The organism is Sphaerisporangium sp. NPDC049457 (genome assembly GCF_055586705.1).
Genome location: NZ_JBVJHR010000017.1, coordinates 111989 through 168591 on the forward strand (window position 1 = coordinate 111989; position 56603 = coordinate 168591).

Here is a 56603-nt window from a genome sequence, read left to right on the forward strand (position 1 = left end):
GCAAGATCCGCAACCTGCTCGTCGGCACCGCCCTCGCCGGTGCTCTGGCGGCCGGGGGGGGGGGCGCCCCCCCCCCCCCCCCCCCCCGGGGGGGGGGGGGCGCCCCCCCCCCCCCCCCCGGGACGCTTATCGCGGCGACGTCAGCAGATGCCGACCCTGACCGTCGTGCACCCCTCGTTCAGGCAGCACTGGCGAAGGTACCTGACCCCACCCGAGCAGTAGTAGTAGTTGCTGCACCCGGCCTCCACGGTCGCCTTGTGGGCGACACGCGTCAGCAGACGGTCGACGAGACCCAGCATGATGTCTCCTCTCCGGCCCGCGGGGCGAGATGATGGTGATCACGATGATCCGGTCTTCCGATTTACGGCGCAACGGTCGAGATCATCTTCATGAGCGGTCAGCAGAACGTCCAGGTTCGCCAGGTTTCGGCCGCGAGCTATCGCGCTTACGGAAGAACCGAAATCTCGTAACCGGCCGGACACCGGCGTTCTGGCCCGGCCCGGCCGTCCAGGCATCCCCGCACCCCCCGGGCGGCGGTTGAGACGATCATGCGAGGATCGCAAAATGCGCTATATCATCATCGGCGCCGGTGCGGTCGGCGGGACGATCGGCGGCCGGCTCGCAGAGAGCGGGCACGACGTCGTCCTGGTCGCACGGGGCGCCCACCTTTCGGCCCTCCGCCGGGACGGCCTGCGCCTGATCTCCCCGCACGGCGAGGCCACCGTCCCTGTCACCGCGGCCGGCGGCCCCGAGGAGCTCGACCTGCATGAAGGCGACGTGCTCGTGCTCGCCGTCAAGACCCAGGACACCGCCGCGATCCTGCGGCAGTGGGCGCCGCGCCCGGTCGCCGGCGGCGGCGCCGCGGCCGACACGCTGCCCCTGGTCTGCGCCCAGAACGCCGTCGAGAACGAGCGGATGGCGCTGCGCCTGTTCCGCCGCGTCTACGGCATGTGCGTCTGGCTGCCGGCGCTGCACCTGGAACCCGGCACGGTCGTCTCCCACGGGGCGCCGCTGTCCGGCATGCTCACCCTCGGCCGCTACCCCGGCGGCGCCGACGAGACGATCGAACGCGTCGCCGCCGACCTGCGCGGCAGCATGTTCGCCGCCCCGGTGGACCAGGACGTCATGCGCTGGAAGTACGCCAAGCTGCTCGGCAACCTCGGCAACGCCCACCAGGCGATCTGCGGCCCGGTCCCCGGCACGGAGCCGCTGATGGAACGCCTGCTGGCCGAGGGCAGGGCCGTGCTCGACGCGGCCGGCATCGCCTACACCTCTCCCGAGGAGGAACGCCGTACCCGCGGCGACCAGGTGAACGAGACGGCGGTCGACGGGGTGGACCGGCCGGGCGGCTCGTCGTGGCAGAGCCTGGCCAAGGGCAGCGGCTCGATCGAGGCCGACTACCTCAACGGCGAGATCGTCCTGCTCGGCCGGCTGCACGGCGTGCCCACCCCGGCCAACGAGACGGTGCGCAGGGTCGCCGGCGAGTTCGCCCGCGAGCACAGGCCGCCCGGCTCGATGACCGTGCCCGACCTGCTCAAGCTCGTCGAAGAGGAGGCCGCCGCCCCGCCGGCCGGGTGACGGAATGGTCCTTTCCCGGGTCCCCTAAGCTGCTGGTATGTATCGGGGAAGGATCGGCGGCCTGTACCGCTGGCCGGTGAAGTCGCTGCGCGGCGAACGGGTCGCCGCGGCCCTGCTGGACGCCCGCGGGATGGCAGGAGACCGCGCGTACGCGCTCGTCGACGAGCGGCCCGAACGCGCGGGCACGCGGCTGACCGTGCGCCAGATACCGCGGATGCTCGACTGGGAGGCCGCCTACCCGGCGACCTGTGACGGCTCTCCGGAACCTCCCGGGCCGCCGGTGCTGTACTCGGCGAGCGGTGCGGCGTGGGCGTGGGACGACCCCGATCTGCCCGCCGCGCTGGCGGACGCCTTCGAGATGCCGGTGTCGCTGCGCGCGGCCGACGGGCAGCAGGACCGCGGGCCGACGCTGCTGGTGACCTTCGAGGCGTCACGCCGCGCCCTTGAGCTGGAGATGGGCGCCCCGGTGGAGATCGAGCGCTTCCGGACCAACCTGCACCTGGAACTGGACGCCCCGGCCTTCGCCGAGGAGTCCTTCAGCGGCGAGGTCACGATCGCCGTCGGCGACGTCGTCCTCGGCACGACCGGCCGGCACACCGGGCCGTGCATCAGGTGCGCGGTGCCGAGCTGGGATCCGCACGGGCGCGAGCGGTGGCCGGAGCTGCAGAAGCACCTGATCTCCGAACACGACAACAAGTTCGGCCTGATCATGCGGGTCGTACGACCCGGCACCGTCCGGGTCGGCGACCCGGTCACCGTGTCGCTCACGGAACCGGCGGCGGACGCGATCCCGACCCCGGCGGCGGACCCGGCTCCCGCCGTGGAAACGATCTGACGCGCCGTCCCCGAACGTCGGCGGAGCGGTTCCGGAGAACGTCAGAACGCCGGGCGGGGGCCGCCGGCGCCGAAGTGGGTCTCGTGGTCCCACAGGTGGGTGCAGCCCGGGCACTGCACGTGCAGGACGCTTCCCGTGGTGCTCAGCAGATAGCGCCAGTGGTCACGGCAGTTGCGGCCCGAGCCGCAGTCGGCGCAGTGCCGGTCGTCCCGGCATCGCGGGCAGGGGATCCACGCGCGGCGGCCGATGTCGGCGTCCGGGTCAATCGGCAGCACGGCCGGCCTTCCGCCGCGGGAGCACCCCGGCGGCCACGAGCATGTCGTAGGTCTCCAGCTGCCGCGCGTCCAGGCCGGAGTAGAGCAGGTCGTACGCCTCCTCCTCGCCCCGTATCGCCTCCAGCGGGTCCCAGTGCTCGCCGAGCGCGGCGACCACCTCGGCGCGGCGGCGGGCTTCCTGCTGTGAGAGGTCCATCTCGAAGACGATGTGCGGATGGCCGGTGTCGTGGCTCATGACGCGACTTCCCGTAGGCGATGACTAGGCACGGACATTTGTCCGTTTACATACCATATGTCGCCTTTTCGGATGGCGATACCTCTACGGCGTTGCCATGACGTGACACTTCTCACGACACCGCGTGACCGCCCCGAGCCGGACGGCCGGAACCGGACGGCCCGAGCGGCGGCCGAGTCCGGCAAGAACGGCTTGAGCAGGCGAGTCCGAGCCGATCAGCCGGAATCAGCCCGTCAATGCCGGCCGGTCAAAGTCATCCGGGTGGGAATCGGCCGATGAGAATCGGCCTGTCAGAGGCGGTCAGTCGGAGTCGGCCGGCGAGTCGGAGTCGACGGAGCCGGCCGGCGTGACGGGCGAGTGATCGATCGTCGTGACGTAGAGGGACTTGCCGGGCCCCAGCGCGTCGTCGGCGATGCGTCCCAGCACCCGGTGGGACAGGGACGTCAGCATCCGCGTCTCTTCGGGAGTCAGCAGGTCGATGAACAACCGGCGGATGGTGTCGACGTAACCGGGCACGGCGCCCGCGATCGCGTCGGCGCCCTCCTGGGTCAGCCGGATGATCGTCCCACGGGCGTCGCCGGGACAGTCCTCCCTGACGAGCAGGCCGCGCTTCTCCATGCGCCGAATCTGATGGGAGAGCCTGCTGCGGTCCCAATCGATCTTCAGCCGCAGCTCGCGGGCGCGCAGCCGCCACTCGGGCGCCTCCATGAGCGGCAGGAGCAGCTCGAAGTCGGCGGCCGAAAGGTTGACCTCGCCGAGCCGCCGCTCGACCGCGGCGTCGAGCCGATGGCGCATGTCGCCGAAGGCGCGCCACATGAGGTGTTCTCGTTCGTCCAGCCACCCCGCTCGCGTCACATCGCCGATCCTACCGACACGCGCCTGATCGGCGTCTTCGATCACCGAGCCCTCCCCGCCACGAACCCAGAAGGGACGGACGCGCACGCCCTCCCGGAATAGGTGGAAATGAAGGCCTGTGCCACCGTATGGTCAGCTTCGTCCGATCTTGCACGAACCGCGATGCGCGGCCGTGAGCACGGACGGACCGCACGCCTGTCCGTCCGGAGCGCGGTCCACGGTGAGCGCGTCACCGAACGGAGTGATCCTCCTGGAACCGGAAGGCCGTAGCCGCGTCGCCCCCTGGGCCTCCGCCCGCGCCCAGCGGCGGCTCGCGGAACTGGAGTCCGAGCTCGGCGGGCTGGACGCGGCGGGGGTGGCGCGGGCGGTCTCCGGCGCGCTCGCCGAGCACCGCCGCACCTTCGACGAGCAGGGCATCGTGCTGTACGCGGGCACCAACACGATGACCCCGCGGGCGCTGGCCGCGCACCAGGTGAGCGTGTCCAGCAGACCGTCGATGGGGTGGCCGGACGACAAGTTCCAGACAGGGCTCGACCATCTGGACGTGCTGGAGACCCTGGCGCCGCTGCGGATGGCCGCGCTGATGGACGGGCGGTTCGCCGAGGTGCGGCTGCAGAGCGCCACCCTGGCCAACCTGGCCTGCTACACCGCGTTCGCCCGCCCCGGGGACACGATCGCGGTGCTGCCGGAGGCGGCGGGCGGGCACGCCAGCCACCACGCGCAGGGCGCGGCCGGCGTCCGGGGGCTGCGGGTCGCCGACCTGCCCTATGACGCGGCCCGGTTCTCGATCGACCACGCGGCGCTGCCCGCCTTCCTGCGGCGCGAGCGCCCGGCCATCGTGGTCATCGGCGCGAGCCTGATGCTCTTCCCGCACGACGTGGCCGCGACCCGGGCGGCGTGCGACGCCGTGGGGGCGACGCTCGTCTACGACGCCTCGCACGTCGCCGGCCTGATCGCCGGGCGGCGGTTCCAGCGCCCGCTGGAGGACGGCGCCCACGTCCTGACGATGTCCACCTACAAGTCCTTCGGCGGACCGCCCGGCGCGGCCATCGTGACCAGGGACGAGGATCTGGCCGAACGGGTCTCGGCGGCGGCCTACCCCGGCCTGACCGCCAACTACGACGCCGCGCGCCTGGCCCCGCTGGCCGTCACCGCCGCCGAACTGGCCGAGTCCGGCCCGGCGTACGCCGACGCGTGCATGGCGAACGCCACCGCGCTGGCCTCGGCCCTGCACGAGGCGGGGTTCACCGTGGCGGCGGCGGACCTGGGCTGGACGGCGTCCCACCACGTCGCGGTGGACGCCGGGGCGTTCGGCGGCGGGGACGACGCGGCGCGCACCCTCGCGGCGGGCGGGATCTATCTGAGCGGCATCGGCCTGCCGGACCAGCCGCCCGGCGAACCGATGCGCGGCCTGCGCATCGGCACCCAGGAGATCACCCGCCGTGGCCTGACCCCCGGGCACATGCCCGCCCTGGCCGACCTCATGGCCCGCCTACTGATCAAGTCAGCCGACCCGGCCACCATACGCCCCCGAACCGCGGCCCTGCGCGCCTCCGCAGCCGGGTGATCCACACCGGCCGCACGCCCGCGGAGCGCGGCGCGGGGGCGTGTGCCGTGTCGGGTGGGCTCACCGCCTGAGTGCATGGTCGGCTATCGGGTGGGTAGTTGGACGTCCTACAATTTATTAGGACGTCCTAGTAACTTGCCTGAGGAGCTCCCGGTGCACGTACCTGCCAACCCTGTGCGCGTGGTGACCGCGGCCGCGCTGTTCGACGGGCATGACGCCGCGATCAACATCATGCGGCGCATTCTGCAGTCCCAGGGGGCCGAGGTCGTCCACCTCGGTCACGACCGTTCCGTCGATGAGATCGTCACCGCGGCGATCCAGGAGGACGCGCAGGGCGTGGCGGTCAGCTCCTACCAGGGCGGTCACGTCGAGTTCTTCACCTACCTGGTGGAGCTGCTGCGCGAGCGGGGCGCCGGGCACGTCAAGGTGTACGGGGGCGGCGGCGGGGTGATCGTGCCCGAGGAGATCGCGCTGCTGGAGAGCCGCGGCGTGACCAAGATCTTCTCTCCCGAGGACGGCCACCGGCTCGGCCTGGCCGGGATGATCAACACGCTGATCGAGGCGTGCGACGCCGACCTCGCCGCCGGCGGGGAGCCGCCCTCGGTGCTCGGCGGCGACCAGCGGGCCGTGGCCCGCGCGATCACCTACGTCGAGGCCGGGCGGGCCGGCGCGCCCTACCTCGCCGCGCTGCGCGACGCGGCCGCCGCGCGACGCGTGCCGGTCCTCGGCATCACCGGGACCGGCGGCTCGGGCAAGTCCTCGCTCACCGACGAGCTGATCCGCCGGCTGCGCGTCGACTACGAGGACAAGCTGCGCGTCGCGGTCATCGCCGTCGATCCGACCCGGCGCAGGGGCGGCGGCGCCCTGCTCGGCGACCGCATCCGCATGAACAGCCTCGGCGGCGACCGGGTGTTCTTCCGGTCGATGGCCACGCGCGGGGCGCACGAGCTTCCCGGGCACCTGGAAGAGGCGATCACCGTGTGCCGGGCCGCCGGGTTCGACCTGGTGATCGTCGAGACGCCCGGCATCGGGCAGGGGGACGCGGCCATCGTCCCGTTCAGCGACGTCTCGCTGTACGTCATGACGCCGGAGTTCGGCGCGAGCTCGCAGCTAGAGAAGATCGACATGCTGGACTTCGCCGACGTGGTGGCGATCAACAAGTTCGACCGCCGCGGCGCGCAGGACGCGCTGCGCGACGTGCGGCGCCAGCTGGTGCGCAACCGCGAGGCGTTCGGCTCCTCCCCTGAGGACATGCCGGTCTACGGCACCGTCGCGGCGCGGTTCAACGACGACGGGGTCACCGCGCTCTACCACCGGCTGCGCGACCTGCTCGGGGAGCAGGGCCTGCCGGACAGCCCGGGGCTGCTGCCGCGGACCTCGGTGACCACCTCCAGCCTGGCCACCGCCATCGTCCCCCCGGCCCGCGTGCGCTACCTGGCCGAGATCGCCGAGACCGTGCGCGAGTACCACCGGCGCACCGCGGTGGAGGCGGAGGCCGCGCGCCGCCGCCAGCAGCTCCACCAGGTACGCGACCTGCTGGCCGCCGAGGGCGGCGACGCCGCGGCGCTCGCCACGCTGGACGCGCTGCGCGAGCGGGCCGAGGCCGAGCTGTCGCCCGGCGCCCGCGCCCTGCTGGAGGACTGGCCCGCCACCGTCGCGGCCTACTCCGCCGAGGAGCTGGTGGTCACGGTGCGCGGCAAGGAGCAGCGCACGCCCTTGTGGCGCACCACGCTGTCGGGCAGCCGCGTCCCGCGGGTGGCCCTGCCTCGCTACACCGACCACGGGGAGCTGCTGCGGTTCCTGCGCTCGGAGAACCTGCCGGGGCGTTTCCCGTTCACCGCCGGGGTGTTCCCGTTCAAGCGGGCCGACGAGGACCCGATCCGCATGTTCGCCGGCGAGGGCGACCCGTTCCGCACCAACCGGCGCTTCAAGCTGCTGTCGGAGGGCCAGCCCGCCGTCCGGCTGTCCACGGCGTTCGACTCGGTGACCCTGTACGGCAACGACCCGGCGGAACGGCCCGACGTGTACGGCAAGGTGGGCACCTCCGGGGTGTCGATCGCGACGCTCGACGACATGAAGGCCCTGTACGACGGCTTCGACCTGAGCTCGCCGGCCACCTCGGTGTCGATGACCATCAACGGGCCGGCCCCGACCATCCTGGCCTTCTTCCTGCACACGGCGGTCGACCAGGCGCTGGACCGCTTCCGCGCCGACAACGGGCGCGAGCCCACGGCCGAGGAGGCCGCCGGCGTGCGCGCGGCCACCCTGTCCACCGTGCGGGGCACGGTGCAGGCGGACATCCTCAAGGAGGACCAGGGGCAGAACACCTGCATCTTCTCCACCGACTTCTCGCTGCGCATGATGGCCGACGTGCAGGAGTGGTTCATCGCCAACGAGGTGCGCAACTTCTACTCGGTGTCGATCTCCGGCTACCACATCGCCGAGGCCGGGGCGAACCCGATCACCCAGCTGGCCTTCACCCTGGCCAACGGGTTCACCTACGTGGAGGCGTACCTCGCGCGCGGCATGGCGATCGACGACTTCGCGCCGAGCCTGTCGTTCTTCTTCTCCAACGGCATGGATCCCGAGTACAGCGTGCTCGGCCGGGTCGCGCGCCGGGTGTGGGCGGTGGCCATGCGCGACCGTTACGGCGCCGGCGAGCGCGCGCAGAAGCTCAAGTACCACATCCAGACCTCCGGGCGGTCGCTGCACGCCCAGGAGATGAACTTCAACGACATCCGCACCACCCTCCAGGCACTGATCGCGATCTACGACAACTGCAACAGCCTGCACACGAACGCCTACGACGAGGCGGTCACCACCCCGAGCGCGGAGTCGGTGCGCCGCGCCATGGCCATCCAGATGATCATCAACCGCGAGTGGGGCCTGGCGGTGAACGAGAACCCGCTCCAGGGCGGCTTCGTCATCGACGACCTCACCGACCTGGTCGAGGAGGCGGTACTGGCGGAGTTCGAGCGGCTGTCGGAGCGCGGCGGCGTGCTCGGCGCGATGGAGACCGGCTACCAGCGGGGCCGCATCCAGGACGAGTCGCTGCTGTACGAGACCCGCAAGCACGACGGCTCGCTGCCGATCATCGGCGTGAACACCTTCCGCAACCCCGACGGCGTGGTCGAGCACGGGTCGCTGGAGCTTGCCCGCGGCACCGAGGAGGAGAAGCGCGGCCAGCTGTCCCGGCTGCGGGACTTCCAGCGGCGGCACGCGGCCGAGGCGCCCGAGGCGCTGCGGCGGCTGCGGGAGGCCGCCATGTCCGACGGCAACGCCTTCGCCGCGCTGATGGACGCCGCCCGGGTGTGCTCGCTCGGCCAGATCACCGAGGCGCTGTTCGAGGCCGGCGGCCAGTACCGGCGCAACGTCTGAGCCACCGCGGCCGGCACGGCGCCGATCGGCACGGCGCCGGCCGGCAACGGGCCGCCGCGCGGCGCCGGCCCGTCTCGGCGCGGTGCGGTGCCGGCATGACGAACGGACCCGGGCGGGGCGCCCGGGCCCGTCGCGTCGTCTAGGAGGGCAGAGGTCAGGTGCGGCGCCAGCGGGCCTCGCAGAAGCAGTAGGCGGCGAAGACCAGCACGCCCAGGGCGACCACGACCAGCAGCCACGGTCCGAGCGGGGTGTCGGCGAACGCCCGCAGCGTGGAGTCGATGCCCTTGGCCTCGTCGGGGTCGTAGGTGAGCGCCGCGTGGACGAAGAACACGCCGGCCGCGACCGCGATCACGCCGCGCGCGCTGTAGCCGACCATGCCGAGCTTCTCCACGACGCCACGGGTGGCCGGGGACATCTCGCCGGTGCGCAGGTGCTCGCAGAACTTCTTCTTGACGCCTTCGTAGATCCAGTAGACGCCGAGCGCGATGATCCCGAGGCCGATGGCGCCGACGATCAACTGCCCGCCCGGCCAGTCCATGACGGTGGCGGTGAGGTCCTTGGACTGGGCGTCGCTCGACCGCCCGGTGGTGCCGCGCAGCAGGAAGCTGAGGATGGTGCCGACCACCAGGGCGTACACCACGGCGCGGGCGATGGCCTCCACGCGGTGCTTGGCGTCCAGGCCGCCCATCACGCCCTCGGAGAGCTGCCACACGGCGAGGGCGACGAACCCGACCGCCATCAGCCACAGCAGGACGGTGCCGAACGGCTGCTGGGCGACCGTGTGCACGGCTCCGGTCTTGTCGGCCTCCTCGCCGCCGCCGCCGAAGGCGATCTGCAGGGCGAGGATGCCGACCAGGGCGTACAGCACGCCCCGGCAGGCCATGCCGAACCTGGCCAGACGGTCGAAGGCCCGGGTGTTGGTCGCCTGCCGCGCGGCGCCGCGCGCCTGGTGACCGGCCGAGGTCACTGAGTTCATGGGCCGCTCCTTTCGAATCGTCCCCTCCTCTACACATTTAGCCAGGAAGTAAACGTCCCATGCCGATCATGAACCCGGGCGTTCGCGTGGCGCGGCGCCGCGAAGGGGAGGAACGCGGCATGAGGGTACTGATGACCACCCGGCGCAGGCTGCGCGGCGCCGTCCACGACGGGCCGTCCGGCGTGCCGCTGGTGCTGGCCGCCCCGGCGGCGGCCGCCCTGCTGCTCCTGGCGCTGCCGGTGGCAGCGCTGGTCGTGCGGGCGCCGTGGGCGAGCCTGGCGGACCGCGCCGCCGAGCCCGCCCTGCTGGAGGCGCTGTGGCTGTCGCTGGTCACCTCCGTCGTGGCCACGCTCGGCTGCCTGCTGACCGGGGTGCCGCTGGGGTGGATGCTGGCGCGGGTGGACTTCCGCGGCAGGCGGGCCGTCCGCGCCCTGGTCAGGCTGACGCTGCTGCTGCCGCCGGTGGCCGGCGGCGTCGCCCTGCTGCTCGCCCTGCGGCGCGACGGCGCCGTGGGCGCGTGGCCGTCCGCCGCAGGCCCGGCGGAACCCTCCTACGCCTGGGCGGTGGTGTGCGCCCAGGCGTTCGTGGCGATGCCGTTCCTGGTCATCGTGATCGAAGGCGCCCTGAGACGGCAGGACGCGCGCGTGGAGGAGGCGGCCGCGCTGCTCGGCGGCTCGCACTGGACGGTGTTCCGCCGGGTCACCCTTCCACTGCTGGCGCCCGCGATCGCGGTGGGCGCGCTGCTGTGCTGGGCCCGTGCCCTCGGCGAGTTCGGCGCGACGCTGGTCTTCGCCGGCGGCCTGGCCGGGACGAGGCCGGCCGCGCCGCCGGCCGTCGTCCTGGCCCTGCGCGCCGACCCGGAGGCCGCCGTGGTGCTGAGCCTGGCGCTGCTCGCGGCGTCGGCGGCGGTGCTGGCCTGCCTGCGCGAACGCTGGGCGGACCCGGCATGATGGACGCCCACCTGGTCGCCGAGCGCCCGCCCCTGCTGCTGGACGTCCGGCTGCGGGTCGCCGGCGGGGAGGTCGTCGCGCTCGCCGGGCCGAGCGGGGCCGGCAAGACCACCGCGCTGCGGCTGGTGGCCGGGCTCACCGCGCCCGCGGGCGGGTACGTGCTGGTCGACGGCGTCTCCCTGCAGGCGCGCCCGCCCGGCCGCCGGTCGGTCGGCATGGTGCTGCGCGACCCGCTGCTGTTCTCCCACCTCAGCGTCCTGGACAACGTGGCCTTCGGCGCCCGCTGCCAGGGCGCGGGCCGGGGCGAGGCACGCCGCGCGGCGGCGGCCTGGCTGGAGGAGGTCGGCCTCGGCGCCCTGTCGCACGCCCGCCCTGGCGAGCTGTCGCGCGAGGAGGCGCGGCGGGTGTCGCTGGCCCGCTCCCTGGCCGCGGGGCCGCGGGTGCTGCTCCTGGACGAGCCGCTGGCCGGCCTGGACGACCACGCGCGCGCGAACCTGCGGGCTCTGCTGCGCCGTCGCCTGTCCTGTTTCGCCGGCGCCTGCGTGCTGGTCACCGATGACCCGCTGGAGGCGGCGGAGCTGGCCGACCGGCTCGTCGTCGTCGAGAACGGCACGGTGGTGCAGGAGGGCACGCCCGAGGAGGTGGCGCGGCACCCCCGGACCCGCTACGCCGCCCGCCTGACCGCTTCCTGAGGGTCGCCGCCGGAGGGGCGCGACGAGGTCACCTACGCTTATAGGGCCGGATGTGCTTTGCCACGCCGATGTGTGGGCAGAGGTAAAGCGCTGGGATCGCGACGCCCCGCGTTCCTGCAAGGCCCGCGTTGTGAACTTCGTGGAAGGAGCGGCCGCCGATGCCGAGGCAGATCGTCGCCAACCAGCCCCCCAGCGCCGGCGAACTGGAGGCGCGGGTGCACACCCTCGAGGTCCAGGTCGCGCATCTGACCGAGGCGGTGCGGTCGCTCACGGCCAAGGCCGCCGAGGCCGCCGCCGGACGCGCCGACTAACCCCTTTCGCCGGGACTAACCCCCTTTGGCCCGGCCTGGCCGACATTCGCCCGGCCGGCCTTCCCACGCCGGGCCACGCGCCCTTCGCCCGGCCTTCCCCCGCGCCCCCGCCGCGAACGCCCGCGACCTGTGTGGTCGACTTGTTCTTGGGGGCTAAGGGGGGATCACGGTGAGCGTGCGGCACCGCTGGTCGGTCAAAGGGCGCTTCACGCTGTTCGCCGCTCTCGTGGCCGCCCTGCTGTCCACGACGCTGGCGGGCGTCATGCTGGTCTCCGTCCACGTCTACGCGACCGGCTACCTCACCGAAGAGGTCGTCGCGGCCGCTCGCCGCGTCGCCTCCGTGCTCCAACGCGACGAACTGCCCGTTCCCGTGCCCTATGAGCGCGTGCGCAACCTGCAGGTGGTCGACCCGCAGGGACGGGTCACGGCGTCCACCGACCTGATGCGCGGCAAGCCCCGCATCGCCTGGTTCGAGCCGCCTCCGGGCCGGACGGAGGCGGTCCGCACGGTGTGCGGCCAGGTGCTCCGGCGCGACGACTGCCAGCTCGTGGTGGTCAGGAAGGTGCCCCGCGCCGGAGGCGACTGGCTCGTCTACGCCTCCGCGCCGGCCGTCAAGCCGTGGGTCCACCCGAGGCTCGCCGCCATCGCGGCCGCCTCGGTGCTGTTCATCACCGCGGTGACCGCCTACGGCAGTCACCGGCTGGTGACCGGGTCGCTGTCACCGGTCGACGCCATCCGGGCCGAGCTCGACGAGATCAACGCCACCTGTCCCGGCCGCCGCGTGCCGGTCCCGCCCTGCAAGGACGAGATCCACAGCCTCGCCGAGAGCGTCAACCACACGCTGGACCGGCTCGAGGAGGCGATGGAGCGCCAGCGGAGGTTCGCCTCCGACGCCTCGCACGACCTGCGCAGCCCGATCACCGCCATGCGCGCCGAGGTGGAGGGGGCCATGCTCGCCCCCGAGGAGACCGACGTGCACGCGATGAGCCGCTCTCTGCTGGCCAGCCTCGACCGGTTGCAGGCCATCGTGTCCGACCTGCTGCTGGTGGCCCGCCTGGACGCGGGTACGCCGGGCGCCCGGGAGCCGGTGGACGTGTCGGAGCTGGTCGCAGGCGAGCTTGATCGCCGGCGCGGCGGCCTGAGGATCACCAGGGAGCTGGAGCCCGGCGTGGTGGTGATGGGCGACCGGCTGCGACTGGCCCGGCTGTTCACCAACCTGATGGACAACGCCGAGCGGCACGCCGTCAGGGCGGCCACCGTCAAGGTGTGCGCGCGCATGGGAGACCCACCCGGCGACCCGCGCTTCGCCCACGGCACGGCCATCATCGAGGTGATCGACGACGGGGCCGGCATCCCACCGGACAAGTGGGACATCATCTTCCAGCGGTTCACCAGGCTGGACGCGGCCCGCAGCAAGGACGCCGGAGGCACCGGGCTGGGCCTGTCGATCGCACGGCAGATCGCCGAGAGCACCGGCGGCTGCCTGGCGATCGAGCCGAGCGAGCGGGGCGCCCGCTTCGTGGCCCGCCTCCCGCTCGGCCCGCGGCGCAGCGAGCAGACCTGACGCCACGACCGGCCGCGGACGGCCGGCACGCCAGGTTCAGGACCCGCCGCGCAGCGCCGAGGCGGGAACGGGGATGGCCGGGAAGGGGTTGTCGGGGAGCAGGATGACCCGGCGCGGCTCGCCCGCGCCCATGGCCGCGTGCAGGTGCAGCAGCGCCGAGCCGATGCCCGCGGCGCCGATCATGTACCCGGTGTCGGCCGTGACCTCCCATGGCCGCAGCCGCCGGTAGGCCTGGTACCAGCGGTGCCCGGCGTCGTCGTGGCCGGTGGCGCGGCCGATCAGGTCGTCGGCCAGGGACTGGGCGAACGCGAGGTGCGACCGCGCGCCGGTCGCGGCCCACAGCCCGACGAACGTCTCCACCAGCCCAGCGGCGCCGCAGCACTGGCAGGCCACGTTCCAGAAACCGGGCGTCCGGCGCCGCGGGACGCCGCTGCAGGCGATGCCGGCCGCCAGCCGCTCCAGCCAGTCGAGGTGGCCCTGGTCGCCGGTCACGCGGTGCAGCTCGTAGAACAGGCGGGCCACCCCCGCCGAGCCCGAGCACAGGCCCAGGTAGTGCAGGGTGCGTCCCTGGGGGACGTGGTGCGGCACGAAAACGTGCTTGTCGGTGACGACGCTGATCGTGCGGACGAAGTCGGCGCCCCTGCGCGCCGCCCGCAGGAACCGGTCGTCGCCGGTCACCCCGTACAGGCGGGCGAGCAAGAAGGCGGTGCCGGCCGTGCCAGAAAGGAACCCGGGCGTGACCGCGTCCATCGGCAGGTCGGAGCAGCCCTCCTCGCCGAACCTGTGCCCGGGGACGACCAGGTCGGCGACGCGGGCGCCGGCCTCCACGGCGATGCGCTCGTACTCGGGGACGCCGAGCATGCCCGCGGCGTGCAGCAGGCCGAGGATGATGCCGCCGTCGCCTCGCTGGGCCGGGTCGCCCGTCCAGCCGACGCCGGAGGGCAGGCGGCGGGCGCCGCGCACGACGCGGTCGGCCGCGGCCCTGGCCGCGTCCGCGAAGCTCTCGTCGCCGGTGGCCCACCCGGCCTCGGCCAGCGCGAAGACCATGCCGGTGAGGCCGTGGTACAGGGACAGGTCGGTCTCGTCCCGCCAGGCGGCGGCAAGGTAGCGCGCGCCCTGCCTGGCGTCCTCCAGGTAGGCCTCGTGACCGGTCGCCGCGGCGAGCTCCAGGAAGTACAGCACGATGCCGGCGGCGCCCGCGTAGAGCGAACCCGGCCTGCCCGATCGGGCCGAGCGGCGGCCGGGGTCGGGGTTGGCGCGCCAGTGGCGGCCGCGCTCGTCGTCGACGGCGGCCGACCGGATCCAGCGCCCGGTGGAGATCGCCGCGGCGAGCGGGCTTTCACCTCCTGGCCACGTCGGGTGGCTGGGGTCCGGGCTCATGTCGCCTCCTCTGCGCGCGAGGCCAGTCTATACCTACACATTTGGTAGGAATAATAGGCAATGCTTCCGGCGTCCGGTCGCGGCGCGCGGGCCGGCCCCTTCGCCGCCCGCAGCAAAAACCATCTCACAGAGACCGGCCGGACAGGACCCTCCGGGGGCGCTCGGGTGGCATATTTCCCCGCGAACCCGCCCATCGGGCCGGGTGAATCGCCGCCCCAGGACCGCCGACCGGGAACCCACGGTCAACCCTGACGTGGATCGCGCCCTTCGTCCCATTCGCCGGCCGCCGGCGGCCCGGGTGCCGCCACGCGGCCCTCCAGGTCCGGCCGGCTCTTGGCGCACGACAGCGCGGACGGCGGGGCACTCTGGAATCCGACACCGGTCCTCGACGAAAGGATGGTCACGTGAGCGCACCGACTCTGGCCGACTCGGTACGGATGACCGACGAGGGGGTGGACATCCTCGACCGCAGGGTCTATCCGTTCGAGCGCCGCTGGGTGCACTGCGCCACGGTGGAGGACGTCGCGGTGGCCATCGAGCAGATGGTCACCCAGAGCCACGGCCCGCTGTTCGCCGCCACCGCCGGCATGGCGCTGGCCGCCCGCGAGGCGCGGCACGCCGGGCCGGGAGCCGCCGCCGGCCTGCTGCGGGCCGCCGGCCGCAGGCTGATCGCCACCCGGCCGACCAACAACCACATCCGCGACGCGGTCACCGCCATCCTCGCGGCCACCGCCGACGGCCCGCTGGCCCTCGCGTCCGGGCCGGACCTGGCGGACGCGGTCGCCGAGGCCGCCGCCGCCTACGACGCGCACTACCGGGCCGGCGCCGACGCCCTCGGCCGGCACGCGGCCGGGCTGCTGGAGGACGGCGCGCGCGTGCTCACCCACTGCTGGGGCGACGCCTACCTGATCGCGGCCGTCCAGGCGGCCGAGCGCATGGGCAAGCGGCTGGAGTTCGTCTGCACCGAGACCCGCCCGTACCTGCAAGGGGCGCGGCTGACCGCGGCGACGCTGGTCGAGATGGGCTACCGGCCCACCGTGATCACCGACGGCATGGTGCCCTCGGCGCTGGCCGACGGGCTGGCCGACGTCGCCATGGTCGCCTCCGACCGGGTCACCATGGACGGCCATGTGGTCAACAAGGTGGGCACGCTGGCGGTGGCGCTCGCCGCCCAGGCGTTCGGCGCGCCGATGTACGTGCTGGCCCACGCCCCCGACCCCCTCGCGCCCGGCGCCGCCGACGTGGAGATCGAGTACCGCGACGGCGAGGACGTCCTGCACGTGCTCGGCGCGCGCACCGCCGCCGAGGGCGCCAAGGGCTACTATCCCGCCTTCGACACCACGCCGCCCCACCTGATCACCCGCATCGTGACCGAGCGCGGCGCCTTCCCGCCCGCCCGCGTCTCCGACCACTTCACCGTCCCCCACAACGCCTCCCACGGTGTGTCCCACGACGCCTCGCACGGCGTGTTTCACGGCGTCTCGCACGACACCTCCCGCAACGTCTCCCCCGACGCCTCGCATGACGGCGCGCACGGCAGCGCGCACGACGGCGCCGCCGCGGACGCGGCCCACGGCGGCGCGCCGGAAGCCGGGGCCCCGGCGGACGCCGCCGCGCGATGAGCGTCCGCCGCGTCGTCGTCGACACCGACGCCGGCATCGACGACGCCTGCGCCCTGCTCTACCTGGCCGCCCGCCCGGACGCCGAGATCGTCGCGGTGACGTCGGTGGCGGGCAACTGCGCGGAGGACGACGTCGTGCGCAACATCGGGTACGTCGCCCGGCTCGCCGGACTGCCGGCGCCGGTGGCGCGCGGCGCCGCGGAACCGCTGCCGGGCGCGCCGGACGTCCCCCGGGGCGCGCACGGCGAGGACGGCCTCGGCGACCTCGGCCTCGACCGGCCGATGCCCGCCGTGACCGGCGAGAGCGCCGCCGAACTGCTCGTCCGCCTGGCGCGTGAGCGGCCGGGCGAGCTGGACCTGCTGACGCTGGGCCCGCTGACCAACCTGGCTCTGGCGTTGCGCGCCGACCCGACGCTCTTTACAAAGTATCGTTCGGTCGTGGTGATGGGCGGCTCCGGCCCCTACGACGTCCCCGGCGAGCGCCTGGTCAGGGACACCAACATCGCCAGGGACCCCTCGGCCGCGCGCGCCGCGCTGTCGGCGCCACGCCGCGAGCTCGTCATGGTCGGGGTGCACGTCACCGCCGCCACCGTGCTGACCGAGCCGCAGATCGCCGCCCTGTCCGCGGCCGGCGGCCCGGCGGCGCGCTTCGCGGCGCAGGTGCTCCGCGTCTACCTGGAGTCCTACCGAGGCCTGGGCCGGGGCCCGGGCGTCCCGCTGCACGACCCGCTGGCCGCCGGCGTCCTGCTGGAGCCGGACCTGGCCACCGACGCCGCCATCGGGCCGATCAACGTCGTGAAGGACGGCCCGCTGTGGCGCGGGCGGCTGATGCGCGCCTCCGACGGCCGGCCGGCGCCCTTCCCCTGCGAGCCCGCGCCGGACACCCGGGTGGTCACCGAAGTCGACACGGCGCGTTTCGTACGCGGCTTCGTCCGCGCCCTCACCGGGCGGCGCTCCCCTCCCCCGCCTCCCGACGCCGGCGCCACCCCGCGCCCCGAAAGGTGGTGACGACATGACCGGGCCGCCCCCCGCGCGGGCTCCGGTGGTGACCGCCGGGCAGCGGGGCGATGGCCCGCAGTTCATCCCGGTGCTGGGCAGGATCCGGGTGGCCCGCATCGGCGGCGGGCGTCCCAGGACCCGCCCGGACCGGGTCCTGGCCGACAAGGCCTACACCAGCCAGGCCAACCGGACTCATCTGCGCCGGCGTGGAATCAAGGCGTGCATCCCGAGCAATGCCGACCAGGACGCCCACCGCAGGGCCAAGGGGTCCAAGGGCGGCCGCCCGCCCTCCTTCGACCCCGCGCTCTACCGGCTGCGCCACGCTGTGGAGTGCGGCATCGACCCCGCTCAAAGGCAATCGCGGCCTGGCCACCCGTTACGACAAGCTCGCCGCACGCTACGAAGCCGTCGTCATCATCGCTGAGATCAACCAGTGGCTCAACGCCTTATGAAACACGGCCTACACGCGGCCCCTGGAGGCCGCAGCCCCGCCGGTCACGCAGATCACACCGGTTGGGCGCCTCGACGTGATCCTGGACAGCGTCAAGTGCTTCTGCAACGCGGGTGACGACAACCCGCACTGATCCTCCCGCACCGATCGACACCCAGCAGGCCCTGGCGTTTCCCGCCGGGGCCTGTGCCGTTTGTGGCAGGGTGGGGCGATGCGCTTCCAGTGGCACTGGCTGCGTCCAGTGATCCCGGTGCCCTACGCCGTACATCGCGACGCTCTCGCTTCGGACCTGTTCGAGGACGTCCTCCAGGTGGCGGGCACGGGCGCGTTCCTGCCCTACGACAAGGACCGGCGGTGGTCGAGCGTCAAAGACGAGACGGTCCTGGCAGCCGCCGTCGAGCACGACGCCGCGCGGACCCTGATCCCGACCCTGGCCCGGCGCTGCCACGGCACCCTCACCGTTTACACCTACGGCCCGGCGGCCGACGAGGCGTCCGACCTCGCGGGCAAGCTCGCGACCGAACACGGCGCCGCCGCAGCCCGCATAGTCACCTTCCACAGACCCGACGAGCCGCCCGCTGGGAACACCACCCGCGTGCAGCTCCACCAGTTCCGCGCGCGACGTCTGCAGGACCAGCCCGGCCCGGCCCGTCGACGCCCTGCCCGAGCCCGTCCGGCAGACCTTCGCCGCCTTCGCCGACCGGCTCACCAGCGACGGTTTCGCCTTCCTGCACACCCAGATGCAAGCCGGCGTGGTGGGCCCGGTCCTCGCCATCACCGAGGACACGCGGATCGTCGGGGCGATCGGCCCCATGGAGACCATGACCGACTCGGCCGGACTCCGGCGACTGCTGCCGCAGTACTTCGGTGTCCTGCCCGAGTACCGCGGCCGTGGCCACGGCCGGGCCCTGTGGCGGGCCGCCATCGCCTGGGGAGCCGACTACCAGCTCCTGCAGACCGAGATCGGCGGCGCGTCCGACCGTCTCTGCCAAGTCGAAGGGCTGCGCTCTCTTGGCTTCGTCACCGTCACCAAAATCTGACCACGACAAAAACGCCCCGTCCGCCCCAAGCGACCAGGGGAGGACGGCGGTGTTCTCGTGTGAGTACGAGACGGTGACGATGCTACAGCTGAGGTCCCGAGTGCACCCCCGGGTGGTAGGGGCTCGATGGACGGCAGATCCCTGTCGTACACCCGGGCAACGGGGCACGCCGAACGGAACGCCGAGGATCGGCCATCAAGCCTGCGGGCTGGTGACGTCGCACCTGGTAGATCAGCGTGCACGCCGAGCTTTTCGTCACCTTAAGTTCGGCGGAGATCTACGCTCGCTGATCCGCGTCGCGCGGGCAACACCCCCTTTATACGCCTTCGACTGGCTTACTGTCCGATGCTGCGACGCAGGAGCCTGGCCAATAGCCGGTTCGCATGCTGTACCGGTACGGCGGCCACGCGGTTCGTAGCACGCGCATCTGCCCGGCCACCGGCGCGGAGGACACTGCGGCCAGGTCGTCGCGTAGACCGAGCACTGTCCGCGCGGAGCTCTCCGCTTCGCCTCGCTGGGCTTGGAGGTGCGCCAGGCGGGTGCCAATCAGCGCCCGGGAGCGCCGTTCAATCGTCCGCCGCGACCCCACCGACGCGACCGAGTGCTGCTCAGCTTCAGGCAGATCCTCCAACGCCGCCAGGGTGAGCCCAGTCTGCGAGGTTCTCACCTCGGTAGTTTCCTGTCCGCTCCCCCTCCGGGAGAGAATCCGCCCGTGCGAGGTCCCGCTCTGCCGCGCGGAGCAAATTCAGCGCCTGGCGGCGGTTCCCTGCGGCCGCGTTCGCCTCGGCCTGCATGCCAGTGATCCAAGCGCGGGTCCGCAGCGGGCTGCGCTGACGGATCCCGGCGGCGGCCGTGTCGGCGAGCGCCAGCCCTTCAGCGCGGTGGCCGAGTTCGACCGCCTGCACTGCCATGGACCGCTGCGCCGTGGCTCGGACCAGCGGATCCCCGGTCTAGTCGCTCAAGCGGATCGCCTGTACGTAATACCGCTGCGCGAGGCCTGCGGCGCCCCGCCCCTCGGTCAACGGGAGACCACGATCCTGCTGATCGGCGTGCTCCAACGCGCGGCCGGACTGGACTGGTACGAGCAGGGCGACGTCTGGCCCAAGGTCGCCCACCTGCGGCCCACCCCACCCCCTGGGCCCGGCGCCGACGGCAGCGAGCTGCTCGCGACGATGACCCGCCTGATGACGGCCGACACCCGCCCTATGCACGCCGCCGCACCACTCGCCGGGTACGACAAGTGGATCACCGCGTTCGAGCAGACCGGGCAGGTCGGCAAGCTCGCGGAGCTTGGCGACACGGCGCAGCGGGGCAACCCCGGCGAGGCCTCCACCGTCTTCAACCAGGCGGCGCTGCTCGCCTCCGACGTCGGCCTGCCCGAGCTGGCCCGCGCATGGTGCCACCGCCACGCCGCCATCTACCTCAACGCCTGCCGCTGCGCGGCATAGACGCGATCCGCGGCCTGGAACCGCTCGTCAACCTCGCCCGGCTGCACATCCGCGCCGGCCGAGGCGACGACGGCCACCGACTGCTGCTCGCCCTGTACCGCGCCGTCACCGATCGCGCCACCGCCGTCCTGGACGGCATCACCCTGCCCAGCGACCTCACCGCCACCGACAGCGACCACCGCGAGGTCGTCGCGTGGCTGCGGCGGGTTCTCATCGCGGACGGCACCCGCGCACTGACCGCCGCCGGACGGTGGACCGACGCGCTCGCCCACCTGCACGAGCACAACGGCGTCGGGCAGCGCATGCTGGCGAAACCGCCCGAAAAGATCGGACGCGGTCCTGCGCGTCGGGCTGAAACTTTCACCTGCGCACGACCACTGCCCCGCCCCTGACCTGTCGTGGAACGCCGCCGGTCAGGCGGGGGGTTGGCCCGGGCCTCGCCCGCGGCGCACGATCCAAGACGGACGGCGCGTGTGCGCCGTTCCGCTCGGGGGAGCCGATGCGACGGCCGGTCGCGAGGGCGTCTGACGGGAGCGCTCCGGATCCGATGACCGATGGCGTGCCGGCAGCCTCCGCGCGTACGGCAGCACCAGTTCCTGACCCTGCACCCAGCGGGCGGGCCCGTCCGGGGGCTGTCCACTCGATGAGAAAGGCTCCTCATGCCCTTTCCGCGTCCTCGTGGGACCGCGTCGATGGCCTTCTGATCGGATGCTGTGCGGCCACCGCCACGGCCGTCGTACTCGGCGCCGGCCTGATGCCCGCCTCCGGCGCCGCCGCGGGCCCGGTGCCCGCCGCGCGGCAGGTGCCCGCCGTGGGCGCCGCCTACGGCGCGGCCCAGGCCGCCGCCGACACCACCCCGCCCAGCGAACCCACCGATCTCACCCCCCGCACCATCTACCGCAACGGGGTGGCGGGCCTCAGCTGGACGCAGTCGACCGATGACGTCGGGGTCACCGGGTACGACATCTACGCCTGGTCCTACGGCACCGGCTCCTGCAACCGCGTCCAGGCCGACTTCACCCACACGGCCACCCAGGTGAACGCCGAGGTGAACTACCTCACGCCCGATCGCTCCTACGTGTTCTACGTCGTGGCGATCGACGCCGCCGGAAACCGGAGCGTGCCGAGCCTCCTGGCCATGAACAGGGCCATGGCGGAGCCGCCGAACGCGACCCCGTCCCCCGGCCCGTCGACACTGCCCAGCCCTGGGACCTGCGCGTCTACGCCGGGCCTGAACCCGGCTACGTGGCGATGCAGTGGGCGACCAGCGGTTACACGCCCGAGACGCACTGGCCGGTGTTCGTCCGTTCCTCCACCAGGTGGGGCCTCGGGGACGACAGCCCGCTTCCGCGCACCTTGGTGGTGCCGATCGGCGGCGAGGCGTCCTACACCTTCCAGGTGGTGGCGCGGGACGACGCAGGCAATCTGAGCAACCCGTCCAACGCCGCCACCTACCTCAACCCCTCGCCGTCGCCCTCCCCGACCCCCTCCGCGACCCCTTCGGCCACCCCGCTGTGCGCGGTCACCTACGCGGCGAAGAGCTGGGCGACCGGCTTCACCAGCGACGTCACGATCAAGAACACCGGGGGCACGCCGATCTCGGGATGGCGGCTGGCGTTCGCCTTCCCCCTCACCACCCAGCACCTGACCTCGGGCTGGTCGGCCACCTGGACCCAGACGGGCACGGCCGTCTCCGCCGTCAACACCGCCTGGAACAAGACCATCAAACCCGGCCAGTCCCTACGGATCGGCTTCAACGGCACCCACTCCGGAAGCAACCCCTCCCCCACCTCCTTCACCCTGAATGGCGCCACCTGCGCCTCAGGCTGACCATCGGTCTGGTTCACCTCACCGCATGTAGCCGGTGTCCCAACGCGCCCCAGGCGCATGGATGGGGAAGCGATCCCGGGGCCGCCGCCAGACGGTCACCGCCGGCCTCCGCGCGGCTCTTCTCGGCGACGAGAACTTCAGCCCGTGAACTGCCCGCCGATCGACATCCGGTAGGACCATGACTTGACCGTTGTCAACGCTTTCACGAGCGGCTCGCCAGACGTCGGGTGTCAGATCCTCGCGCAACCGGACGCAGAAGTCCGTCGGCCGTTGCACCGGATCGGCCACGGAGGGCAATGTCGCGGCGAGCGTCGCATTCGCGCGGTAGCCGGCCCACGTCCACCACCGCACATCGCCTGCCGCCCGGGTCACCAGCGTCCCACCGGGATGGGCGATGGCGGGCGCTTCCTCATCCCGCCAACCGGCGAGAGCGGCTTGCGCCCTGCTGGTCAGTGACACCGGCGGGGCGGCCCCGAGCAGGACTTCCCGCATCCCACGCGTCAATTTGTACGAGAGACCGGTTGTCCCACCGCTTGTCCACTTTGCCACGCCGCCACGGTCGGCCGGCTCCACAAAGACTTTGTGTCGTGCCCGATCGATGAACGTCACCCGCCAGCTGCGACCGCCGAGCAGCAGCAACCGAGGACCTGGTCTCTCCTCGGTCAGCACCGTCGTATCGGTCCGTCCGATCTCCTGCCGACCGGTGAGGACGGTGAACTGCGGCGGCGCGGTGAACGATGCGGTCAGCGCGATGAAGTGGCGCCATCCGAAACGTTTCTCGGCCTCTGGGCCGATGAACAGCAGCCCGCCGTCCTCGTCGAGGTAACCCTCGCTCGCCAGGTGTCGCAGAATGGGAGCGGCCGATCGGTCGAACGGTGGCAGACCATTCCATTCCTCGCGCCAGAGCCGATCGCCGATCTTGTGCCTTTGCAGGGTGACTGCGAGCAACTGCTGTGCGACCAGATGGCGGGGTTCCGGCGGCGGGGTCACCGGTTCCACCCAGCCGCGTCCCCACAACAGCAGGAGAGCAGCGGCCTGGAGCAGACTCTCCTTCCGCGTCGTGAGGAACAGGCAGTTCCGTACCGCACCAGCCCGCGGACGCGGAGACGAAGAATCGTGTCCGGATGACCCTCCTCGCCCGGCTCGGCGGACAGGCGCAGCGGATCCGGATGATCGGCACCGCGGCGATCGACCTAGCCTGGGTGGCGGAGGGCAGAATCGACGCGTCCATCATCCTGGCCAACCAGCCCTGGGACACGATGGCAGGGGTGCTCCTGGTACGCGAGGCCGGCGGCCTGGTCCTCGACCAGGACGACACCCCCCACACCGCCACCTCGACCGCCACCATCGCCCTGTCCCCCGGCCTGCGCGACCCCGTCATGACCGCCCTCCGCCACGCCCGGGAGTAGATGGGCGCCGCCCCGATGAGGTCCGCTCGTGACCACGACGCGAACCGGTGGCGGGCGAACCGGTCACGGGCTTCGCCGGGCGGCATCCCGGTGAACCCGGCGTCACGAGGCGTCACCGGTCGTGCAGTATGGCGCCCACCTCGGCTCGGGAGGTGATCCCCAGCTTGGGGAAGATCCGGTACAGGTGGGCGCCGATGGTGCGATGCGACACGTACAGCCGTACGCCGATCTCCCGGTTCGCGCATGGGCCCGGGCGAACGGCAGGCGCACGTGATCGGAGGCGAGCGCCTCCTCGAAGTGCGCCTGCGACTCGCCGGCCAGCAGCGGTCTGGCCAGGAGCAGCCCGGCCCACAGAGCGGGCGACGGCGACCTGCGCGCCACCGCTTCCCTCTCCGCCAGGATGACGCGCCCCTCCTCCAGTTTGCTGCGAGGGCAGCCCGTCGTCGATCGTGGTGAACCACTTGGTAGGATCGTTCGATCTTGAAGCGGCGAGCAGGTGGTCGGCTTCGACCATGCAGAGCATGACTCATTTTGACGATCGACCAGGCACAAGAACCTCGATGACGGTCCGAGCCTGTCCTGCCCGCCGCGCCGAAGCCCTTCCTTGACCTCGGACCAGCGACTTCATCAGGCCCTGGATTCCACACCGGGAAGACAGGGCGGCCAATTAATCGCAGTAGATCGTTACAGTGACGTGTTGAGCATCGGTGATCTTATGCCACCCGACACTCTGTCGAACGTTACTCATGAAGTACCGACACCCGTTTGCCGGAACGTTGAATCCGTCGGTGTCCTTGAACAGAATTTTCGAGTCCTCGCCAGGATGAAGCAGGCCTTTCGGGTCCTTGGTGGGGCTTCCCCAGTCGCCGGTGACAGTCAGATTCCGCTGAGCGTCCCAGTTGAGGTAGACCGTTCCGCAACCTATGCCGGGAGTGCATTCGCCTGCCGAAGCCGGCTGCGCACCCGGTATCGCGATCAAGGCCACCGCACCGGCCATTACGGTTGCCAACGAGAGTAGGCGGGGTCCGTTCTTCAACTTCGTTCCTTCCAGGCGTGATCGGTTCTACTGGTTACTGCATTGCTCGCCCGAGCGATGCCAAGCCTCTTTGGCATGCGTTATCGGGTCGACTGGTGAAGTACTTAAGGTCGGCTTTCTCGAAAAGGCTAGAGAACCGCCATCGCCCTTGTCGGAGCAGAGAACCGCAGCACACGGCGACACCGAAAAGGGCGGTGGCGCAGGGAAAGCCATGGCAGGTGCGGAGCGAACTGATCAACTCTGGCGTGGGGCCCTCACGTCCCCTAGAGGAGGGAGGTCGATCCGGGACCGATCACCGTCGGACCCGGGCCGATCACCGTCGGACCCGGGCCGGTGTCGGTGTTGGAGTCGGCCATCGCCTGGCCCGGACCTGCGACGGTCACGAGCGCGGCGACGATGCCAGCCAGCAGACCGGCCATGATTCTTGACTTGAACATGTTTCTCCCCTGTATTCGTGCGGTACCGGTTCTCGGCTGTGAGAAGGTGCGCGCGAGAGCGCGCGTTGTGCCGCCTCGCCACGGCCGCCAAAGGGATGTCGTGGGCGCCGGCTGGCGCCCACGATTGCTTTCCCGCACAGCATGGCGACCGTGGCTTGACAATGACTTGCCACGCCCCGCCTCGCGCCGGTCGCTCCGCATCGGCGGCCGGGCGGTCACCGTTCTGACGCCGGACGCGCGTGTCGTCTTGGCGGGCTCGCGCCGGGAGGACGGCACGGCGTTCCGGCGATTCACACCGCGAACGGGATCAGGCTCCGAGGGCGCGGAGGTAGGCGGGCGCGAGGTGGAGCGAGTCGTCCCCGCGGACCATCCGGTCGTGCAGCCCCTGAAGTTTCCGGGTCGGATCGAGGCCCAGTTCCCGCCCGAAGTCCCTGCGGGCCCTTCGGTACACCGCCAGCGCATCGGCCTGACGGCCGTCGCGGTACAGCGCGAGCATGCAGGCCTGGATCAGTTTCTCGCGGAAAGGATGGCGCCGTACCAGGTCGGCGAGCTCCGGGAGGAGCTCCCGATGACGGCCGCACTCCAGCTCGGCCTCGACGCACGACTCGACCGCGGACAGCCGCAGTTCCTCCAGACCGGTCCCGACCTGGTCCCGCAGCCGGTCGGTGGCGGCGTCGGCGAGCAACGGCCCTCGCCAGTACGACAGCGCGTCTCTCAGCAGCCGGGACCGGTCTGCCGGACCGGCCGCGCGGCGGGCTCGTCCCACCAGGTCCCGGAATCGATAGACGTCCACCGCGCCGGAGTCGACCTCCGCCAGGTATCCGTCGCCCCGGCGCAGCAGCCGGAATCCCCGGGAACCGGTCCGGTCTGGATCGAGCGCCCCCCGTAGCCTGGCGACATGGCTCTGCAGGTTGGCCGGGCCGTTGTCCGGCGGGTCGCCCTCCCAGAGCAGCTCCAGCAGCCGGTCCACCGGGACGACCCGCCCCGCGTCCAGCAGCAGCAGGCCCAGCAGGCAGCGTTGCGCGCGTCGGGGCAGGCCGACGGGGCCCTCGCTTCCCCACGCCTCGACAGGTCCCAGCAGCCGAAAGTACCAACCCTCGTTGTGCATGATCTCCCACCTTCGTACGTCTGTGATGCACGTCCCCGTATCTGTGAAGCACCGTTCGGAAATGGACCGGCGAAGTCCCGTGTCAAACGCCCCCATCCTGAAAACGACTGGGCAAAAGTATCGGCAACGGAGTTATACGAGCGTTATATACGCTGGTCGAACGCGGCTCGCGCTCCGAACCCCCGTGATGCCGCCTGCCCGGCGGGCCGAATTGACACCGCAGCCGGAGAATGCGGAATTCTCTGGTCCGAAATTCGAGGGCGGCGGGGTTCCGGCGGAGTCCGCGGCGAGCGCACGGCGCCGGCCTCCCACCGGGGCGGCCGGGCGGGTGGGCGATCGCCACCGATTCGCTCGGGGCCGGTCGTGCCCGATATGCCGCGTTCCGCGTCGGCGGTCGCGTGACTTGGCATGCCGGGAACGCTAGATGCTAGACCGAGGTCTAGGTCAACGGGTTATGCTCGGCATCGTGCGGAACGGTTTCAGCATCAGCGAAGTAGCGGAGCGCATCGGGCTGAGCGTGCACGCCCTGCGGCTGTACGAGCGTGAGGGCCTGCTGGCCGGCGAGGTGCGGCGCGACGAGGGTGGCCGGCGGGTCTACAGCGACTGGGACGTCGAGTGGCTGGCCAACTGCGTGAAGTTCCGCGCCTCCGGCATGCCCCTGGCGACGATCGGCCGTCTCGCCGAGCTGGTCCGTGAGGGCAGCGGCAACGAGGCCGAACGGCTGGAGCTGCTGCGCGGCCACCAGCGCCACATCACCGAGCGACTCGCCCAGTTGCACGACTGTCTCGACCTCATCAACGCCAAGGTGGCGACCTACGAGCGGCATCTCGCCACCGGCGCCCCCGACGACCCCTGGTGACGGCCGCCACGGACTGACAGGTGGCGGCGCTCGGCCTGTGCTGACGCTCGACGGTCAGCCGCCACCGTTCCCCGGCCCTCGCCCCCACTCCGCACACTCCGCCACGGCCGCATCCCCATTGCGCATGATCTCCCTCCTTCGTACCTCCGTGAAGCACGTCCGCGTGTTCGTGAGGCACCGAGCGAAAAGGGACCGGCGAAACCCCGCCTCGAACGCCCTCCTCCGGAACACGGCTGAGCAGGAGTATCGGAAACGGAGTTATAGGAGCGGTATAGCCGCTGGTCGAACACGGTCGGCGTCGGAACTTCCGGGACGCCGCCCATCCGACGGGCCAATTGACACCGCGGCCGTAAATAAGGGATTCTTCACGGCCAAGTTCGATGGGAGCGGAGTCTCGGTGGAGTTCCATGTTCTCGGGCCACTCGCCGTCTCCCTCCACGGCCGGGTGGTCCCTGTCAGTGGAGCTCCGAAGCTTCGGCTCACCCTCGCGGCATTGCTGTCCGAAGCCGGCCAGCCGGTGTCGATCGACTGGCTCATCACCGCCCTGAGGGGCGACGATCCTTCCGCTTCCGCCCGGCGCAACGTCTACCTGTACGTGCACCAGTTGCGGCGGGCGTACGGCGCCGAACTGCTGCCGGGGCGGCCGGGCGGGTACGCGATCGTCACCGATTCGCTCGACGCCGCGCGGTTTCGCGGCCTGGTCGCCCAGGGGACCGCCGCCCTGGACGGCGGGGACCTCCGACTCGCCCGAGACCGGCTGCGCGCCGCCCTGGACCTGTGGCGGGGGCCGGCGTTCGCGGAGTACCAGGTCAGCGGGTCGGCTGGTCTCGGCGGCGGGCCGGGTCGTGCGCGGCGAGGTGTCGCGCAGCAGCCCGCGTAGCCCGGACTCGCGCATCAGCCGCTCGACGGTGCACCGGGCCACCGGTTCGCCGCGCCGGTGCAGTTCGTGCCAGATCTTGCGGGCCCCGCAGACGCCGTAGTTCTCCGCGTGGACCTGCTCGATCACTGCGGTCAGTTCCTCATCGCGTCGGGAGCGGACGCTGGCGGGGCGGGTCTTGGCGGCTTAGTAGGTCGACGGTGCGATCTGTGCCGGCGTGTCTTCGAGCGCCCGCAGGACCGGCTGGACACCGTGTCGCTCCCGCTGGGAGTCGACGAACTCGACCTTCATCGCGACGAACGGTCCAACTCCGCCGCGAAGAAAGACGCCGCGGACTTCAGGATCTGGTTCGCCCGCCGCAGCTCACGCACCTCCCGTTCCAACGCGGCGAGGCGTTCGGCGTCGCTGCTGGTGGTGCCCGGCCGGTCACCGGCGTCGGTCTCGGCCTTCTTCACCCACGTACGCAACGCCTTCGGATGAACACCCAGCTGACCGGCGATCCGACGGATCGCTCCGACCGCGGACGCCGGATCCCGACGGGCCTCGACCGCCAACCGGGTCGCACGCTCACGCAGCTCATCGGAATACTTCTTCGGTGCGGGCATCGCTGGTGTTCCTCCCAGGTTTCGATGTCTCCATCAAACCCGGTGCGGGACATTGCATGTGCGCCCCTACGGCGAGGTCCGCCTCGACCTGAACGCCCGGCTGAGCGTCGGCCCCCTCGGCGCGCTGGATGCGGGCTAAGGTCCGAGCTGACGCCTGCGGCGGAACGGTTGTGTCATACCAGTGGAGCAAGATGGTCGGCGTGATGGACTGGAAGAGTGATTTCGCTGAGTTCGCGCGGGGGGAGTTGCCTGTCGAAACGGCGGAGCGGCTCATCGGAATGTTGCGGCCGGCCATCAGGTTGTCGGCCGCCGAGGACGGAGAGATCGTGGTCGGGCGGCTCGGGGGTGTCGCAAGACTGCCGTCCGGTACGGCGTGGCCGTCGGGCACAGACGGTCGGCCGCTGTCGTTCGTGGCTGAGCTCGACTGCGGGGCACTGACACGCTACGAAGTCGACATCGTTCTGCCGGACACCGGTACGCTGCTGTTCTTCCTCTCCACCCGGCCTGAGCACGAGTCCCAGGTGATCTACGTGCCGTCGGGGACCGTGGTCGCCGAGCGGCCCGTACCCGACGACCGTGCCGAAGTGCACGCCGAGCAGGCGCTGGCGGCGGCCACCGAACCGACCTGGCCGGGTCGCGATCATCCCGCGCTGGCGGACGTCTTCGGAAGCATCGACGAAGCGTATGAGGCGGTGTGGGAACACATGGTGGACGAAGAGGCCGGCGAGACCTTCGAAATGGAACTCGAGGACTACAGGGCCGCTGGGGCGTCTGGGCCGCCGCATCAGGTGGGCGGATACTCCGATTCCGACGGAAGGGACTCGATCGAGGCTGTGGCGGCGCGTGCCGTCGGCGCCGGCCGGCATGGTGATCCGGCCTTCTACGAAGAGGCACGCCAGTGGGTCACGCTGCTGCAAGTGGCCGGGAGAAGCGCGGCGGAGATGACAGGCAGTCGCGCGTACCTGCTGTGGGGCATCCGAAAAGACCACCTGGCCGCGCGCGACTTCTCCAAGGTTCACTTCGACGCCCGGGGACGCTGGCACTGACAGTGACGAACGGGCGGGCCGGAGCAGCCTTTGACTCGGCCGGAGCTGCCACCCGACGCTCCGCTGAGCCCGCGCTTCAGCGTCGACGGGACCGGCGAACAGCTCCCGTACGTGCATAGATGGCGCGCCTACCGGGTCGCCCTCGCCGACGGCACGGTCACCTCGGTGCCGATCACAGGTCGACGAGCGCGCCGAATTGGAAGCGGGGACGGCCCGGGGCTAGGCTCCGGGCCGCGCCGGCCAGGATCTCGCCCACGATCGCCGCCCGACGCGCCGACGGCGCGCGGCGGCTGCGTTTCCGCCGCCGGGCGCCGGCTGTCGTCCGGCCGCACTCCGGGGGCGGCGGGAGCGGGGGCAGCCGCTCAGGCGGCCCCGGTTGACAGGCGGTTGAACAGGGCCAGCGCGGCCTCGCGTACGTCCGGCGGGGTGACGCCGTACAGTACGGCGCGGGCCTCGGCGATGTTGCGCGTGGTCGCGCAGGTGATCGCGACCGAGGTGGCGGCGGCGTGGTTCAGCGACCCCGCGGGCTCGCGGTCTGCCATCTCTCTGGCACTGGTGGCGAGATCTAGATTGTCGGCGGATGCGCTGCTCAATGGGTCCTCCTCGGGTCGCGGATCGAGGTCGTCGCCGGTCAGGCGGGCCGTGGCGGAGACTGGAGGGCGGCCCGCGCGGCGGGCCGCGCCCCGGGACATCGCGCAGGCCCGCGGCGCCTGCTCATGACGCCCACTGTAGAGCAGCCCGCGCCGTCGTCTCCCGGCGGCCACGCGATCCGTCCCTGATCTTCCCGATTCCACCGGCCTCGCCGTCGCCTGATGCCCGCCTTGTCGTTTCTTGTCCCTCCGATCGCGGTGCCCTCGCCGCCCGTCTGCCTCCATGGCCCCCGGCTGGGAACGAATACAGAGGTCACAGGAGCGACGACGGGGGCGACGCATGATCACCGCAGAGACCATCGAGCGGATCATCCGCTTCAACGGGGGCGAACTGCCCGTGGTGTCGTTGTACGCGGGCGTGGGGCTGGACGGCCCGGCGACCTTCTCCACCCGCGTCAACAGCCTCCTGCACGAGATCCGCCCGCTCGGGCAGGACAGCTCGCTCGGGCGCCAGGCCCGCATGTCCATCCGCGGCGACATCGAGCGCATCGCGAGCATGGAGGGCCTCGCGGGCCTGGAGCGGGTCGAGGCCGGCGCCGTGGCGGTGTTCTCCTGCAGCGAGGCCGACATGTTCGAGCAGGTCGTCCTGCCGCGGGCGGTGCGCGACCGGGTCATGGTGGACGCGGTCCCGTGGGTGCGGCCGATGCTGGCGGTGCTCGACGAGTACCACCGCGCCTGCGTCCTGGTGGTCGACCGGCGCTCGGCCGAGGCGTGGGAGCTGTACCAGGACGAGATGCGCGAGGCCGGCAAGGTGGAGGACCCGGCGCTGCGCAAGCCCAACTACGCCGGCTGGTACGGCTACACCGAGCACCGTGTGCGCAACCGCGCCGACGACCTGACCCGGCGGCACTTCCGCAACGCCGCGCGGCTGCTGGACGAGCTGTTCCGCACCGGCCGGTACGAACTGGTCATCCTCGGCGGCCATCCCGAAGAGGTGCCGGGCTTCGTCGACTACCTGCCGCGCCACCTGCGTCCCAGGATCGCCGGGACCTTCGCGGTCGATCCGCGGACCGCCACCCCCGCCGACATCAGGCGCGGCGCCGAGCGGATCCTCCAGCAGTACGAGCGCGACGAGGAGCGCCGGTTGGTCGCCGAGGTGCTGGAGCGCGCCGCGACGCGCCGGCCGGCGGCCCTGGGACTGGACGACTGCCTGTGGGCGGGGTCGGTCGCGGCGGTGCAGACGCTGCTGGTGCAGGACGGAGCGGTGGCGCCGGGCGTGGTGTGCGACGAGTCGGGCTGGCTCGGCGCGGCCGGGGACGCCTGCCCGCTGTGCGGCAAGGCGACCCGGCGCACGCCGGACGTCATCGGCGAGCTGGCCGACGCGGTGATCGAGGAGGGCGGCACGGTGGAGCACGTCCTCGCCGACACCGAGCTCGACCGGCACGTCGTCGCGGCCGCCCTCCGCTTCCCTCTGCCGCCTCCGCCGGAGCCGTCCGCCTGAAGAGGCCGCCGCGGGTCAGGCCGGGGGAAGCGGCATCACCAGCAGTGGATCGCCGGACGGCCGGCGGGAGCCTCCGGCGGGCTCGACCGTGACGCCGACCTTGGTGGCCTCCGCCGGGGTGCCGAGCACCACCGGGGGCGTCCGGCCGCCGGCGTCGGGCCTGGTCAGCCCGTCGGGGACGGCGCCCGCGGGCCCGATGCGCCACAGCTGGTAGGTGCGGCCCTCCGGCAGGGCGGCCAGCCCGGACGAGAAGAACACCATGCGGTTCTGGGAGCGCGAGACCACCAGCGTGCCCCTGGCGCCGCCGGCCGCGCGGGTGACGGTGCGGGCGTCCGGCGCGGCCAGCACGGCGGCGAGCCGCTCGCCGCTCAGCCGGGCGCGGTCGAGCTCGTCGCCGGCGCGGACGGCCACGACGCCGAGGCCCGCCGCGACGGCCAGGCAGGCTGCGGCCAGCCCGGTCGCCGCGCGCGGCCACCAGGCGGCGCGGCCCGGCGGCCGCCGCCGCGACCGGCCCCCGGACCGCCGCCCGGCTCCGGAGCCCGAGCCGGGTCCGGGGACAGAGCCGGGACGGGGGAACGGGATCGGGTCGCCCAGGGGTGAACCGGGGGCGGCGGACCCCGGAGCGGCGCCGGAGGCGGAGCCGGGAGCGCCCTGCGGCTCGGCCCCGGAGGGCGTGCCCGGTGAGGGGCCGGGTTCGGGGGCCTGGACGGGCAAGGGGACCGGGCTCTGGCCGGGAGCGGTTTCCGGGCCGGGGACCGGCGGAAGCTGGCGGACCAGGCCGATCTCGGCCATGACCCGCTCGCGGAGGCGGGCCGGCGGCTCCACGGCCGCGGCGGCGCCCAGCCGGGCCGCGGCCTCGCTCAGCCCCAGCGCCTCCTGCGCGCACTCGGGGCACCGGCGCAGGTGCTCCTCGAACGCCAGACGCTCGCCGGCGTCGTCGACGGCGTGCAGCGCGTACGCGCCGGCCAGCGTGTGCGGCTCGCCGCTCATCGCTCCACCCCCAGGCAGTCGCGCATGCGGATCAGGCCGTCGCGCATCCGGGTCTTGACGGTCGCCAGCGGCACCTTGAGCAACTCGGCGACCTCGCGGTAGGTGTAGCCGCCGTAGTAAGCGTAGGTGACCGACTCGCGCTGCAGCTCGGTGAGCCCGCCCAGGCAACGGCGCAGCCGTTCCTGTTCCAGCGTCGTCTCCACCGACTCGGCGACGTCGTCGTAGGGCCGGCGGACCTCCAGCCGGGCCACGCGGTCCTCGCGGTCGATGGCCGCCTGCGCCGCGCGCACGCGGTCGACGGCCCGGTGGTGGGCGATGGTCATCACCCATGACATCCCCGAGCCGCGCGAGGCCTCGAAGCGCGCCGCGCCGCGCCACACCTCGATCAGCGCCTCCTGGGCGACCTCCTCGGCCTGGGCCGGGTCGCGCAGCACCCGCAGGGCCACGCCGTACACGGCGGGCGCCACCAGCTCGTAGACCTGCTCGAAGGCCGCGCGGTCCCCGCGCGCGACCCATCTCAGCAGCTCCTCCAGACCCGGCCGGTCATGCCGGCCGCCGTCCGGGGGCAGGGCCCGTGTCGGCCTCATGCCTTCTCCCCAACCGTCGGCGTGGACGCGGACACCACTACTTCGGTGCGGCGGGCCCCGCGGATGGCGCGAAAGCCGGTCGGTTCGCCGGATTTCGCCGGCCGGGCTGAGCAGAGTTGGAAGACCCGCCCGTCATGGCGGCATCATTGCTTCCAGCACCGGACGACCGAGGAGAGGCACGTGACCAAGCGTCCCCTGGTACTGCTGGATGTCGACGGGGTGCTCAACCCCGCCCGGCGGCACGGTTTTCGGCTCCGGCGATACGAGTGCGTACTCGACGGCCGGACGTACAGCGTCCTGCTGAACGCCCGGCACGGCGCCAAACTCGCCAAGCTGGCCCGCGACAGCGGGGCCGAGCTGGCGTGGGCCACCACGTGGGAGCATTACGCCAACGAGCACATCGCCCCGCGCCTGGGGCTGCCGGCCCTGCCGGTCATCTCGGTCAACAGCGACCCGGGCAGCCGGGCCGGTGAGCACTTCAAGACCCGTCACGTCGCCGAGTACGTCGCCGGCCGCCCGTTCGTCTGGTTCGACGACAGCCTCGGCCCGCACGACTGGCAGTACCTGAAGGACCACCCGGCGGTCGGGGAGTTCCTGCTGGTGGAGGTGGACCCGCGCACCGGCCTGACCGACGGCCACCTGGCGCGGGCCCGCGACTGGCTGAGCGGCGAGAGGGCGCCCGGCCCCGGGCTCAGGCCCCTGTCGCCGTGACGCCCTCCCCCGCCCGCGCGATGTGGTCGCGCAGCCAGCGATAGCTCGCCTTGGGCGTGCGCCGCTGGGTCTCGTAGTCGACGTGGACCAGCCCGAAACGCGCCACGTAGCCCCGCGCCCACTCGAAGTTGTCGATCAGCGACCAGCAGAAGTAGCCGCGCACGTCCACGCCGGCGGCGATCGCCCGCCGCGCCGCGGCGAGATGGTCGCGAAGGTAGGCGACCCGGCCCTGGTCGTCCAGCTCGTCCCGTCCCCCGTAGCCGTTCTCGGTGATGTGGACCGGCGGCAGGGCCGGGTAGCGCGAGGCCAGGCCGGTCAGGGTCTCGTACAGTCCGTCCGGCTCGACCGGCCAGCCCAGCCCGTTGGCGGACGCGCCCTCGGGGAAGACGCCGGCCACCCCGAGGTCGAACGCCGAGCGCCGCGCCGGGTCAGGCTCGTCGTAGGGAGCCGCCGCGGCGTGGATCCGGTAGTAGTAGTTCAGGCCGAGGAAGTCCAGCGGGGCCCCGATCACGGCCAGGTCGCCCTCACGCCGGAAGGAGAAGTCGCTGATGCGGCCGAAGGTCTCCTCCATGTCGGCGGCGTAGGCGCCGCCGAACAGCGGCTCGGTGAACTGCCTGTTGACCAGCAGGTCCATCCGGCGGGCCGCGGCCTGGTCCTCGGGCGAGGAGGTGGCGGGCGCGGTGGGCGACATGTTGATCGTCACCCCGACCCGCTCGTCCCCCCGCGCGCGCAGCCGCGGCACGGCCAGGCCGTGGGCGAGCAGCAGGTGGTGGGCGGCGGCGAGGGCGCCGTGCCCCTCTTTCACGCCGGGGGCGTGCCGGCCCTCGCCGTAGCCGACGATCGAGGAGCAGTACGGCTCGTTGAGGGTGATCCAGTGGCGCACCCGGTCGCCGAGCGCGGCGTGCACGATCTCGGCGTAGTCGGCGAAGCGCTCGGCGGTGTCGCGGGCGCGCCAGCCGCCGAGGTCCTCCAGCGCCTGGGGCAGGTCCCAGTGGTACAGGGTCACGAACGGCTCGATGCCGCGCTCGCGCAGCCCGTCGACCAGGCGCCGGTAGAAGTCCAGGCCGCGCTGGTTCACCTGTCCCGCGCCGGTGGGGAGCACCCGCGGCCAGGACACCGAGAACCGGTAGGCGCCCGCTCCGAGGCCCGTCATCAGTTCGAGGTCCTCCGGCCACCGGTGGTAGTGGTCGCAGGCCGCCTCGCCGGTGTCGCCGCCGGCCACCGCGCCGGGGACCTGGCAGAACACGTCCCAGATCGACGGCCCGCGGCCGTCCTCGGCCACCGCGCCCTCGATCTGGTACGCGGAGGTCGCCGTACCCCAGACGAAGCCGGGCGGATAGCCGCCGGGCGGCTCTGTTCCTTGTGTCTCGCTCATCCTCTGACCTCTCCAGACGTGATCCCGCCGATGGTCCGTCCCCCGGCGGCGCCGCGGGACGGTCGCCCAGCACCGTACCGGTGGCAGGAGGACGGCGACGGGACGGGTGATCGCCGCCGCCGCCCCGCTCCGGGTACGGATCCCGGCGTCGGCGCGCCCCGCGACCACTGAACTTACGTTGCCGATATCTCCGTAGATCATAGTCTTTGAGCTGATCGTCCCTTTTGTGCTTTATCGCGGGTGGCGGCCGGGTACGAGACGCTTAGCAGCACACCGCGGTGATCGGAGACTCGGAGGTCCGCAAGGCGGTCAGCCCATCCCATCGGTCCGCTCGATCGCGCTGAGGCCTCCGGACGGCCCAGGCGCACATCACCACCCGCGAGGCGCGACGCCTCGCCGTGAACCCTTCAGCCCTCTTCATCCGCCGTCGCCCGGCGCCGGGCCGGCCCGTCCGCCGGCTCGCCGTCACGCCCTGCCGTCCGAGGCCGTCCGCGCCTCGTCCGGCCGCCCGAACGGCGCCGCACGGCGCCGAACGGCACAGACCCGCCCCGGCGCCCCGCGCCCGCGCGCCCACCGTGGCGCGCCGCCGCGCCGACGCGACTGAGGCCCTCGTCCCTTTCCCGTGCACCTCGTGAACCCGTGAACCCCGTGAATCCGCGTGAAGCCGCGTGAACCGCCCACGCCGACCGCTCTTGTGAACAGGAGGCCGCCGGAAGTCCGCCGCTCGTCCACACCTCAGCGTAGGAGGGCCCATGACCGGCACGGAGAACAGCGAAGCGCGCGTCCGCGGCCCGGCGGACGTGGAGGAGTTCGCGCGGCGGTGCTTCCAGGGCACCCCCGGCGACCGCGTCGGCGTCGAGCTGGAGTTCCTCGTCTTCGACCGCGCGGAGCCCTCCCGGCACGTCCGGGTGGAGCGGACCGCCGAGGCCCTCCCCACGCTGGCCGGCGGCAGCGCCGTGAGCTTCGAGCCCGGCGGCCAACTGGAGCTGTCCGGCCCGCCCGGCGCGCTGCCCGACGCGGTGCGCGCCCTGTCCGCCGACGTCGAAGGCGTGCGCGCGACCCTGCGCGAGGAAGGGCTCGCCCTGGCCGGGATGGGCCTGGACCCGCTGCGGGCGCCGCTGCGCCAGCTCCGCCAGCCCCGTTACGAGGCGATGGCCGAGCTGCTCGGCGTGCCGTACGGGCCGATCATGATGTGCCTGACCGCGTCCGTCCAGGTCAACGTGGACTTCGGCGAACGGCCCGCCGTGCGCTGGGAGCGGGCCGGCCGCCTCGGCCCGCTGCTCAGCGCCTGCTTCGCCAACTCCCCCATCCTGGACGGCCGTCCGTGCGGGTGGATGTCGGGCCGCCAGGCCGTTTGGCTGCACCTGGACCCGACCCGCACCCGCCCGGTCGTCCCCGAAGGCGACCCCGCGGCGGCCTGGGCGCGCTACCTGATGGACGCCCGGCTGATGCTGGCGCCGGAAAGGCGGCCGCGCCGCCACACGCCGCCGAACCGGGCCACCTTCGGCCGCTGGATGAGGGCTCCGGGCCTCGGCGGCCACCCGCCCACGGCCGCCGACCTGGCCTACCACGCGACCACGGTGTTCCCGCCGGTCCGGCCGCGCGGATGGCTGGAGATCCGGTACCTGGACGCCGTGCACCCGAGGTGGTGGCCGGCCTGCGTCGCGGTGACCTCGGCGCTGCTGCTGGACGACCGGGCCGCCGACGCGGCGCTGGCCGCCGCCGAGCCCTTCGCCGACCGGTGGTGGCAGTGCGCGCAGGTGGGCCTCGGCGACCGGCGGATCCGGCGGGCCGCCGAGACCTGCTTCCGCGCGGCGGCCGAGGCGCTCCCCCGGCTCGGCGCGGGGCCCGACCTGGTCGCGGGCGTGGAGTCCTTCGCCGAGCGCCACGTGGTGTGCGGGCGGTCCCCGGCGCTGGACCTGCTGCGCGCCCGCGACCGCGGCGCCGGCCCGGCGGCCTGGCTCGGCGAGGAGGTCCCGGCATGACCGGCCTGAAGGAGCGGATCGCCGCGGAGCTGGAGGCGGGCCGGGCCCGGTCGCTGGCCTACACCGACCTGGACGACGAGGTGCTGGTGCGCCAGCACTCCCCGCTCATGTCACCCCTGGTGTGGGACCTGGCCCACGTCGGCAACTACGAGGAGCTGTGGGTGCTGCGGGAGGCCGGCGGGCTCACCCCGTCGCGCCCGGAGATCGACGAGATGTACGACGCGTTCGCCCACCCGCGCGGTGAGCGGCCCGCGCTGCCGCTGCTGCCGCCCGACGAGGCGCGCGCCTACATCGCCGGCGTGCGCGGCCGGGTGCTGGACGTGCTGGACCGCGCCGACCTTTCCGTCCCCGACCCGCTGTGCTCGGACGGCCGGGTGTTCGGGCTGGTCGTGCAGCACGAGCAGCAGCACGACGAGACGATGCTGGCCACCCTGCAGCTGTGCGGGCTGCCCGGCCTGGTGCGCGACGGCGACCTGCCCGCCGGCCGGCCGGGGGGCGCCGCCGAGGTGCTCGTGCCGGCCGGGCCGTTCACCGCCGGCACGAGCACCCTGTCGTGGGCCTACGACAACGAGCGGCCCGCGCACCGGGTCGTCCTGCCCGCTTTCCACATCGACCGGTTCCCGGTCACCAACGGCGCCTACGCGGCGTTCGTCGAGGACGGCGGCTACGACCAGCCGCGCTGGTGGACCCCGCGCGGCTGGAGCTGGCGGGCCCGGCGGGACGTGCGGGCGCCGCTGTTCTGGACCCGCGAGTCGGGGACGTGGTGGCGCACCCGGTTCGGGCGGGCGGAACCGGTGCCCCCGGACGAGCCCGTGCAGCACGTGAGCTGGTACGAGGCCGACGCCTACGCCCGGTGGGCCGGCCGGCGGCTGCCCACCGAGGCCGAGTGGGAGAAGGCCTGCGGATGGGACGCCGCGGCCGGCCGGGCCCGCGCCTACCCGTGGGGGGACGCCGAGCCCGGCCCCGAGCACGCCAACCTCGGGCACCGGGCGTCACGGCCCGCGCCGGTGGGCGCCTTCCCGGCCGGGGCGAGCCCGTGCGGCGCCGAGCAGATGGCCGGGGAGGTGTGGGAGTGGACGTCCTCGTGGTTCCGGCCCTATCCGGGTTTCCGCTCCTTCCCCTACCGCGAGTACAGCGAGGTGTTCTTCGGCGAGCACTACCGGGTGCTGCGCGGCGGGTCGTGGGCCACCCATCCCTCGGCGGTCCGCACGACGTTCCGCAACTGGGACTTCCCGCACCGGCGGCAGATCTTCGCCGGGTTCCGGTGCGCCCGCGCGGCGATGCCCGGGGAGGCGTAGTGTGCCGCCACGCGGCCTGGCTGGGCACTCCGCGCCCGCTGGCCTCGCTGCTCCGCGACCCCGGGCGCGGCCTGCTGCGCCAGTCGTACGCGCCGCGCCTGCAGCGGTGCGGGAAGGTCAACGCCGACGGGTTCGGCGTCGGCTGGTACGACGCCGGCCGCCGGGAGCCGGTGCGTTACCGCCGCTCGGTGCCCATCTGGGCCGACGCCAACCTCCCCGGACTGGCGGCGGTCGCCCGGTCGGGGTGCCTGATGGCGGCGGTGCGCTCGGCCAGCCCTGGCATGCCGGTCGAGGAGACGGCCACCGCGCCGTTCACCGAGGGGCCGTGGCTGCTCAGCCACAACGGGCGGGTGTCGCGCGCGGCGCTGCGGCCGCTGGCCGGCGACCGGGAGCCGGAGAGCGCCTGCGACTCGGCCTGGCTGGCCGCGGCGGTGTTCGCGCGCCTCGGCGCGGGCGGCCCGCTGTGCGACGCCGTGGCCGAGGTGGTGGCCTCGGCGGGCGCGTCCGACCCGCAGGCCCGGCTGAACGTGCTGGTCAGCGACGGCGGCTCGGTGGCCGCGACCGCCTGGAACGAGACTTTGTTCGTCCACCTCGGCCAAGGGGTGCTGCTGGCCAGCGAGCCGCTGGACGAACGCCCCGGCTGGGAGCCCGTTCCCGACCGTCACCTGGTCCTCGCCACGCCCGACGGCATCCGCGTCGAGCCCCTCTGACCCGTCGTCCCTGACCGGCCGTCGCGTCCCTTCCCTTCTTCCTTTCCCCGGCCCGCCTGTCCCGTCACGGCCCGGCGCGACCCGCGCCCGCTCCCGCCGCGGCCGGCCGCCGGCCCGTCCGGCGGCCGCCGCGGCCCGCCGTTCCACCGTCACACCAGGAGGCCCGCGTGTCCGTCACCCAGATCCCGCTGCCGTTCCTGTACACGGTCAACCACCTCGGCCCCGACCACCTGCGCAGGGCGCTGGCCGAGGACGTCCGCACCGGGCTCGCCTCGGCGCCCAAGTGGCTGCCGCCGAAATGGTTCTACGACGCCGCGGGCAGCGAGCTGTTCACCCGCATCACCCGGCTGCCCGAGTACTACCCGGCGCGCCGGGAGACGGCCATCCTGCGCGAGCACGCCGCCGAGATCGCCGCGCTGTCGGGCGCCGAGACGCTGGCCGAGCTGGGCTCGGGCACCAGCGAGAAGACCGGGCTGCTGCTGCGCGCGCTCGCCGAGGCCGGCACGCTGAAGACCTACATGCCGGTCGACGTGGACGCGGCCACGCTGGACGCGGCGGCCCGCCGGGTCGCCGCCGCGCATCCCGGCCTGGCCGTGTGGGCCGTCTGCGCCGACTTCGAGCGCCATCTGGGCCGGCTGCCGCGCATCGGCCGGCGGCTGGTCGCCTTCCTCGGCGGCACCGTCGGCAACCTCGACGAGCGGGCGCGGGCGTCCTTCCTGTCCGAGCTCCGCGCCACGCTGTCCCCGGGGGACGGCCTGCTGCTCGGCGCCGACCTGGTCAAGGACACCGGGCGGCTGGTGGCCGCCTACGACGACCGCGCCGGGGTGACCGCGGCCTTCAACCGCAACGTGCTCACGGTGATCAACCGCGAGCTCGGCGCGGACTTCGCCCCGCAGGCGTTCGAGCACGTGGCGCTGTACGACGGCCGGCTCCAGCGCGTCGAGATGCGGCTGCGGGCCAGCCGTCCCATGCGCGTCCACCTGCGCGAGCTGTCCATGACGGTGCCCTTCAGGGCCGGCGAGGAGATGCGCACCGAGATCAGCGCCAAGTTCTACCGCTACCGGCTGGAGCGCGAGCTGCAGCGCGCCGGCTTCGCGGTCGGCCGCTGGTACAGCGACCCGGCGCAGGACTTCGCCGTCGTGCTGGCCTTCGTTCCGGAAGAGCGGGACGGCGCCGGGCTTCACGATGCATAACTTCGTGGAATTTTCCGTACATTGACCAGTCCGAGCGGTTTCCTGGGAAGAAACCATAAGAGGCTGGGATTCCCCGTACGCAGGGAAAACCATGGCCTTCTGCCGGCGTCCGGCGGAAATGGCGACGGCCCGCGCCGCGCGCCTGGTGAACGGGCATCCCTCCGCGGGTCGTCCCATGCGGCCTTTGCCTCGCACCGGATATATGCTTTGAGATCAATCTGGCGTTTTGCCGCCGGTATCCCTCGACGCGTATACCGCAACACTGGGCGAGGAGGTTCGCAGGGTGTCGGCGCAGGAAAGACGCCTCTCGGCGATCGGGGAGGCCGCGGCCGGTGTCCTCCGCACCACTCCCTACCACCTTGTCCGCGCCGAGGACGTCGCGGCGGCCGTACGGCTCTCCCGTGAGGGCCACAGCGGCAGGCGCAGCGCCGTCTGGCTCTACAACGAGGTGAAGAGCCGCCGGGTGCTGGTGGCGTTGGCCCTGCACCACGCCTTCGCCGAGTTCGCCGAGCGCAACGGCCCGCAGGAGCGGCCGGCCGTCCCGGGCAGCCTGGTCGAGGCGCGCGACCAGGTCACCCAGGCGTTGCTGCTGGTCGCCCGGTTCCACCGCGCCGAGTCCTTCCTCACCCAGCAGGTCCAGCTCGGCATCGGCGACATCGCCACCTCCGAGAAGCGCCAGTCGGCGCCGCAGGAGCCGCCGAGCTGGCCCGACAGCGCGCTCGGCCGCGCCGCCTCCGCCGGCTGGTCCGGTCGCGTGCTCGCCTACGCCTGCCACCTGGCGCCCGTGCTGTCGGCGGCGGCGCAGGCGGTGTGCCCGCCGCCGCCGGGCTGGGGCGAGGCCTGCGCCGACAAGCTCTCCGACCTGGCCTTCGACGCCCTCACCGACGATCCGGACGGCCCGGTCGACCGGCAGGCGGCGGCGCTGGGCGCCCACTGGTACGAGCGGCACCTGGTCCCGCTCGCCGGGTCGTGGATCAACGACCTGGACGTGGCGGAACGCGTCCGCGACCTGGCCCGCCGCTCCACCCCCGGCACGCGGGCCGAGACCGACGCCCAGTCGGACGTCCTGCGGTCGGTCCTGGACACCGGCATCCTGCTGCGCCGCGCCGCCGACGAGGCCGCTGAGCTGTGCCGGCTGCTGCCGCCCGGCGGGGCCGGCGACGAGGGTCCAGACCCGCGCTCGCTGTGCGACGTGCACGGCCGCCGCGGCCTGGCGCTGCTCAGGTACGGCGACCTGGAGGCCGCCCGCGCGAGCCTGACGGCCTGCCTGGCGGTCGCCGAGAACGACCTGGCCGCGCGGGACCCGGCGGAAGCCGTCCTGTTCACCGCCCGCGCCCGGCACAACCTCGGCGAGCTGCTGATGGAGGCGGGCCGCCCCGTCGAGGCCGCCGAGCTGATCGAGAAGGCCCGGTCGGCCCGCGCCGCGGGCGCCGACTCCGCCGCGGGCCTGTCACCGGCCTGGCGGCGCTACACCGTGACCGCCCAGGCCGCGGCCCGCGCGGCCGCCCGCTCGGGCAAGGTCGTGGCGGGCCTGCGCCTGGCCGAGGCCGTGGTGGCCGACCGGCAGGCGCGCCTCGGCGAGCCCGGCGACATCAACGTGGTGGCCGCCCAGGTGTCGCTGGCCGAGACGCTGCTGGAGGCCGGGCAGCCGATCGAGGCGCGCCACGTGCTCCAGGAGGCCCGCCGCCACCGCGCGGAGCTGCTGCAGCCGATCGCCTACTGGCCGAACCACGACACCGTGCGGCTCGCCCAGGTGGAGCTGGCCCTGCGCGAGCCCGCCACCGTCGTCCGGCTTCTCGAACGCTCCCCGGTCCTTTCCGAGTGGTTCGCCCGCCACGTGTCGTTCCGGCTGTGGGCGGAGGCGCGCATCGCGCACGGCCTGGCCACGGCCATGGCGGGCGACGCCACGGCGGCCCGCGGCGCCCTGGAGGGGCTGGCCGGGCTGCTGGAGGCGGCGCCGGGCGACGCGCTGCTCACCTCGGCGCGGCGCGCCCTGGCCGAGGTCGAGCTCACGGCCGACGACCCCGAGGCGGCCGCCGCCACCCTGAGGAAGGCGCAGGCCGGCGAGGCGGCTCCGGGCGATCCGCCCGGCCGTGCCCGGACGCTGCTGCTCGCCGCCCGCTGTGAGGACGCCCGCGCGGACGCCACGGCGGCCCGCCGCCACCGCTCCGCGCTGGCGGCCCTGACCCGGGACGGGCTCGACCCCGCGCATCCCCTGCTGCTGGAGGGGCGCTACGACGAGGCCGTGCGCCGGTTCGAGACCGGCAGCTTCGAGGGGCTGGACGACCTGCTCGCCCCGCTGCTCGACCGCACCCCTCTCGCCCACGGCAGACCCGCCCTCGGGGAGGGCCACCCGCTGCTGCTCAAGGCCATGGCCCTCGCCGACCGCAGCGGCGCGGTCCGCCTCCCCCGCACCCCGCGCCAGGTGCTGTGGGAGGACGCCTGACCGCCGCGGCGGCACGTGGGTGGCGGCGGAGGGGGTCAGGAGAAGACGACGAGGTCCATGACGCTGGTGACGGGGCCGCCGCCCGGCGAGCGGCCGGCGTCGCGTTTCAGGCGTTCGAGCCCCTCGGCGAACCGGTCGTCGCTCAGGCGGCGCAGCGGGCTGTGCGCGCGCAGCTCCACCTGGGCGGCGAAGTCGGCCAAGGTGGCGGCCGAGGTCTGCAGGACCGTGTCCTGGTGCTCGGTCGCCAGCCCGGCCCGCCGCAGCGCGCCCGTCAGGGCGGCGAGGGCCCGTCCGCGTTCTTCGGCGAGGGGGACCAGGTCGGGAAAGTAGGTGTGGAACAGCGTCGGCCGCTCGGCGTCGCGGAAGGCGCCGCGGACGATGAGGCGGCCGCCGGGAAGCAGCACGCGCCGCACCTCGGCGGCGCACCGGTCGAAGTCCTCGATGTGGTGGACGACCTGGGACGCCCAGATCGCCTGGAAGGCCCGCGACGCGCAGGGGATCGCCTCGGCCCGGCCGCCCGCCACGCCCACCTCGCGGCCCGCGGCGGCGGCCGCGCGCATCTGCGAGGAGGGCTCGACGGCGACCACCCGCACGGAGTAGTGCTCGGCCAGCGCGCGGGAGAAGCGGCCCGTCCCCGCGCCGAGGTCCAGGACGGGGCCGCCGGAGACGGTGACGAAGGGCGCCACGGCGCCCATCCAGGCGGCCAGCGTCTCGGCGGGCAACCGGCGGCCGTCCGCATAGTTGCGCGCCAGATCGCCGCGGAAGCGCATCACCGCCGCGCCCACTGCTGCAGCGTCGACTCGACCGCGTCCTGCTCGGCCCGCGAGGAGACGCCCCAGTGGCGGTAGGCGTTGTTGAGCTTCTCGGTGAGCTTGGCCACGAGCTCGGGCTCGGGTTCGGGGGCCGAGGAGGGGTCGACGAACAGCTGGGCGTAGCGGACGGTGTCCACGATGGCCGACTTGATCTGCTCGTGGGCGAGATAGACCTCCAGGTCGTGCTCCCAGCCGAGGATGTGCCCGGCGGGCACGGCGCGGACCCAGAGCTCGATGACCTGGTCGCGTTCCTCAGGCAGGTAGCCCATCTTGTGCAGGTGCACGGCCATCTCGTAGACGGGGTCGCCCCACAGGGCGAGCTCCCAGTCGAGGAAGACCGTGCGCCCCTCGTGCACGATCATGTTCTTGCGGTGGATGTCGGCGTGCACGCACACCAGGGGGCGGGCGGTCAGCCCGGGCCACAGCGCCTCGGCCGCGGCGACCGGGTCGGAGGGCACCTCGAACGCGGAGTACAGCCACCCGTAGTCGCCGGCGAAGGTGGAGTACACCCACCGCGTCAGGTCGGACAGCCTGCGCCCGAACCCCTGGGTGTCCTCCCCCTCTGGCCAGCCCGGCGGCAGGGCCGGGAGTTTCTCCTGCGGGATCTCGGTGAGCTGGGCGAGCAGCCGCACGACGTCGCCGGGAACGTGCGCGGGAACCGCGACGCCGCGCGGGGCCAGGTCGTTGAGCACCTGGCCGTGGATGAACTGGTGCACCTGGAACAGGGGGTCGGCGCAGGTGTGCAGCAGCCGCGGGGCGTCGGCGACGTAGGGCGCGATCGCCGGCAGGACCTCGTCCTCGCGCCAGACGCGCAGGTCCATGACGTCCGCGCCGTCGATCGGGATGCGCACGTTGACCGGCCCGTCAGGGGTGGGCACGCGCACGTTCTTGTTGTAGTAGCCGGCGGCGGCGTCCAGATGCTCCCGGGCGGTCTTGTACAGATCGATGGTCATCGGTGTCCTCCCAGGACCGATTCGATCAGATCGGCCATGCGGGACTCCAGTGCCGCGAGCGAGTCGAGCGGCTCGATCTGGCCGCGCGCCCGGTCGGCGGCCCGCGCCACCTGGTCGTCGGGCCGGTCGATGCGGTCGAGCGCCTGGTGCGCGGCCACGATCAGCGTGGGGTAGACCTCCGTCGCGACGAACTCCTCGGCCGCCCAGACCAGCGACCGCGCCGCCCGGTCGGGGTCGCCACGGCGCGCGTGCAGCAGCGCGCGGAACAGCTCGGCTCTGGCCCGCCCGGACCGGTATCCGGCCCGTTCCAGGTATTCGCAGGCCAGCGTGAAGGAGTCGGCGGCGGCCCGCGTGTCGCCCAGCCGCAGCTGGGCGAGCGCCAGCCCGGTGTAGGTCTTGCCGAGCTCGTGCAGCGCGGCGAGCTCCTGCTGCCGCGCTATCGCGTCGGCCGCGAGCCGGACGGCCTCCGCGGGATCGGCCCACGCCGCCAGCTCGACGCGGTTGGTGGCGATGTTGGCCAGCCCCACCACCGACCCGGCCCGCGCGTAGCAGGCGTGGGCCTCTTCAAGCCGCTCGGCGGCGTCGGGAAAGTCCAGATGGAACCGGCGGCCGAGGTGGAGCAGCCGCAGCACGTCACCGCGCAGCACCGAGTCGTCCTCGGGGGCGTCGCGCAGCACCTGCTCGGCGAGCGAGAACGCGGTGGCGAACCGCCCCTGCCACATCGGGACCTCGGCGACCCACAGCCCGGCGACCGGGCGGACCGGCCCGCGATGCCGCTCCCAGACGAGGGTGTAGATGTGGCCCGCCTCGGTGGTGTCCCCTGCGATGCGCTTGGCGTGCGCCGCCGCCATCGCCAGCCGGGCGCCGGCCGTGCCGTCGACCGAGGGCGAGGCGCCGAGGTCGGCCAGCTCGCCGGCGCGCCCGGCCTCCCCCATGGTGATCGCCGCCTCGGCGGCCAGGCAGCGGGCGGCCTCGGCCAGTTCTCCGGTAAGGCCGAGTTCGGCCAGGTCGGCGAGGATGCCGTCCCCGGCCTGCTTGCCGCCGCGCCGGATGCCGCGGTCGGCGTAGCTCAGCAGGTCGTCGGCGTTCAGCACGCCGGCGCGCACCCCGTGGTACACCGCCTCGCGCAGCGCCGTCCCGTCGTCGGCGGCGGCGCGGGCGTCCCAGGCGGCGCGCAGGCGCGCGTGCACCTCGCGCGTGGCCTCGGCGCTGAGCCGGGCCCGCAGCGCGACCACCATCAGCTGGTGCAGCCTCAGGCCGTGCTCCCCGGCCGGATAGACGAACGAGTAGGCGGTGAGGGACTCCCAGGTGAGCCGGTCGCCGGGCAGTTCGTACGCCCGCGCCAGCGTGTGGAAGATCTCGAAGTCGAAGGTCCTGGCGACGCTCAGCAGTTCGAGCAGCCGCACCTCGGCCGGGGCGACGTGGTTGAGGAAGCGCTGCAGGATCTCCTCCATGGAGACGGCCCGCGCGCTGCCGGCCTGGGTGTCCAAGGCCAGGTGCAGGTAGAACGGCAGCCCCTGGGAGGCCTGGGCGATCGCCGCGCCCTCGGAGACCCCCGCCTGGTTCAGCAGCTCCAGCCGGGCGGCCATCGGCAGGCCGTCCATCTTGCACTCGCGGACGACGCCGGCCCATTCGGGGTCGTGGACCTGCCAGCCGAGCGGCTCGCGGCTGCCCACCACCACCAGACAGCGGTCGAGCTGGGCGACCAGATCGCGCAGCCAGGCGTCGGCGCTGGAGACGCGCCCGGTCTTCACCGGGATGGGGACCAGCGCCTCGTAGGCGTCGACGAAGACCACGCACGGCGTGTCGCCGGCGGCCCGCAGGTCTTGGGCGAACAGGTAGGTGACCGCGTCCAGCACATCGGTGTTCGACAGCTCGTCCAGCCGCCGGAGGACCTCGTCATCTCTGATCACCCGGCGGTGCCGGGCGGAGGACCGCGCCCGGTGCGCGAGCCGCAACAGCCCCATCGCCGTGCCGAACACCGGCAGGCCGGAGGTGTCGTCGAGAATCTGGGTGAGGATCTCGCTCTCCTCCGCGAACGGCAGGTCGGCCCGGCTGATCTTCAGGTGCGGGTGCAGCCGCTGCCACAGGACCGCGTAGGCGATGTCGAAGTGGTCGAAGACGACGCCCTGGCGGCCGAGGTCCATGCGCAGGACGGCGAGCGCGTCCTCCTGTTGCCGCATCGCGGGGACCTGCAGGTCGAGCAGCGCCGTCCTGCGGCCGTTCTCGTCGGCGCGTTTCTTGAGCTCGCGCAGCAGCCGGGATTTGCCGATGCCGCCCACGCCGGTCACGTTGAACACGCGAGGGCTCCGCCGGTCCGGCACCTGCCGCAATTCCTCGGCGAATGCCTCCAGCACGTTCTCGCGGTCGACGAACCGCCGGTCGAGCGCGGCCACCCGCCGGAATCTCGGCTGTAGTGACATCCGTTCTCCTGGGGGGAAGGAGTGAATAGCGGCGCCGAACTCGGCGACAACATCTTAACCGCCGTTTTCCTTCACCCGGCGATCACGCGGGCGGCACAAATACAGCCGACAAAGGCGGCAAATAGCACTTCTGCCTATTAACCGCAGTGAAGGTGACCGGTCCTGGAGCCGGGCGCCGCGGCCGGTACGGCGGCCGGTCGGACGCGGCGCGTGTCCCGGTGCCGCTAACCGCGCCCGGCGGGGGCGGCGAGGGTGTCGTGCAGGCCGCGGACGGCCTGGGTGACGGGCTCCAGCGCGCCGTCGGCGGCGAGGTCGGCGTGGTCGCCCACCGGCTCGCCCGCGCGGACGCGTTCGGCGATCTCCTCCAGCGACGCGGCGGCCTCCTCGACCGCCTGCTCCGAGGGCGCGGCCCGGCCGTGCCGGGTCAGGGCGGCCATGGCCGCCGTCGCGTCCGCCACCCGCTGCAGCGCGGTCATGGCGGGCAGCCAGGTGGTGACGCGCCTGCTGAGCACCGGCGGCTCGGTCAGCGCCCGCTGGAAGACGGTGCGCAGGTCCGCCATGGCGTCGAACGCCTCCCGGTGCAGCAGCGCGCACGGCTCGCCCCCGTCGAACGCGTGCCGCAGGTAGCGGGCCGTGGCGGTCACCGCGTCGGCGAACGGCGGCCCCACCGGCGCCTGCCAGCTCGCCGGCCAGGGCAGGTAGCCGAACACCAGGACGATGGCGCAGCCGACGAGGGTGTCGACCAGGCGGATCTCCGCGAGCCGGGGTCCCGCGCCGGTCAGCAGGTCGACCAGCAGGACCACCAGCGGCACCTGGAAGGTCGACATCAGGCCCCAGTTGCGCTGCTGGCCGTACGGCAGGAGCGCCGCGAACACGGCCAGGGGGATGAGGATCGCCGGACCGTAGGGCACCACGTAGAGCACCACGGTGCCGAGCACCGCGCCGACGACCGTGCCGAGGCCGCGCTGGACCGCGCGGGCGAACACCGAGCCGAAGTCGGGCTTGAGCACCAGGGCGACGGTGAGCATGACCCAGTACGAGCGCTGGGTCCAGTGCAGCTCGCTGAACGCGGCCGCCACCCCCATGCACAGCGCCAGCCTGACGGTGTAGACCCGGGCGAGGTGCCCGTACCGCACGCGCTCCCACACCTCGGCGATCCTGGCGCCGGGCCCGGCCTTTTCGGCGCCGAGCGCCTGCCCGGCCGGCAGTTCCCCTCCGCAGACCACGTCGAGGGTCTGGTTCACCGCCGAGCACACCGCCCGCAGCGCGGGCGAGGACGCCTCCAGCCGTTCGGGCCGGCCCGGCGGGCCGCCGCCGGCCAGCGCGCCGGCGATGGAGCCGACGGCCTCGGCGATCTCGTGCGGCGGCTCGCGCCCCTCCTCGGCCAGCGACATCAGCGCGTTGCGGACGCGGATGGCCTGGTTGAGCAGGACGATCAGCCGGGTGCGCTCGTCGTCTGGGCCGGGCGCCGACGAACGGGCGCTGAGCACCGTGTCGTAGGCGTTCTTCAGCGCGGTGTCGAAGGCGGCCACCTCCTCGGCCCTGCCGCAGTCCCACCGGCCGAGCAGGGCGCTGAGCGCGCCGTACACGCCCGCGACGGCCGACTCCTCGGCGGCGCGCGGGCGCAGCGGCCAGCCCGCCACCGACAGCACCAGCGCCCAGGCCGCGCCGCAGGCGTACGCCGCCGCTCCGACCCCCGGCCGTTCGGTGAAGTACACGCCCATGCCGAGCACCGTCATCACGATGAGCTGCAGCCCGCCCAGGGAACCCGCCGCGCCTGAGACGCTGAGCAGGGCGGACACCACCGCGATCGCGGCGATGACCAGCACCGTCCACCATCCGAGCCCGCGCGCGGCGTGGCCGATGACGTACCCCGCGGACCCGCCGGCGGCGGCGCCGGCGATACGGATGACCCGTGCGCGGTAGGAGCCGCCCCGGTCGGCCAGGGCCGCGGCCATGGCCCCCATGGCCGGCAGCAGGCCCAGCGTGAGGCGCCCGGCGGCCAGGCTCGCGAGCAGCGGGCCGGTGACCGAGGCCGCGACGCGAGCCATGGCCGTCCAGTCGGGCCGGGCCGGAACCGGCCGCACGGTCTCCACCAGCCAGCCGGGAGCCGCGCCGGCCAGCCGGTCGGCGGGATGCCGGGACAGCCAGGGCATGGCGCGGGACGCTCAGCGCACGAGCTTGTCCAGGCGGATCGGCAGGTCGCGGATCCGCACCCCGGTGGCGTGGTGGACGGCGTTGGCGATGGCCGCCGCGGTGCCGACGATGCCGATCTCCCCGATGCCCTTGGAGCCCATCGGATTGAGGTGCGGGTCGTCCTCCTCCAGCCAGAAGGCCTGGACGTCGCGCACGTCCGCGTTCGCCGCGATGTGGTACTGGGCCAGGTCGCGGTTGAGGAAGTCGCCGAACTCGCGGTCCATGATGCTCTCCTCCAGCAGAGCCATCGACAGGCCCATGGTCATGCCGCCGATGAGCTGCGAGCGGGCGGTCTTGGGGTTGAGGATGCGGCCGGCGGCGAACACGCCCAGCAGGCGCAGGACGCGGGTCTCCCCGGTGTCGGCGTCGACGGCGACCTCGGCGAACTGCGCGCCGTAGGCGTGGCGGGAGTACTTCCGCTGCGCGCGCACCTCCTGGGTGGTGTCCGCGGCGGCCTCCAGCCCGCCGGCCGGGACGAGGCCCCCGGTGGCGTCCAGCCGCTCCCTGAGCGCCTCGCACGCCCGCACCACGGCCGTCCCCCATGAGGCGGTGCCCATCGACCCGCCCGCGACGACGGCCCGGGGAAGCGCGCTGTCGCCGACCTCCACCGTGACAAGGCCGGGCGTGGTGAGCAGGGCGTCGGCCGCGATCTGGGTCAGTACGGTGCGCGCGCCGGTGCCGATGTCGGCGGCGGCGATGCGCACCGTGTACCGGCCGCCCGGCTCGGCTCGGGCGGTCGCCGACGAGGGGCCGCGCAGGGCGGGGAAGCAGGAGGCGGCGACGCCGGTGCCGATCAGCAGCCGTCCTTCGCGCCGCGCGCCGGGCCTCGGGTCGCGGCCTGCCCAGCCGAAGCGCCGGGCTCCCTCCCGCAGGCAGCCCACCAGGTTCCTGGAGCTGAACGGCAGCCCGCTCTCGGGGTCCGCGGCCGGCTCGTTGCGCACCCGCACCTCGATCGGGTCGGCCCCGCAGGCGATCGCCAGCTCGTCCATCGCCGACTCCAGCGCGAACATCCCCGGGCACTCGCCGGGCGCGCGCATCCACGACGGCGTCGGGACGTCGAGCCGCACCAGCCGGTGGGTGGTGCGGCGGTGCGGCGCGGCGTACATGGTCCGCGACGGCACGGCGGCCTGCTCGGCGAACTCCGAGATGGTGGAGCTCTGCACGCAGACGTCGTGGGTGACGGCGATCAGCCGCCCGTCGGGCTCGGCGCCCAGCCTGACGCGCTGGATCGTCGGGGTGCGGTAGGCGGTGGCGGCGAACATCTGCCTGCGGGTGAGCGCCATCTTGACCGGGCGGCCGACCTGCTTGGCGGTCAGGGCGGCGAGGATCACGTGCGGGTGCGCCTTGGCCTTGGACCCGAACCCGCCGCCGACGTAGGGCGAAAGGACGCGCACGTGGGCGGGCGGCATGCCGAACAGCGAGGCCAGGGTCGCGCGCAGGCCGGAGACGTCCTGGGAGGGCTCGTGGACGGTGAGGCCGTCGCCGTGCCACTCGGCGACGGTGGCGTGCGGCTCCATGGGGTTGTTGTGCTCGGCCGGGGTGCTGTAGACCTCGTCCACCACGACCGGCGCCGAGGCCAGGGCGGCGTCGGGGTCGCCGTGCTCGGTGTCGGTGGGGTAGCCCGCGTTGACGCTCTCGGGCCGGTACATCCCCGGGTGGTCGGCGCGCAGGCCGACGTCGTGCTCTTCGGGCGCGTACTCCACGCGCAGCGTCCGGGCGGCCTCGCGGGCGTCGTCGAGGGTCTCGGCCACGACGACCGCCACGTACTGGCCCCGGTAGGCCACCCGCCGCGACTGCAGGACGGCCAGTTCCTCGTCCGCCGTGGGGAGCCTGGGCGCGTTGCCGTGCCAGATCGCCGCGACCACGCCGGGGCGCTTGAGCATGGCGTCGACGTCCACCTGGACGACCTCGCCGCGGGCGATCGCCGCCTCGACGGGGACGGCGTGCACCAGGTCGGCCGGGCCGTGGTCGTAGGCGTACCTGGCGCGGCCGGTGGCCTTCTCCAGGGCGTCCACGCGGTCGAGTCCGGCGCCGACGCTGCGGGCGCCGGTGGTGGTCATGGCGCCGGTCATCGCGCGCCCGCCAGTTCGGCCAGCGTCCTGACCATCAGGTTGCGGGCGAGCGGCACCTTGTAGCCGTTCAGCGGCAGCGGACGCGCCCGCTCCAGTTCGGCGCCGGCCGCCCTGGCGAACTGTTCCTCGGTCGCGGGCGCGCCGCGCAGCGCGCCTTCGGCGGTCGCGGCCCGCCATGGGACGTGCGCGACGGCGCCGAGCGCGATGCGGCAGTCGCGCACCACCCCGTCGTCCACCTCCAGCGCCGCCGCGACCGACACCACGGCGAAGGAGAACGAGGCGCGGTCGCGCGCCTTGCGGTAGGCCGAGCGCGCGGCGAGCGGCAGCGGGGGCAGCTCCACCGCGGTGATCAGCTCGCCGGGTTCAAGGACGGTGTCGCGGGACGGGTCGTCGCCGGGCAGCCGGTGCAGTCCGGGCATGGGCACCTGGCGCGCCCCCTCGGGCCCTTCCACGTGGACCAGCGCGCCGAGCGCCGCGAGGGCCACGGCCATGTCGGAGGGGTGGGTGGCCACGCAGGCCTCCGAGTGGCCGAGGATCGCCAGGTTGCGGTGGTCGCCCGCGCGGGCGGGGCAGCCGGAGCCGGGGCTGCGCTTGTTGCAGGGCTTGGTGATGTCCTGGAAGTAGGAGCAGCGGGTGCGCTGGAGCAGGTTGCCGCCGACGGTCGCCATGTTGCGCAGCTGGCCGGAGGCGCCCGCCAGCAGCGCCTCGGCGAGCATCGGGTAGCGGCGGCGGACCAGCGGGTGGGCGGCGAGGTCGTCGTTGGTGACGCCGGCGCCGACGCGCAGGCCGCCGCCGGAGGTCTCCTCGACGGTCGCGGGGGTGACGCGGGTGACGTCGACGAGCGTGCCGGGGGACACCACTCCGAGCCGCATGAGGTCGACGAGGTTGGTGCCGCCGGCCAGGTACATCACGTCCGCGCCGGCGCCGGCCGCCGCCACGGCGGAGGCCACGTTCGGGGGACGCTGGTAGGCGAAGGGTCTCACCGCGCCACCTCCGCCGCCCCGGCGACCTCGGCTATGGCGGCGACGATGCCCGGGTAGGCCCCGCACCGGCACAGGTTGCCGCTCATGCGCTCGCGGATCTCCGCCTCGTCCAGCCGCACCGGGGCAGCGGCCTCATCGGCGGCGTCGCGGCCGGTCACCAGGCTGGGCCGGCCCCGCGCCGCCTCGGCCAGCATCCCGGCCGCCGAGCAGATCTGCCCCGGGGTGCAGAAGCCGCACTGCAGGGCCTCGTGCTCGGCGAACGCCCGCTGCAGCGGGTGCGGGACGCCGGAGGCGCTCAGCCCTTCGACCGTGGTGACGCTTCTGTCGTCCACCGACACGGTGAGCGTCAGGCACGACACCACCCGCCTGCCGTCGAGGAGGACCGTGCAGGCGCCGCACTGGCCGTGGTCGCAGCCCTTCTTGGCGCCGGTCAGGTCGAGACGCTCCCGCAGGGTGTCGAGCAGGGTCTCCCTGGTGTCCACCGTGACCGGATATAGCCGGTCATTGACGGAAAGCTGGAGGTCAACGGTGATCGGTACGGGGGCCGCGTCGTCAGCGGGCGTATTGGCTTCGCCTTTCACCCGCGCTGCCCTACCCCCGCAAGCACCTCGGTTATCCCATGCCCGGTTCATCATTGCCCGTCCCGGCAATCGGCCGGGCAATGCGGGCCCATCCGCCGGGGCGGCTCCCCGGGACGCCGGCTTCCGCCGGTTGGCACGTGGGCCGCGCCTGATGTGAAATAGGTTTGCTCTTTACCGAAATACGCGGCCGCGCCGCCCGATCGAGGAGGTCGTCCGGTGGTCACCTCGGAGCGCCAGGGCCGCGGCGACGACGAGCGCGAGCGGCAGGACGCCGTCGGCGCGCGCATGCGACGGTTCCGCAAAGAGCGCGGCATGACCCTGCGCGGGCTGTCCACCCGCTCAGGGCTGTCGATCGGCTTCCTCTCGCAGGTCGAGCGGGGCATCTCCTCCATCGGGCTCACCGCGCTGAACGGCGTGGCCGCCGCGCTCGAACGCGGCGTCGCCGACTTCTTCGACGACGAGCAGCCCGGCGACGAGCAGGCGAGCGTCGCCCGCCTGCCCTCGCACTTCACGCTCACCCGCGCCTCGACGGCGGCCACCGAGTACGTCTCCGGCCAGCAGACCTACCGCATGCTCTCGGCCCGCGGCCCTCACCTGGTGCTGGAGCCGCTGCTCGTGCACATCGCCCCGGGCGGGCGGCGCGAGGACGCCTACGGCCACGCGGGCGAGGAGTTCGCCTACGTCCTGTCCGGCGAACTGCTGTACGAGGTCGACGGCGTCGAGCACCGTCTGTACCCGGGCGACAGCGTCCACCTGCGCTCAACGGTCCCGCACGCGATGTACAACGACACCGACGCCGTCACCACTGTGGTGTCGGTGGTCACCCCCCGGCTGTTCTGACCTTCGGCGTGCGTTCTCCGGGCCCGTCCGGCCCGTTCACCCGGACGGCACGCTGTTACGTGGGACGATAACCGGTGAACGCCGCAGGGGCCTCACATCCGCGTGCGGGCCGACCACAGTTCGGGGAACACGTCGCGGCGCAGGCTGCGCTCCAGCCAGGTCAGCCCGCTCGAACCGCCCGAGCCGGGCTTGGCGCCCATCGAGCGGCGCACGGCCATCAGATGCCGGTAACGCCAGTCGGAGAAGCGCTCGGACAGGTCGGTGAGCGTCTCTGCCAGCTCCCACAGCTCGTCCCCCGGGCCGCGCCCGGCGTAGAGCTCGACCCAGGCGTCCTCCACCAGCGGGTTCGGGACGTACTCCTGCTCAGGGTCGCCCGGCGGAGGGATCTCGAAGCCGCGCCTGGCCAGCAGGGCGAGCACGCTGTCGTACAGGCTGGGCCGCCGCAGGGCGTCGAGCAGCTCCTGGTACACCGCCGGGCTGCGCCGGTGCGGGCGGGTGAGCGGCTCGGACTTGTTGCCGAGCAGGAACTCCAGATGCCGGTACATGGCCGACTGGAAGCCGGACGCCTCCCCCAGCGCGTCCCGGAAGGAGTTGAACTGGGCGGGGGTCAGCCAGCTCAGCGCCGCCCAGGCGGCGTTGAGCGCCTCGAAGCAGCGGACGCTGCGAGCCAGCACGGCGGTGGCCTGCACCGCCTCGTCGGCGTCGAGCAGCCGCTGCGCCAGCCGCCACTCCGACCTGATCAGCCCGAAGTACAGCTCCATGACCTGTGTCGTCACCAGGAAGGAGCGTTCCTCCGGCACGTCGGTGAGCGGCCGCTGGAGCCCCTGCAGCGCCTGGGCGGCCACGTAGTGGTCGTAAGGGGTGCCGTCCGCGAATTCCAGGGTGGGCGCCACATGGTCGGCCGCGGTCGGCGAAGGGCGCAGGCGCCCGCCCAGCGATCGCACCCGGGCGCCACCGGCCCGCCGTCTGCTCGTCATCTCAACTCCTTAGTTCACCTCCATGTTCACTTAGATAGAATTTTAGTGAAATGATGGGCCGGTAGCGATTCGCCCCTTTCACCTTCGGAACGGAAGGTGAAAGACGGTTTCCGGTTTGCGGATGACGGAGCGTGACCGTGGACGCGATGGACTGGGCCCTGCTGGCAGAACTGCAGGCGGACGCACGGCTGTCCTACAGCGAGCTGTCACGGCGGGTGCACCTGTCGGCCCCCGCCGTCGCCGAGCGGGTGCGGCGCCTTGAGGAGTCGGGCGTGATCGCCGGCTACCACGCGAGGGTCGACCCCGCCCGAGCCGGCCGCAAGGTCAGCGCACTGATCCGCATGTCCTGCTACGGGGTGCGGTGCGTTCTGCGCGACAAGCAGGCGCTGGCCTGGCCGGAGATCGTCGAGGTGCACCGCGTCACCGGCGACACCTGCTGCCTGCTGCGCGTCGCCGCCACCTCGATGACGGCGTTCGAGGAGCTCATCGACCGCCTCGCCCCCTACGGCCAGCCGTCCAGCATGATGATGCTGTCGAGCCCCATGCCCTGGCGCGCCCTCAGCCCCGCCGACGAGTGACCTCCTGAGCCGCCCGCCACGCCGGCGCGCCGCGCGATCACCACGTCACCCACGGCGATGGTATGGTCACGGTAAGCGCACGGTAATGGTCGGCCCACGAGACTTAGGCAGGCTCATGCAGGCTTTCGAACTGCCCGACTTCTACATGCCGTATCCCGCCCGGCTGAACCCTCACCTGGAACGCGCGCGCCTGCACAGCACCGCCTGGGCGCGGGGCATGGGCATGCTCGACGCGCCCCGGCCGGGCGGCGGCGTGATCTGGGACGAGGCCGCGCTGGAGCGGATGGACTACGCGCTGATGTGCGCCTACACCCACCCCGACTGCGACGGCCCCACCCTCGACCTGATCACCGACTGGTACGTCTGGGTGTTCTTCTTCGACGACCACTTCCTCGAACTGTTCAAGCACTCCCGCGACCTGGCGGGCGCCCAGGCCCACCTCGACCGCCTCGAACTGTTCATGACCGCCGGGGGCGAGGCCCCGCCGGAGCCCGCCGACCCGGCCGAGGCGGGGCTGGCCGACCTGTGGGCGCGCACGGTGCCCGCCATGTCGCCCGACTGGCGGCGGCGCTTCACCACCAGCACGCACAACCTGATGGTCGAGTCCATGTGGGAGCTCAACAACATCGACCTCGGCCGCGTCGCCAACCCCATCGAGTACATCCAGATGCGGCGCAGGGTCGGCGGAGCGCCGTGGTCGGCCGACCTGGTCGAGTACGCCGCGCGCGCCGAGATCCCCGCCCACCTCGCCCGCACCAGGCCGCTGAAGGTCCTGTCCGACACCTTCGCCGACGCGGTGCACCTGCGCAACGACCTGTTCTCCTACCAGCGCGAGGTGCGCGAGGAGGGCGAGAACTCCAACGCCGTCCTGGTCTTCGAACGCTTCTTCGACTGCCCGACCCAGCAGGCCGCCGAGCTGGTCAACGACCTGCTGACCTCCCGGCTGCAGCAGTTCGAGTCCACCGCGCTGACCGAGGTGCCCGCCCTGCTCGCCGAGCGCGCGGCGCCCGCCCACGAGCAGGCCGCGGTCGCGGCCTACGTCAAAGGCCTGCAAGACTGGCAGTCCGGCGGCCACGAATGGCACGCCCGCTCCAGCCGCTACATGAACGAGGGCGTCGCCACCGCCGCCCCCGCCGGCCTTCCGGGCCCGACCGGCCTCGGCACCTCCGCGGCACGCTCCCTGCTGCCCACGCTGCGGCTCGGCCTCGACCTGCGCCTCCGGCAGCACGCGTCCACGCCGTTCCGCCCGGTGGGGCACCTGCCGCTGCCCGGCCTGTACATGCCGTACACCGAGCGCGTCAGCCCGCACCTCGACGCCGCGCGCGGCCACGCGGTCGAGTGGGCGCGGCGGGTCGGCATGTTCGACGCCCTCCCCGCGACGCCCGCCGGGGCGCTGTGGGACGAGCGGCGCTTCCTCGGCTTCGACTTCGCGCACTGCGC

The 56603-nt window shown here is 73.2% G+C and carries 51 protein-coding genes and 3 pseudogenes (1 of these 54 cut by a window edge); 30 read left to right on the top strand and 24 right to left on the bottom strand.

The window, feature by feature from the left end; translation table 11 throughout:
- Positions 1–140: 140 nt before the first annotated feature.
- A complete protein-coding gene (locus tag ACZ6QO_RS25975; RefSeq protein WP_465854210.1) occupies positions 141–299 on the bottom strand; it encodes a hypothetical protein in 159 nt (52 codons plus the stop codon).
- 265 nt (positions 300–564) lie between these two features.
- Between ACZ6QO_RS25975 and ACZ6QO_RS25980 the strand changes: the two genes are divergently transcribed.
- Together ACZ6QO_RS25980 and ACZ6QO_RS25985 are read left to right on the top strand one after the other, a co-directional pair.
- Complete coding sequence (locus tag ACZ6QO_RS25980; protein WP_465854211.1) at positions 565–1578, top strand: ketopantoate reductase family protein; 1014 nt, start codon at positions 565–567, stop codon at positions 1576–1578.
- Between the two features lie 37 nt (positions 1579–1615).
- Positions 1616–2413, top strand: coding sequence for an MOSC domain-containing protein (locus ACZ6QO_RS25985; protein ID WP_465854212.1), 798 nt, complete (start codon positions 1616–1618; stop codon positions 2411–2413).
- Positions 2414–2454: 41 nt separating this feature from the next.
- Here ACZ6QO_RS25985 and ACZ6QO_RS25990 read toward each other — a convergent pair whose 3' ends face one another.
- The 3 genes from ACZ6QO_RS25990 to ACZ6QO_RS26000 all read right to left on the bottom strand — a co-directional run bounded on the left by ACZ6QO_RS25990 (position 2455) and on the right by ACZ6QO_RS26000 (position 3778).
- The gene (locus tag ACZ6QO_RS25990) at positions 2455–2688 is read right to left on the bottom strand and encodes a hypothetical protein (RefSeq protein ID WP_354846688.1); all 234 of its coding nucleotides are present in this window, start codon (positions 2686–2688) and stop codon (positions 2455–2457) included.
- Positions 2675–2923, bottom strand: coding sequence for a DUF6400 family protein (locus ACZ6QO_RS25995; RefSeq protein WP_465854213.1), 249 nt, complete (start codon positions 2921–2923; stop codon positions 2675–2677). The genes ACZ6QO_RS25990 and ACZ6QO_RS25995 overlap by 14 nt, the downstream gene beginning before the upstream one ends.
- Before the next feature lie 300 nt (positions 2924–3223).
- Entirely contained in the window at positions 3224–3778 is a 555-nt protein-coding gene (locus ACZ6QO_RS26000) for a MarR family winged helix-turn-helix transcriptional regulator (protein WP_465854214.1), read from the bottom strand.
- Between the two features lie 220 nt (positions 3779–3998).
- On the opposite strand from ACZ6QO_RS26000, the gene ACZ6QO_RS26005 reads away from it, so the two are divergent.
- Both ACZ6QO_RS26005 and icmF read left to right on the top strand, forming a co-directional pair.
- The gene (locus ACZ6QO_RS26005) at positions 3999–5345 is read left to right on the top strand and encodes a serine hydroxymethyltransferase (RefSeq protein WP_465854215.1); all 1347 of its coding nucleotides are present in this window, start codon (positions 3999–4001) and stop codon (positions 5343–5345) included.
- Between the two features lie 153 nt (positions 5346–5498).
- The gene (icmF, locus tag ACZ6QO_RS26010; protein ID WP_465854216.1) at positions 5499–8723 is read left to right on the top strand and encodes a fused isobutyryl-CoA mutase/GTPase IcmF; all 3225 of its coding nucleotides are present in this window, start codon (positions 5499–5501) and stop codon (positions 8721–8723) included.
- Between the two features lie 154 nt (positions 8724–8877).
- Here the strand turns inward: icmF and ACZ6QO_RS26015 are convergent, their stop codons facing one another.
- Entirely contained in the window at positions 8878–9699 is an 822-nt protein-coding gene (locus ACZ6QO_RS26015) for a DUF1206 domain-containing protein (RefSeq protein ID WP_465854217.1), read from the bottom strand.
- 119 nt (positions 9700–9818) lie between these two features.
- Between ACZ6QO_RS26015 and ACZ6QO_RS26020 the strand changes: the two genes are divergently transcribed.
- From ACZ6QO_RS26020 to ACZ6QO_RS26035, 4 genes are all read left to right on the top strand, one after another.
- A complete protein-coding gene (locus ACZ6QO_RS26020) occupies positions 9819–10649 on the top strand; it encodes an ABC transporter permease (RefSeq protein WP_465854218.1) in 831 nt (276 codons plus the stop codon).
- A complete protein-coding gene (locus tag ACZ6QO_RS26025; protein WP_465854219.1) occupies positions 10646–11341 on the top strand; it encodes an ABC transporter ATP-binding protein in 696 nt (231 codons plus the stop codon). The genes ACZ6QO_RS26020 and ACZ6QO_RS26025 overlap by 4 nt, the downstream gene beginning before the upstream one ends.
- A 158-nt stretch (positions 11342–11499) precedes the next feature.
- Positions 11500–11652, top strand: coding sequence for a hypothetical protein (locus ACZ6QO_RS26030; RefSeq protein WP_465854220.1), 153 nt, complete (start codon positions 11500–11502; stop codon positions 11650–11652).
- A 169-nt stretch (positions 11653–11821) separates the two neighbouring features.
- On the top strand, positions 11822–13216 hold the full coding sequence (locus ACZ6QO_RS26035; RefSeq protein WP_465854221.1) for a sensor histidine kinase: 1395 nt from the start codon (positions 11822–11824) through the stop codon (positions 13214–13216).
- A 36-nt stretch (positions 13217–13252) separates the two neighbouring features.
- On the opposite strand, the gene ACZ6QO_RS26040 is transcribed toward ACZ6QO_RS26035, so the two are convergent.
- A complete protein-coding gene (locus tag ACZ6QO_RS26040) occupies positions 13253–14596 on the bottom strand; it encodes a lanthionine synthetase LanC family protein (protein WP_465854222.1) in 1344 nt (447 codons plus the stop codon).
- Between the two features lie 404 nt (positions 14597–15000).
- Here ACZ6QO_RS26040 and ACZ6QO_RS26045 point away from each other — a divergent pair, with 404 nt between their 5' ends.
- The 8 genes and pseudogenes from ACZ6QO_RS26045 (at position 15001) to ACZ6QO_RS26080 (ending at position 21985) form a co-directional block, all read left to right on the top strand.
- Positions 15001–16218: a translation initiation factor eIF-2B alpha/beta/delta subunit family protein gene (locus ACZ6QO_RS26045; RefSeq protein ID WP_465854223.1), complete on the top strand. Its 1218-nt coding sequence runs from the start codon at positions 15001–15003 to the stop codon at positions 16216–16218.
- Positions 16215–17225 carry a nucleoside hydrolase gene (locus tag ACZ6QO_RS26050; RefSeq protein ID WP_465854224.1) on the top strand — a complete coding sequence of 337 codons (1011 nt, stop codon included), beginning with the start codon at positions 16215–16217 and terminating at the stop codon, positions 17223–17225. Before ACZ6QO_RS26045 ends, ACZ6QO_RS26050 begins: the two co-directional genes overlap by 4 nt.
- A gap of 4 nt (positions 17226–17229) precedes the next feature.
- Positions 17230–17640 (top strand): transposase, encoded by a 411-nt coding sequence (locus ACZ6QO_RS26055; protein WP_465854225.1) that lies wholly within the window; start codon positions 17230–17232, stop codon positions 17638–17640.
- A 779-nt stretch (positions 17641–18419) separates the two neighbouring features.
- Positions 18420–18707, top strand: coding sequence for a GNAT family N-acetyltransferase (locus ACZ6QO_RS26060; RefSeq protein ID WP_465854226.1), 288 nt, complete (start codon positions 18420–18422; stop codon positions 18705–18707).
- 881 nt (positions 18708–19588) lie between these two features.
- Entirely contained in the window at positions 19589–20155 is a 567-nt protein-coding gene (locus ACZ6QO_RS26065) for a hypothetical protein (RefSeq protein ID WP_465854227.1), read from the top strand.
- Positions 20101–20547, top strand: a complete 447-nt coding sequence (locus tag ACZ6QO_RS26070; protein WP_465854228.1) for a hypothetical protein — start codon at positions 20101–20103, stop codon at positions 20545–20547. Before ACZ6QO_RS26065 ends, ACZ6QO_RS26070 begins: the two co-directional genes overlap by 55 nt.
- A 362-nt stretch (positions 20548–20909) precedes the next feature.
- A pseudogene (locus tag ACZ6QO_RS26075) lies at positions 20910–21260 on the top strand (fibronectin type III domain-containing protein); the annotation flags it as partial.
- Between the two features lie 146 nt (positions 21261–21406).
- Positions 21407–21985, top strand: coding sequence for a cellulose binding domain-containing protein (locus ACZ6QO_RS26080; protein WP_465854229.1), 579 nt, complete (start codon positions 21407–21409; stop codon positions 21983–21985).
- Between the two features lie 18 nt (positions 21986–22003).
- On the opposite strand, the gene ACZ6QO_RS26085 is transcribed toward ACZ6QO_RS26080, so the two are convergent.
- Complete coding sequence (locus ACZ6QO_RS26085; RefSeq protein WP_465854230.1) at positions 22004–22984, bottom strand: hypothetical protein; 981 nt, start codon at positions 22982–22984, stop codon at positions 22004–22006.
- A 104-nt stretch (positions 22985–23088) separates the two neighbouring features.
- On the opposite strand from ACZ6QO_RS26085, the pseudogene ACZ6QO_RS26090 reads away from it, so the two are divergent.
- A pseudogene (locus ACZ6QO_RS26090) lies at positions 23089–23394 on the top strand (inositol monophosphatase family protein); the annotation flags it as partial.
- A gap of 112 nt (positions 23395–23506) precedes the next feature.
- On the opposite strand, the gene ACZ6QO_RS26095 reads toward ACZ6QO_RS26090, so the two are convergent.
- The 3 genes from ACZ6QO_RS26095 to ACZ6QO_RS26105 all read right to left on the bottom strand — a co-directional run bounded on the left by ACZ6QO_RS26095 (position 23507) and on the right by ACZ6QO_RS26105 (position 25975).
- A complete protein-coding gene (locus ACZ6QO_RS26095) occupies positions 23507–23917 on the bottom strand; it encodes a helix-turn-helix domain-containing protein (protein ID WP_465854231.1) in 411 nt (136 codons plus the stop codon).
- A 776-nt stretch (positions 23918–24693) separates the two neighbouring features.
- On the bottom strand, positions 24694–24867 hold the full coding sequence (locus ACZ6QO_RS26100) for a hypothetical protein (RefSeq protein ID WP_465854232.1): 174 nt from the start codon (positions 24865–24867) through the stop codon (positions 24694–24696).
- A gap of 307 nt (positions 24868–25174) precedes the next feature.
- Positions 25175–25975 carry an AfsR/SARP family transcriptional regulator gene (locus ACZ6QO_RS26105; protein ID WP_465854233.1) on the bottom strand — a complete coding sequence of 267 codons (801 nt, stop codon included), beginning with the start codon at positions 25973–25975 and terminating at the stop codon, positions 25175–25177.
- A gap of 466 nt (positions 25976–26441) precedes the next feature.
- Here ACZ6QO_RS26105 and ACZ6QO_RS26110 point away from each other — a divergent pair, with 466 nt between their 5' ends.
- Both ACZ6QO_RS26110 and ACZ6QO_RS26115 read left to right on the top strand, forming a co-directional pair.
- Positions 26442–26834: a MerR family transcriptional regulator gene (locus ACZ6QO_RS26110; protein WP_465854234.1), complete on the top strand. Its 393-nt coding sequence runs from the start codon at positions 26442–26444 to the stop codon at positions 26832–26834.
- A gap of 493 nt (positions 26835–27327) precedes the next feature.
- A complete protein-coding gene (locus tag ACZ6QO_RS26115; RefSeq protein WP_465854235.1) occupies positions 27328–27714 on the top strand; it encodes an AfsR/SARP family transcriptional regulator in 387 nt (128 codons plus the stop codon).
- Positions 27715–27759: 45 nt separating this feature from the next.
- Here ACZ6QO_RS26115 and ACZ6QO_RS26120 read toward each other — a convergent pair.
- Positions 27760–27840 (bottom strand): annotated as a pseudogene (locus ACZ6QO_RS26120) (IS3 family transposase); the annotation flags it as partial.
- 158 nt (positions 27841–27998) lie between these two features.
- Positions 27999–28316, bottom strand: coding sequence for a transposase (locus ACZ6QO_RS26125; RefSeq protein WP_465854236.1), 318 nt, complete (start codon positions 28314–28316; stop codon positions 27999–28001).
- A gap of 191 nt (positions 28317–28507) precedes the next feature.
- On the opposite strand from ACZ6QO_RS26125, the gene ACZ6QO_RS26130 reads away from it, so the two are divergent.
- Complete coding sequence (locus ACZ6QO_RS26130) at positions 28508–29362, top strand: DUF1963 domain-containing protein (protein ID WP_465854237.1); 855 nt, start codon at positions 28508–28510, stop codon at positions 29360–29362.
- Between the two features lie 362 nt (positions 29363–29724).
- Here the strand turns inward: ACZ6QO_RS26130 and ACZ6QO_RS26135 are convergent, their stop codons facing one another.
- Positions 29725–29955, bottom strand: a complete 231-nt coding sequence (locus ACZ6QO_RS26135) for a hypothetical protein (RefSeq protein ID WP_465854238.1) — start codon at positions 29953–29955, stop codon at positions 29725–29727.
- 337 nt (positions 29956–30292) lie between these two features.
- Here ACZ6QO_RS26135 and ACZ6QO_RS26140 point away from each other — a divergent pair, with 337 nt between their 5' ends.
- On the top strand, positions 30293–31453 hold the full coding sequence (locus ACZ6QO_RS26140; protein ID WP_465854239.1) for a baeRF10 domain-containing protein: 1161 nt from the start codon (positions 30293–30295) through the stop codon (positions 31451–31453).
- A gap of 15 nt (positions 31454–31468) precedes the next feature.
- Here the strand turns inward: ACZ6QO_RS26140 and ACZ6QO_RS26145 are convergent, their stop codons facing one another.
- On the bottom strand, positions 31469–32443 hold the full coding sequence (locus ACZ6QO_RS26145; protein WP_465854240.1) for an anti-sigma factor: 975 nt from the start codon (positions 32441–32443) through the stop codon (positions 31469–31471).
- A complete protein-coding gene (sigK, locus tag ACZ6QO_RS26150; RefSeq protein WP_465854241.1) occupies positions 32440–33030 on the bottom strand; it encodes an ECF RNA polymerase sigma factor SigK in 591 nt (196 codons plus the stop codon). Before sigK ends, ACZ6QO_RS26145 begins: the two co-directional genes overlap by 4 nt.
- Positions 33031–33210: 180 nt before the next feature.
- On the opposite strand from sigK, the gene ACZ6QO_RS26155 reads away from it, so the two are divergent.
- Positions 33211–33741, top strand: a complete 531-nt coding sequence (locus tag ACZ6QO_RS26155) for an HAD domain-containing protein (RefSeq protein ID WP_465854242.1) — start codon at positions 33211–33213, stop codon at positions 33739–33741.
- Here ACZ6QO_RS26155 and ACZ6QO_RS26160 read toward each other — a convergent pair.
- Positions 33722–35116: a GH1 family beta-glucosidase gene (locus ACZ6QO_RS26160; RefSeq protein ID WP_465854243.1), complete on the bottom strand. Its 1395-nt coding sequence runs from the start codon at positions 35114–35116 to the stop codon at positions 33722–33724. The two genes, ACZ6QO_RS26155 and ACZ6QO_RS26160, sit on opposite strands and share 20 nt — an antisense overlap.
- Positions 35117–35868: 752 nt before the next feature.
- Here ACZ6QO_RS26160 and egtA point away from each other — a divergent pair.
- The 5 genes from egtA to ACZ6QO_RS26185 all read left to right on the top strand — a co-directional run bounded on the left by egtA (position 35869) and on the right by ACZ6QO_RS26185 (position 42748).
- Positions 35869–37101, top strand: a complete 1233-nt coding sequence (gene egtA / locus ACZ6QO_RS26165; protein ID WP_465854244.1) for an ergothioneine biosynthesis glutamate--cysteine ligase EgtA — start codon at positions 35869–35871, stop codon at positions 37099–37101.
- Positions 37098–38399, top strand: a complete 1302-nt coding sequence (gene egtB, locus ACZ6QO_RS26170; RefSeq protein WP_465854245.1) for an ergothioneine biosynthesis protein EgtB — start codon at positions 37098–37100, stop codon at positions 38397–38399. The genes egtA and egtB overlap by 4 nt, the downstream gene beginning before the upstream one ends.
- Positions 38399–39109, top strand: a complete 711-nt coding sequence (gene egtC / locus ACZ6QO_RS26175) for an ergothioneine biosynthesis protein EgtC (RefSeq protein ID WP_465854246.1) — start codon at positions 38399–38401, stop codon at positions 39107–39109. The genes egtB and egtC overlap by 1 nt, the downstream gene beginning before the upstream one ends.
- A gap of 167 nt (positions 39110–39276) precedes the next feature.
- Complete coding sequence (gene egtD, locus ACZ6QO_RS26180) at positions 39277–40302, top strand: L-histidine N(alpha)-methyltransferase (protein WP_465854247.1); 1026 nt, start codon at positions 39277–39279, stop codon at positions 40300–40302.
- 283 nt (positions 40303–40585) lie between these two features.
- Positions 40586–42748 (top strand): hypothetical protein, encoded by a 2163-nt coding sequence (locus ACZ6QO_RS26185; protein WP_465854248.1) that lies wholly within the window; start codon positions 40586–40588, stop codon positions 42746–42748.
- A 35-nt stretch (positions 42749–42783) separates the two neighbouring features.
- Here the strand turns inward: ACZ6QO_RS26185 and ACZ6QO_RS26190 are convergent, their stop codons facing one another.
- The 7 genes from ACZ6QO_RS26190 to ACZ6QO_RS26220 all read right to left on the bottom strand — a co-directional run bounded on the left by ACZ6QO_RS26190 (position 42784) and on the right by ACZ6QO_RS26220 (position 52720).
- Positions 42784–43533, bottom strand: a complete 750-nt coding sequence (locus ACZ6QO_RS26190) for a class I SAM-dependent methyltransferase (protein WP_465854249.1) — start codon at positions 43531–43533, stop codon at positions 42784–42786.
- The gene (locus ACZ6QO_RS26195) at positions 43518–44513 is read right to left on the bottom strand and encodes a phosphotransferase family protein (RefSeq protein WP_465854250.1); all 996 of its coding nucleotides are present in this window, start codon (positions 44511–44513) and stop codon (positions 43518–43520) included. Before ACZ6QO_RS26195 ends, ACZ6QO_RS26190 begins: the two co-directional genes overlap by 16 nt.
- Positions 44510–46936, bottom strand: coding sequence for an AAA family ATPase (locus tag ACZ6QO_RS26200; RefSeq protein WP_465854251.1), 2427 nt, complete (start codon positions 46934–46936; stop codon positions 44510–44512). The genes ACZ6QO_RS26195 and ACZ6QO_RS26200 overlap by 4 nt, the downstream gene beginning before the upstream one ends.
- A 224-nt stretch (positions 46937–47160) precedes the next feature.
- Entirely contained in the window at positions 47161–49092 is a 1932-nt protein-coding gene (locus tag ACZ6QO_RS26205; protein ID WP_465854252.1) for an FUSC family protein, read from the bottom strand.
- 12 nt (positions 49093–49104) lie between these two features.
- Positions 49105–51192, bottom strand: coding sequence for a xanthine dehydrogenase family protein molybdopterin-binding subunit (locus ACZ6QO_RS26210; protein WP_465854253.1), 2088 nt, complete (start codon positions 51190–51192; stop codon positions 49105–49107).
- A gap of 8 nt (positions 51193–51200) precedes the next feature.
- On the bottom strand, positions 51201–52187 hold the full coding sequence (locus ACZ6QO_RS26215; RefSeq protein WP_465854254.1) for an FAD binding domain-containing protein: 987 nt from the start codon (positions 52185–52187) through the stop codon (positions 51201–51203).
- Complete coding sequence (locus ACZ6QO_RS26220; protein ID WP_465854310.1) at positions 52184–52720, bottom strand: (2Fe-2S)-binding protein; 537 nt, start codon at positions 52718–52720, stop codon at positions 52184–52186. The genes ACZ6QO_RS26215 and ACZ6QO_RS26220 overlap by 4 nt, the downstream gene beginning before the upstream one ends.
- 264 nt (positions 52721–52984) lie before the next feature.
- On the opposite strand from ACZ6QO_RS26220, the gene ACZ6QO_RS26225 reads away from it, so the two are divergent.
- The gene (locus ACZ6QO_RS26225) at positions 52985–53608 is read left to right on the top strand and encodes a helix-turn-helix domain-containing protein (protein ID WP_465854255.1); all 624 of its coding nucleotides are present in this window, start codon (positions 52985–52987) and stop codon (positions 53606–53608) included.
- Positions 53609–53700: 92 nt separating this feature from the next.
- Here ACZ6QO_RS26225 and ACZ6QO_RS26230 read toward each other — a convergent pair whose 3' ends face one another.
- Positions 53701–54585 (bottom strand): tryptophan 2,3-dioxygenase, encoded by an 885-nt coding sequence (locus ACZ6QO_RS26230; protein ID WP_465854256.1) that lies wholly within the window; start codon positions 54583–54585, stop codon positions 53701–53703.
- A gap of 146 nt (positions 54586–54731) precedes the next feature.
- On the opposite strand from ACZ6QO_RS26230, the gene ACZ6QO_RS26235 reads away from it, so the two are divergent.
- Both ACZ6QO_RS26235 and ACZ6QO_RS26240 read left to right on the top strand, forming a co-directional pair.
- Positions 54732–55163: an Lrp/AsnC family transcriptional regulator gene (locus tag ACZ6QO_RS26235; protein ID WP_465854311.1), complete on the top strand. Its 432-nt coding sequence runs from the start codon at positions 54732–54734 to the stop codon at positions 55161–55163.
- Between the two features lie 115 nt (positions 55164–55278).
- Positions 55279–56603, top strand: the 5' portion of a protein-coding gene (locus ACZ6QO_RS26240) for a terpene synthase family protein (RefSeq protein WP_465854257.1). It continues 1108 nt past the right edge of the window; only the first 1325 of its 2433 coding nucleotides appear in the window; its start codon is at positions 55279–55281; its stop codon lies beyond the right edge, outside the window.

Excerpts from the sequence above, each read along its gene's own strand:
- ACZ6QO_RS26125 (WP_465854236.1), bottom strand. The coding sequence starts at position 28,316 with ATGCCCGCACCGAAGAAGTATTCCGATGAGCTGCGTGAGCGTGCGACC.
- egtB (WP_465854245.1), top strand. The coding sequence starts at position 37,098 with ATGACCGGCCTGAAGGAGCGGATCGCCGCGGAGCTGGAGGCGGGCCGG.
- ACZ6QO_RS26070 (WP_465854228.1), top strand. The coding sequence starts at position 20,101 with ATGGTGCCACCGCCACGCCGCCATCTACCTCAACGCCTGCCGCTGCGC.
- ACZ6QO_RS26235 (WP_465854311.1), top strand. The coding sequence starts at position 54,732 with ATGGACTGGGCCCTGCTGGCAGAACTGCAGGCGGACGCACGGCTGTCC.
- ACZ6QO_RS26025 (WP_465854219.1), top strand. The coding sequence starts at position 10,646 with ATGATGGACGCCCACCTGGTCGCCGAGCGCCCGCCCCTGCTGCTGGAC.
- ACZ6QO_RS25985 (WP_465854212.1), top strand. The coding sequence starts at position 1,616 with ATGTATCGGGGAAGGATCGGCGGCCTGTACCGCTGGCCGGTGAAGTCG.
- ACZ6QO_RS25980 (WP_465854211.1), top strand. The coding sequence starts at position 565 with ATGCGCTATATCATCATCGGCGCCGGTGCGGTCGGCGGGACGATCGGC.
- ACZ6QO_RS26200 (WP_465854251.1), bottom strand. The coding sequence starts at position 46,936 with ATGTCACTACAGCCGAGATTCCGGCGGGTGGCCGCGCTCGACCGGCGG.
- ACZ6QO_RS26055 (WP_465854225.1), top strand. The coding sequence starts at position 17,230 with ATGACCGGGCCGCCCCCCGCGCGGGCTCCGGTGGTGACCGCCGGGCAG.
- ACZ6QO_RS26030 (WP_465854220.1), top strand. The coding sequence starts at position 11,500 with ATGCCGAGGCAGATCGTCGCCAACCAGCCCCCCAGCGCCGGCGAACTG.
- ACZ6QO_RS26015 (WP_465854217.1), bottom strand. The coding sequence starts at position 9,699 with ATGAACTCAGTGACCTCGGCCGGTCACCAGGCGCGCGGCGCCGCGCGG.
- ACZ6QO_RS26100 (WP_465854232.1), bottom strand. The coding sequence starts at position 24,867 with ATGTTCAAGTCAAGAATCATGGCCGGTCTGCTGGCTGGCATCGTCGCC.
- ACZ6QO_RS26080 (WP_465854229.1), top strand. The coding sequence starts at position 21,407 with ATGCAGTGGGCGACCAGCGGTTACACGCCCGAGACGCACTGGCCGGTG.
- ACZ6QO_RS26230 (WP_465854256.1), bottom strand. The coding sequence starts at position 54,585 with ATGACGAGCAGACGGCGGGCCGGTGGCGCCCGGGTGCGATCGCTGGGC.
- ACZ6QO_RS26020 (WP_465854218.1), top strand. The coding sequence starts at position 9,819 with ATGAGGGTACTGATGACCACCCGGCGCAGGCTGCGCGGCGCCGTCCAC.
- ACZ6QO_RS26095 (WP_465854231.1), bottom strand. The coding sequence starts at position 23,917 with ATGCTCTGCATGGTCGAAGCCGACCACCTGCTCGCCGCTTCAAGATCG.
- ACZ6QO_RS26160 (WP_465854243.1), bottom strand. The coding sequence starts at position 35,116 with ATGAGCGAGACACAAGGAACAGAGCCGCCCGGCGGCTATCCGCCCGGC.
- ACZ6QO_RS26210 (WP_465854253.1), bottom strand. The coding sequence starts at position 51,192 with ATGACCACCACCGGCGCCCGCAGCGTCGGCGCCGGACTCGACCGCGTG.
- ACZ6QO_RS25975 (WP_465854210.1), bottom strand. The coding sequence starts at position 299 with ATGCTGGGTCTCGTCGACCGTCTGCTGACGCGTGTCGCCCACAAGGCG.
- ACZ6QO_RS25995 (WP_465854213.1), bottom strand. The coding sequence starts at position 2,923 with ATGAGCCACGACACCGGCCATCCGCACATCGTCTTCGAGATGGACCTC.
- ACZ6QO_RS26105 (WP_465854233.1), bottom strand. The coding sequence starts at position 25,975 with ATGCACAACGAGGGTTGGTACTTTCGGCTGCTGGGACCTGTCGAGGCG.
- ACZ6QO_RS26050 (WP_465854224.1), top strand. The coding sequence starts at position 16,215 with ATGAGCGTCCGCCGCGTCGTCGTCGACACCGACGCCGGCATCGACGAC.
- ACZ6QO_RS26130 (WP_465854237.1), top strand. The coding sequence starts at position 28,508 with ATGGTCGGCGTGATGGACTGGAAGAGTGATTTCGCTGAGTTCGCGCGG.
- sigK (WP_465854241.1), bottom strand. The coding sequence starts at position 33,030 with ATGAGGCCGACACGGGCCCTGCCCCCGGACGGCGGCCGGCATGACCGG.
- ACZ6QO_RS26140 (WP_465854239.1), top strand. The coding sequence starts at position 30,293 with ATGATCACCGCAGAGACCATCGAGCGGATCATCCGCTTCAACGGGGGC.
- ACZ6QO_RS26145 (WP_465854240.1), bottom strand. The coding sequence starts at position 32,443 with ATGAGCGGCGAGCCGCACACGCTGGCCGGCGCGTACGCGCTGCACGCC.
- ACZ6QO_RS26040 (WP_465854222.1), bottom strand. The coding sequence starts at position 14,596 with ATGAGCCCGGACCCCAGCCACCCGACGTGGCCAGGAGGTGAAAGCCCG.
- ACZ6QO_RS26205 (WP_465854252.1), bottom strand. The coding sequence starts at position 49,092 with ATGCCCTGGCTGTCCCGGCATCCCGCCGACCGGCTGGCCGGCGCGGCT.
- ACZ6QO_RS26195 (WP_465854250.1), bottom strand. The coding sequence starts at position 44,513 with ATGACCATCGATCTGTACAAGACCGCCCGGGAGCATCTGGACGCCGCC.
- egtA (WP_465854244.1), top strand. The coding sequence starts at position 35,869 with ATGACCGGCACGGAGAACAGCGAAGCGCGCGTCCGCGGCCCGGCGGAC.